This window comes from bacterium, assembly GCA_022616075.1.
GTDB lineage: Bacteria > Acidobacteriota > HRBIN11 > JAKEFK01 > JAKEFK01 > JAKEFK01.
In genome coordinates, this window is sequence record JAKEFK010000274.1 from 1 (window position 1) to 47,752 (window position 47,752).

At 48.6% G+C, this 47,752-nt stretch carries 48 protein-coding genes and 3 tRNA genes; 17 read left to right on the top strand and 34 right to left on the bottom strand.

What is annotated here, in order from left to right:
- Position 1: 1 nt before the first annotated feature.
- Positions 2–715 carry a hypothetical protein gene (locus L0156_22490; GenBank protein ID MCI0605767.1) on the bottom strand — a complete coding sequence of 238 codons (714 nt, stop codon included), beginning with the start codon at positions 713–715 and terminating at the stop codon, positions 2–4.
- Positions 716–1,128: 413 nt separating this feature from the next.
- Between L0156_22490 and L0156_22495 the strand changes: the two genes are divergently transcribed.
- Positions 1,129–1,284: a hypothetical protein gene (locus L0156_22495; GenBank protein ID MCI0605768.1), complete on the top strand. Its 156-nt coding sequence runs from the start codon at positions 1,129–1,131 to the stop codon at positions 1,282–1,284.
- A gap of 101 nt (positions 1,285–1,385) precedes the next feature.
- Positions 1,386–2,168, top strand: a complete 783-nt coding sequence (locus L0156_22500) for a recombinase family protein (protein MCI0605769.1) — start codon at positions 1,386–1,388, stop codon at positions 2,166–2,168.
- Here the strand turns inward: L0156_22500 and L0156_22505 are convergent.
- The 12 genes from L0156_22505 to L0156_22560 form a co-directional block, all read right to left on the bottom strand.
- On the bottom strand, positions 2,086–2,676 hold the full coding sequence (locus tag L0156_22505; GenBank protein ID MCI0605770.1) for a hypothetical protein: 591 nt from the start codon (positions 2,674–2,676) through the stop codon (positions 2,086–2,088). The two genes, L0156_22500 and L0156_22505, sit on opposite strands and share 83 nt — an antisense overlap.
- 33 nt (positions 2,677–2,709) lie before the next feature.
- Complete coding sequence (locus tag L0156_22510) at positions 2,710–3,066, bottom strand: toll/interleukin-1 receptor domain-containing protein (GenBank protein MCI0605771.1); 357 nt, start codon at positions 3,064–3,066, stop codon at positions 2,710–2,712.
- A 94-nt stretch (positions 3,067–3,160) separates the two neighbouring features.
- On the bottom strand, positions 3,161–4,363 hold the full coding sequence (locus tag L0156_22515) for a class I SAM-dependent methyltransferase (protein MCI0605772.1): 1,203 nt from the start codon (positions 4,361–4,363) through the stop codon (positions 3,161–3,163).
- 64 nt (positions 4,364–4,427) lie between these two features.
- Entirely contained in the window at positions 4,428–5,471 is a 1,044-nt protein-coding gene (gene galT / locus L0156_22520) for a galactose-1-phosphate uridylyltransferase (protein MCI0605773.1), read from the bottom strand.
- Positions 5,472–5,695: 224 nt separating this feature from the next.
- Positions 5,696–6,058: a YraN family protein gene (locus L0156_22525; protein ID MCI0605774.1), complete on the bottom strand. Its 363-nt coding sequence runs from the start codon at positions 6,056–6,058 to the stop codon at positions 5,696–5,698.
- Complete coding sequence (gene cysS, locus L0156_22530) at positions 6,043–7,428, bottom strand: cysteine--tRNA ligase (protein MCI0605775.1); 1,386 nt, start codon at positions 7,426–7,428, stop codon at positions 6,043–6,045. Before cysS ends, L0156_22525 begins: the two co-directional genes overlap by 16 nt.
- Positions 7,415–8,602, bottom strand: a complete 1,188-nt coding sequence (locus L0156_22535) for a glycosyltransferase (GenBank protein MCI0605776.1) — start codon at positions 8,600–8,602, stop codon at positions 7,415–7,417. The genes cysS and L0156_22535 overlap by 14 nt, the downstream gene beginning before the upstream one ends.
- A gap of 94 nt (positions 8,603–8,696) precedes the next feature.
- The gene (locus tag L0156_22540; GenBank protein MCI0605777.1) at positions 8,697–9,764 is read right to left on the bottom strand and encodes a glycosyltransferase; all 1,068 of its coding nucleotides are present in this window, start codon (positions 9,762–9,764) and stop codon (positions 8,697–8,699) included.
- Positions 9,765–9,826: 62 nt separating this feature from the next.
- Positions 9,827–10,912, bottom strand: a complete 1,086-nt coding sequence (locus L0156_22545) for a glycosyltransferase (protein MCI0605778.1) — start codon at positions 10,910–10,912, stop codon at positions 9,827–9,829.
- On the bottom strand, positions 10,912–12,081 hold the full coding sequence (locus L0156_22550) for a glycosyltransferase family 4 protein (GenBank protein ID MCI0605779.1): 1,170 nt from the start codon (positions 12,079–12,081) through the stop codon (positions 10,912–10,914). The genes L0156_22545 and L0156_22550 overlap by 1 nt, the downstream gene beginning before the upstream one ends.
- A 123-nt stretch (positions 12,082–12,204) precedes the next feature.
- On the bottom strand, positions 12,205–12,801 hold the full coding sequence (locus tag L0156_22555) for a hypothetical protein (protein ID MCI0605780.1): 597 nt from the start codon (positions 12,799–12,801) through the stop codon (positions 12,205–12,207).
- 48 nt (positions 12,802–12,849) lie between these two features.
- Positions 12,850–13,779 (bottom strand): decaprenyl-phosphate phosphoribosyltransferase, encoded by a 930-nt coding sequence (locus L0156_22560; GenBank protein ID MCI0605781.1) that lies wholly within the window; start codon positions 13,777–13,779, stop codon positions 12,850–12,852.
- Positions 13,780–13,917: 138 nt separating this feature from the next.
- On the opposite strand from L0156_22560, the gene L0156_22565 reads away from it, so the two are divergent.
- From L0156_22565 to L0156_22580, 4 genes are all read left to right on the top strand, one after another.
- Positions 13,918–14,181: a hypothetical protein gene (locus tag L0156_22565; GenBank protein MCI0605782.1), complete on the top strand. Its 264-nt coding sequence runs from the start codon at positions 13,918–13,920 to the stop codon at positions 14,179–14,181.
- A 181-nt stretch (positions 14,182–14,362) separates the two neighbouring features.
- Entirely contained in the window at positions 14,363–15,844 is a 1,482-nt protein-coding gene (locus L0156_22570; protein ID MCI0605783.1) for a B12-binding domain-containing radical SAM protein, read from the top strand.
- Between the two features lie 138 nt (positions 15,845–15,982).
- Positions 15,983–17,380, top strand: a complete 1,398-nt coding sequence (locus L0156_22575) for an amino acid permease (GenBank protein MCI0605784.1) — start codon at positions 15,983–15,985, stop codon at positions 17,378–17,380.
- A gap of 1 nt (position 17,381) precedes the next feature.
- Entirely contained in the window at positions 17,382–18,539 is a 1,158-nt protein-coding gene (locus L0156_22580) for a N(4)-(beta-N-acetylglucosaminyl)-L-asparaginase (GenBank protein MCI0605785.1), read from the top strand.
- 78 nt (positions 18,540–18,617) lie between these two features.
- Here L0156_22580 and L0156_22585 read toward each other — a convergent pair whose 3' ends face one another.
- The 6 genes from L0156_22585 to L0156_22610 form a co-directional block, all read right to left on the bottom strand.
- Positions 18,618–19,367 (bottom strand): hypothetical protein, encoded by a 750-nt coding sequence (locus L0156_22585; protein ID MCI0605786.1) that lies wholly within the window; start codon positions 19,365–19,367, stop codon positions 18,618–18,620.
- Positions 19,368–19,513: 146 nt separating this feature from the next.
- Complete coding sequence (locus L0156_22590) at positions 19,514–20,200, bottom strand: ion transporter (protein ID MCI0605787.1); 687 nt, start codon at positions 20,198–20,200, stop codon at positions 19,514–19,516.
- A 48-nt stretch (positions 20,201–20,248) separates the two neighbouring features.
- Positions 20,249–20,334 (bottom strand) — tRNA-Leu (locus tag L0156_22595).
- A gap of 120 nt (positions 20,335–20,454) precedes the next feature.
- Positions 20,455–20,526, bottom strand: a tRNA-Cys gene (locus L0156_22600).
- A gap of 89 nt (positions 20,527–20,615) precedes the next feature.
- Positions 20,616–20,690, bottom strand: a tRNA-Gly gene (locus L0156_22605).
- Between the two features lie 63 nt (positions 20,691–20,753).
- Positions 20,754–21,143, bottom strand: a complete 390-nt coding sequence (locus L0156_22610; GenBank protein MCI0605788.1) for a response regulator — start codon at positions 21,141–21,143, stop codon at positions 20,754–20,756.
- A 110-nt stretch (positions 21,144–21,253) separates the two neighbouring features.
- Here L0156_22610 and L0156_22615 point away from each other — a divergent pair, with 110 nt between their 5' ends.
- The 3 genes from L0156_22615 (at position 21,254) to L0156_22625 (ending at position 25,194) form a co-directional block, all read left to right on the top strand.
- Positions 21,254–23,272, top strand: coding sequence for an ATP-binding protein (locus L0156_22615; protein MCI0605789.1), 2,019 nt, complete (start codon positions 21,254–21,256; stop codon positions 23,270–23,272).
- Complete coding sequence (locus L0156_22620) at positions 23,269–24,615, top strand: sigma-54 dependent transcriptional regulator (GenBank protein MCI0605790.1); 1,347 nt, start codon at positions 23,269–23,271, stop codon at positions 24,613–24,615. Before L0156_22615 ends, L0156_22620 begins: the two co-directional genes overlap by 4 nt.
- A 171-nt stretch (positions 24,616–24,786) precedes the next feature.
- Positions 24,787–25,194 (top strand): response regulator, encoded by a 408-nt coding sequence (locus L0156_22625; GenBank protein ID MCI0605791.1) that lies wholly within the window; start codon positions 24,787–24,789, stop codon positions 25,192–25,194.
- A gap of 261 nt (positions 25,195–25,455) precedes the next feature.
- Here the strand turns inward: L0156_22625 and L0156_22630 are convergent, their stop codons facing one another.
- Positions 25,456–26,874, bottom strand: a complete 1,419-nt coding sequence (locus L0156_22630; GenBank protein MCI0605792.1) for a Glu/Leu/Phe/Val dehydrogenase — start codon at positions 26,872–26,874, stop codon at positions 25,456–25,458.
- A gap of 148 nt (positions 26,875–27,022) precedes the next feature.
- On the opposite strand from L0156_22630, the gene L0156_22635 reads away from it, so the two are divergent.
- Positions 27,023–27,430 carry a hypothetical protein gene (locus tag L0156_22635; GenBank protein MCI0605793.1) on the top strand — a complete coding sequence of 136 codons (408 nt, stop codon included), beginning with the start codon at positions 27,023–27,025 and terminating at the stop codon, positions 27,428–27,430.
- Here L0156_22635 and L0156_22640 read toward each other — a convergent pair.
- Both L0156_22640 and L0156_22645 read right to left on the bottom strand, forming a co-directional pair.
- Positions 27,427–28,215 carry a hypothetical protein gene (locus tag L0156_22640; protein MCI0605794.1) on the bottom strand — a complete coding sequence of 263 codons (789 nt, stop codon included), beginning with the start codon at positions 28,213–28,215 and terminating at the stop codon, positions 27,427–27,429. The two genes, L0156_22635 and L0156_22640, sit on opposite strands and share 4 nt — an antisense overlap.
- A 19-nt stretch (positions 28,216–28,234) precedes the next feature.
- Positions 28,235–28,849 carry a CoA pyrophosphatase gene (locus L0156_22645; GenBank protein MCI0605795.1) on the bottom strand — a complete coding sequence of 205 codons (615 nt, stop codon included), beginning with the start codon at positions 28,847–28,849 and terminating at the stop codon, positions 28,235–28,237.
- Positions 28,850–28,865: 16 nt separating this feature from the next.
- Here L0156_22645 and queG point away from each other — a divergent pair, with 16 nt between their 5' ends.
- Complete coding sequence (gene queG / locus L0156_22650) at positions 28,866–29,966, top strand: tRNA epoxyqueuosine(34) reductase QueG (protein ID MCI0605796.1); 1,101 nt, start codon at positions 28,866–28,868, stop codon at positions 29,964–29,966.
- Here queG and L0156_22655 read toward each other — a convergent pair.
- A complete protein-coding gene (locus L0156_22655) occupies positions 29,947–30,279 on the bottom strand; it encodes a DUF309 domain-containing protein (GenBank protein MCI0605797.1) in 333 nt (110 codons plus the stop codon). The two genes, queG and L0156_22655, sit on opposite strands and share 20 nt — an antisense overlap.
- A 2-nt stretch (positions 30,280–30,281) precedes the next feature.
- A complete protein-coding gene (locus L0156_22660; protein MCI0605798.1) occupies positions 30,282–31,013 on the bottom strand; it encodes a VIT1/CCC1 transporter family protein in 732 nt (243 codons plus the stop codon).
- Positions 31,014–31,209: 196 nt separating this feature from the next.
- Here L0156_22660 and L0156_22665 point away from each other — a divergent pair, with 196 nt between their 5' ends.
- From L0156_22665 to nuoF, 6 genes are all read left to right on the top strand, one after another.
- Positions 31,210–33,276: a ClcB-like voltage-gated chloride channel protein gene (locus L0156_22665; protein ID MCI0605799.1), complete on the top strand. Its 2,067-nt coding sequence runs from the start codon at positions 31,210–31,212 to the stop codon at positions 33,274–33,276.
- A 45-nt stretch (positions 33,277–33,321) separates the two neighbouring features.
- Positions 33,322–33,906 (top strand): hypothetical protein, encoded by a 585-nt coding sequence (locus tag L0156_22670; GenBank protein ID MCI0605800.1) that lies wholly within the window; start codon positions 33,322–33,324, stop codon positions 33,904–33,906.
- 5 nt (positions 33,907–33,911) lie between these two features.
- A complete protein-coding gene (locus tag L0156_22675; GenBank protein ID MCI0605801.1) occupies positions 33,912–34,712 on the top strand; it encodes an RNA methyltransferase in 801 nt (266 codons plus the stop codon).
- Positions 34,713–34,786: 74 nt separating this feature from the next.
- Positions 34,787–36,286, top strand: coding sequence for a leucyl aminopeptidase (locus tag L0156_22680; GenBank protein ID MCI0605802.1), 1,500 nt, complete (start codon positions 34,787–34,789; stop codon positions 36,284–36,286).
- 88 nt (positions 36,287–36,374) lie between these two features.
- Complete coding sequence (locus L0156_22685; protein MCI0605803.1) at positions 36,375–37,373, top strand: isocitrate dehydrogenase (NAD(+)); 999 nt, start codon at positions 36,375–36,377, stop codon at positions 37,371–37,373.
- 3 nt (positions 37,374–37,376) lie between these two features.
- Positions 37,377–38,666, top strand: a complete 1,290-nt coding sequence (gene nuoF, locus L0156_22690) for an NADH-quinone oxidoreductase subunit NuoF (protein ID MCI0605804.1) — start codon at positions 37,377–37,379, stop codon at positions 38,664–38,666.
- On the opposite strand, the gene L0156_22695 is transcribed toward nuoF, so the two are convergent.
- From L0156_22695 to L0156_22740, 10 genes are all read right to left on the bottom strand, one after another.
- Entirely contained in the window at positions 38,663–39,052 is a 390-nt protein-coding gene (locus tag L0156_22695; GenBank protein MCI0605805.1) for a DUF4037 domain-containing protein, read from the bottom strand. The two genes, nuoF and L0156_22695, sit on opposite strands and share 4 nt — an antisense overlap.
- A 730-nt stretch (positions 39,053–39,782) precedes the next feature.
- Complete coding sequence (locus L0156_22700; protein MCI0605806.1) at positions 39,783–40,622, bottom strand: methyltransferase domain-containing protein; 840 nt, start codon at positions 40,620–40,622, stop codon at positions 39,783–39,785.
- A gap of 45 nt (positions 40,623–40,667) precedes the next feature.
- Positions 40,668–41,198, bottom strand: coding sequence for a Mov34/MPN/PAD-1 family protein (locus L0156_22705; GenBank protein MCI0605807.1), 531 nt, complete (start codon positions 41,196–41,198; stop codon positions 40,668–40,670).
- Between the two features lie 4 nt (positions 41,199–41,202).
- Complete coding sequence (locus L0156_22710; GenBank protein ID MCI0605808.1) at positions 41,203–41,697, bottom strand: hypothetical protein; 495 nt, start codon at positions 41,695–41,697, stop codon at positions 41,203–41,205.
- Positions 41,698–41,720: 23 nt separating this feature from the next.
- Positions 41,721–42,002, bottom strand: coding sequence for an EsaB/YukD family protein (locus L0156_22715; protein ID MCI0605809.1), 282 nt, complete (start codon positions 42,000–42,002; stop codon positions 41,721–41,723).
- Positions 42,003–42,016: 14 nt separating this feature from the next.
- Positions 42,017–43,249: an ABC transporter permease gene (locus tag L0156_22720; GenBank protein MCI0605810.1), complete on the bottom strand. Its 1,233-nt coding sequence runs from the start codon at positions 43,247–43,249 to the stop codon at positions 42,017–42,019.
- A 106-nt stretch (positions 43,250–43,355) separates the two neighbouring features.
- Positions 43,356–44,069, bottom strand: a complete 714-nt coding sequence (locus L0156_22725; protein MCI0605811.1) for an ABC transporter ATP-binding protein — start codon at positions 44,067–44,069, stop codon at positions 43,356–43,358.
- A gap of 2 nt (positions 44,070–44,071) precedes the next feature.
- Complete coding sequence (locus L0156_22730) at positions 44,072–45,241, bottom strand: efflux RND transporter periplasmic adaptor subunit (GenBank protein MCI0605812.1); 1,170 nt, start codon at positions 45,239–45,241, stop codon at positions 44,072–44,074.
- A gap of 69 nt (positions 45,242–45,310) precedes the next feature.
- The gene (locus tag L0156_22735) at positions 45,311–46,786 is read right to left on the bottom strand and encodes a GAF domain-containing protein (GenBank protein ID MCI0605813.1); all 1,476 of its coding nucleotides are present in this window, start codon (positions 46,784–46,786) and stop codon (positions 45,311–45,313) included.
- A gap of 2 nt (positions 46,787–46,788) precedes the next feature.
- A complete protein-coding gene (locus L0156_22740; protein ID MCI0605814.1) occupies positions 46,789–47,583 on the bottom strand; it encodes a hypothetical protein in 795 nt (264 codons plus the stop codon).
- Between the last annotated feature and the right edge of the window lie 169 nt (positions 47,584–47,752).

A 47,752-nucleotide genomic window follows, 5' to 3' on the forward strand; every position in this document is an offset into this window, starting at 1 on the left:
GTTAGGCGGAGCTGGGGCTGGAATACGATGAAATCAGGAGACGGCTGAGTGGCCAACTGCTTATGTAGCCGCCAAAAATTCCTGTCATACCGGCACCCAGAACCCAGGTTATCGTGTGATCTAGCAGTGTTGGCGACTCTGGATCGAAAACACCGGACCTGATTGCAGCGAACATAACAGGCGTGGTAAATGCCATTCCTATGCAGAAGCCCAAGATCGTCGCGATTGTCCATACCAATCGTCGGCCCTTAAATCCTTGAAAACTCACCCACGCGGCGGAGCCAAGGACGGTGAAGCCTAAAATCCAATCAGTAGGTGGGCGATAGATCTTCGCTCCAAATTGGAACGCTGCGGTAAACACAATGGTGGCACCAATGATTCTTGCTGCGCTAACAGATAGCCATGGCCCCAGCGCAGCACGTTGTGCCGAGAAAAGGATCAAGCCAACGACAAGGAGACCGAGCGTATGTGCGATGTCCTGTGCAAATGTTAGATCATCCCCATGGGGACCCGTGATGCCATGGCCTATAAGGCTGAAAAGCAGGAAGGCAATGATCAACCCAACAACATTCGCGAACCACCACCGATACCGCAACTTTCTACGATTGTCTTTAACCGAAGCCGCTATCTCAGTCATTAACTCTTCTCCTTTGTTCAACACTTCCCTTTTTGCGCCGCCGAACGTATAGGCTTCTATGCGGCAACTCGCTCGCAAGACCCGGTAGGTAGAGTATCAGAAAAGCGGAATGGTGAAAAATAAGTGAGAAAGAGTCAGCGAGTTGCCGTATAGAAGTCCGTTGGACGAAACCGCGGCGGTCGGTATGGGTAATGAAGGTCGATTTGAAACTGAGGGCACTTATTGTTGGAATGAATTGAGATGAGAAGTTGTGAGAAGGGGATCTCCATTCCTTTCCGCAGATTATTTGACCGTACGTCTGAAGGACGGACTGCGAATCGCAATTCCATCCTGGATGCTAGATCCGATTCTCTGCGATCAGCTAAAAGAAGAGGATTCACCGCATATTGCTATTTCCGCCCTTCTGTCTCTGTGCGATTTGGTGGACAGCCAACCCTTGCTTTCCGCCGCGGAGTCCTGTAGTTCTGGGCCTCAGAAGAAAGGAGGTTCTGATGCGACAGAACAAGAAGACACTTGCAAAAATGCAACAAACCCTACCCTTCGCCCGAAAGGATATTTGGAGGCATCTTCCAAAAGAGCGGCGAGATCAGTGCCGGGATCTTCTGAGCCGGCTGCTCCGCGAAGTGATCCGATGCGAAGCAAAATAAGAAAACTGCAATGAGCCATGAAGCGATTCTCTCAGCGTTTTCTTCAGCGGATCAAGAATTTACTACCGTATTAGATTTAATTTCTTAGATAGGAGGAATCAATGAGTGATAAAATCCAGGAGCATCACCTTCAACGGACCGCTTATGTTTACGTGCGCCAATCCACTATGCAACAGGTTCGCTACCATAAGGAAGGGCAATTGCGACAATACAGCTTGGAAAAGCGAGCTCAGGATCTGGGTTTCCGCAAAACGATTGTCATAGATGAGGACCTGGGCCGAAGTGGAAGCGGACGGGTCGACCGGCTGCTTTTGGGATTGAAAGGGACAATGAGTGAATTCGAACTCAGTTTGTTCCGGCAGCGTGCCAGACAAGCCTTTGAGCAAAAGATTGCGCGGGGTTATGTAATGTGGGAAGTTCCGGTGGGATTCGTAAGAACTGAAGATGATCGCATCGAAAAAATACCGGATCTCCAGGTACAGGAAGCAATTGAAAGTTTGTTCAGCAAATTCCGTGAATTAGGCAGCGCCAGACAAGCCTTGTTATGGTACCGTGATGAGCAAATTCCGCTGCCGGAGGCAAAAGCAGGAACTTCGGGTGAGGAAATCATCTGGTCTTTGCCGCAAGGAAACCGTATACGCCAAATTCTGAAGAACCCCTGCTATGCCGGAGCACTCGCCTATGGTCGATCCGCTGCACGCGTAATTGTCCAAGATGGAAGATCCTGTCAGTCCTCCACCCGGCGCAGGAAGCCCATTGACGAATGGAAGGTTTTGATTCGCGATCATCATGAAGGGTATATTACTTGGGAAGAATATTTGCAGAATCAAAAAACCCTGGAGGCAAATCTACGAACAGTAAATCGTACCGGCGAAGCACCTTGAGGCATTCCAATGTGGCCTCGAAATCGCTGTGATAACGTCCCTCATGTTGGGCTAGATAGTGCTTGGCAACATCCAGCAAGATGAGGCAGGGAGTGAATGTGTTACCCAACACCGCTCCCAGTTCCAGCCAGGAGTCGAGTGCATGTCGCAAAAGCATTCCGTGCACGTTGGCAGGTACCAGTTTTGAAGTATCTAGAAACGCACCGCAAGCCTCAGTCGTCTCTCCAACATAGTTGTGTGACGTTCGAGCGATTTCGTGTAACCGAAGGACGTACGCCGTCACGGACTCGCTGCGCATTTCATGAGACACTTCGATCATCAACCTCACGGCATACATCTCATCGGCATAGAGATCGTAATTTTCGTGAAGGTGACGAAGAACAGTCGTCGCCGAAAACTGCATCACGAAAGCAGCATAGTCCTTAATCCAACGTGATCTTTGGTCCAAACTCCAGTACTTGTTTACCGGCCGAAAAGCGTCAGCCAGATTCGAGGTTAGGGCACGCACGACCGTGGTGCGCAGCTGCTCCAGTCCGAGCTCTCAGTTTTCATCAAGATCGATGGTCTGTAGGCGTGCAATATCCCCAATCAGATCACAATCGTCAAGACGGACCGGGACGATGAACGGCTGATTCTCCGGAAACGCAGAATGCCTACGAAGAGCAGCGTCAATTTCTTCATGGAGGAATCTCTTTCTTGCAAATGCAAGACGTGAGAGGAGGAGGATGAACAAACTGCTTTCAGCAATCGCGGCGAAGATAGTCTCTCTCCAGTTCTCTCCCGGTTGGAGATTTTCCTTATCCATCCAGGGAGACAGTTCCTCAATGGAGGCTAGATACGCGTAGATCCGACGCGAGGACTCGATGTCTTCGCGCGCATAGCTTATGAATACCTTCAACAGCCTGACCTCACTAATCCTCCGCTTACGCCTGCTCGGCTTTTCGCTTCTGTCTATCGCAATCCATTCAAGAAAAACGATTTTCGCATAAAACTTATTTCCTGTATCCGATTACGTAATACTCCAGCGATTCGTACAAGAAACGGTTCAATCTTCCAGTTAAGGACTTCAAGTACTCATAAACCGCCGGATGGAAATCTTCTTTCTTTGGTTCGGGCAGTTTTTGTTGCTCCGGAACCGGCGAAATCAGATGAGCTTCCACATCTTTGAATCCGGCGTATCGAAGCATAAAGAGAAGGGTTTCCGGATGGACAGGGAAGACATGCGTGGGATCTTTAAAAAAGAGATGGTGAAATCCAAAAACGGATAAAGGATTTACTGTTTCCATCACAAGAGGCGCGCCTTTTTTCATTACGCGATGCAAACAGGAAAGCAAATTGTGCACTGTTTCCGGTGGCAGATGCTCCACAACCTGCGCGCAGAAAACTGCGCCGGTGCTCTCCAGCTCCAATTTTTGAACGTGTTCAAAAATATCTTCTGCTGTGGCATTCAGACCTGCTGAGCGCAAACGCTCCACCTCATATTCGCTGATGTCGACGCCGTACGCATTTTTGCCGGATTCTTTCATCAGCTGCAGGAATTCACCTCGACCGCAGCCGAGGTCCAGGATCGGTTCCGGCGCATTCTCAAAATAAGGCAGGTAGCGGCGGAGCGATTCTTTCAATCGATCGTAGGGTTCACGGAAAACCTGTTCGAACACATGATATCGAAAATCTTTCTCCCTGGGTGAGGACGCAGGCGTTCCGGCAGCAGGCGCGGACGGCACGCCCGCGGCACTTTTTCTGACCTGGCCCTCCAAAGAGGCAATTTGCATCTGCAGCTCATCCAATTTTTTCGCAATGTCTCCCACGTGATAGGTTACGTTGTGGTTTTCCTCCAAACGTAATTCCTGGATCTTCGCATCCATCCATGGAGTAATCTGCTGGAAATACTCAATCTGCAACGCGAGAAGTTTGCTCAATTGTGTTGTTGTCGAACGTAAGTAATCCAGAAGTTCATTGATCAGATGCACCGCGCGCGCGTTGAAAACCTGTTGCTGGTCCGGTAGGGCGTAGATCTCGTTCATCTCCTGCTGAATTTTTTGCAGCAGCGGCACACTTTGATCGATCGTTGGAATGGAGTGGAGCTGATCGATTTTAGAGAGCCAATTGTTGTAGATTTGCTGAAGCCGGCGAGCTGCTTCTATCGCTGCCTGCCAATCTTCATGCGCTTGCCTGGACCAGGGAGGATCACCCAACTCTTAATCCTTTGAAACCACAGATAAACACAGATGAACACGGACAGAATCTAAAAATCTGTGTTTATCTGTGTTCATCTTTGGTTTGATTTTGCGCTTCTTTCTCCGGCCCGGGGACCGCTTCGCGGAGATACCGCGCTGCTTCTTCCGGGCAGGTAGGATTGATATAAAATCCGCTTCCCCATTCAAATCCTGCCACTTTCGTGAGCTTCGGAATTAGTTCGATGTGCCAGTGATAGAAATCCTGTGTATTCTCATAAAACGGGGAAGAATGGATGATCATGTTATATGCGGGCTGGTCCAGAACACGATCCATTTTTCGCAAGACTGATTTAAAGAGTTTTGCCAGATTATCGTATTCGCGTTTTTGCGCGTTTTCGAAAAGCGAACTGTGCTGGCGTGGCATGATCCACGTTTCAAAAGGAAAACGAGGAGCGAAAGGAGAGAAAGCGATGAAATCGTTGTTCTCTTCGATCAGGCGCGTTCCTTCGGACTTTTCCTGCGTGATGATATCGCAATAAACGCAGCGATCCTTGTAGTTGAAGTAGTTCTTCGCGCCAGTGATTTCTTCTCCTGCAAGCTTAGGAACGATCGGTAATGCGATGATTTGCGAATGACTGTGTTCGAGCGTTGCTCCTGCAGGTTCTCCGTGATTCTTGAAAATGAGAATGTAACGAAAACGTTTGTCTCGTTTTAAGTCCAAAACTCGATCCCGGAAGGCCCAGAAGACGTTTGCTATATCTTGAACGGGCATCCTGGAAAGCGTCATGTCGTGTTGCGGCGTTTCGACAACCACTTCATGCGCTCCAATGCCGTTCATTTTGTCAAACATGCCTTCACCCTGGCGTTCCAGCTCTCCTTCGATGTGCAAAGCGGGATACTTGTTGGGTACCACGCGAAGACTCCAACCGGTTTGATCTTTGCCGGTTCCGTTGCGCCGGTATGCAAGAAGCTCGGGCGGTGTATGCTGCTCATTTCCTTCACAGAAAGGACAAAAGCCCCCTTTTCGTTCCACAGAATATTTGCCGTAGCTGGATGGTCTTTTCTCCCGTTCTGTGGAGATAATCACCCAGCGTCCGCTGACGGGGTCGCGTCTTAATTCAGGCATTGAACTCCTTTGTGTAGTGGCAGAGCATTTGCCAAATTAGAAGCATAGGCGTGGCGTAAAACAAAATATTTATCTGGTATAAGCATGGCATTTATCGCAATGCTCTGCAGAGTTCGGAAACAAGCAGAGCATTTTCGATGTATAAGGGATCCTGCGTACGCCTGAACCTCATAATTAGACTATGTGCAATCCAGGAGAGTGGAAAATGCTCTGCCACTACCATATTAAAATGCATTTTGGATCCATTCGATTTCTGCAGCAGAAGTATCCTTCATCGTAATACTCAAAACATCAAATCGGTACTTCTGATCCCGCTGTGATGGTTGTTGCTGCACGTAAAATTTGGCCGCTGTTTTCAAATGTTTTCGTTTTCGATAGCCCACCGCTTCCCATGGCTGAGCGAACTCATTCGAAGCGCGTGTTTTGACTTCCACAAAGAGTACGATTTTCCCTAATCTGGCGATAATGTCAATTTCTCCATGAGTACCTGCTCGAAAATTACGCTCCAGAATTTTGCATCCTTTCTTTTTCAAGAAATTGCATGCGTGCTTTTCGCCGAGCGGCCCCAGACTCACGACTTCTTCCACCGCGTGCCGCCCGGTGTATCCTCCAGAATGATTCCCTGCGAGAGAAGGAGGTTCCGGATTTCATCCGCCATCCGAAAATCCTTTTTGCGACGCGCTTCATTGCGTTTTTCGATGAGCGCTTCAATTTCATCCGAGATGGTTGTTTCCGGAAAACTTGCAACTGCAAAAACCTGATCCATTTTCCGGATGAGTGCTTCAATCGCCTGCGCGTCCTGCGCTCCCAGCTGCCCTTTATCGGCAAGCTTATTCAGCTGGTAAATCATTTCAAAGAGCGCTCCCAGAGCGCCCGATATGTTGAGATCATCATCCAGAGATTCTTCGAATGTTTTTTGCGCCTTCAATAGGATTACTTCTACTTCATTAGAACGCCCTTCCGGAAACGAATCGGAATGAAGCCGGTACAGGAAATCCTTCAAACGGCCGACCGCTCCTTTCGCCTGCACAAGACTTTCGTCACTGAAGTTTAACTGCTTGCGGTAATGAACAGACATCAACATGTAACGCAGAACGACTGGATCATGACCTTCCTCAATCAGCTCGCGTACGGTGAAAAAATTTCCTTTGGATTTTGCCATCTTTTCACCTTCCACCTGGAGGTGAGCGCTGTGTAACCAGTAGCGCACAAAAGTCTGGCCGTAGCATGCTTCACTTTGAGCAACTTCATTTTCATGATGAGGGAAAATCAGATCGACACCACCTGCATGAATATCGATAGGGATTCCAAGATACTTGATCGACATGACTGAACATTCCAGATGCCAGCCTGGGCGCCCTGGTCCAAAGGGAGCATCCCAGTAATCCTCATCGTCTCTACGCCCCTTCCATAAAACGAAATCCTTGGGGCTCTCTTTTGTGTATTCGTCAGAATCAACGCGGTATCCATCAATCAGTGCTTGTTGATCCAGCCCGGACAGTTTGCCGTAGTCCGGCAGCGCCGTGATTCGAAAATAAATCGAATCGTGACTTTTGTAGGCGTAACCTTTCTCCAGCAATTTCTGCGTCATCTCGATCATTTCCGGAATGTGATCGGTTGCGCGAGGATATTTGTTTGCAGGCAGGATTTTCAGAGTGTCTCTGTCTTCAAAAAACGCTTGCGTATAAATATCAGTATATTCCCGCAAACTCAGATTTTGTTTTCGGGATTTCAAAATCGTCTTATCATCGACATCCGTGATGTTCATTACATAGTTGACGTCGTAGCCTTTGTATTTCAGGTAACGGTAGAGGACGTCTTCAAACAGGAATGTGCGGAAATTTCCGATGTGCGCGCGATCGTGCACCGTAGGTCCGCAGCAATACATCGCCACTTTTCCCGCGTGAAGGGGAACGAATTCTTCGAGCTTCAGTCCTGCGGTGTTAAAAAGTCGCATGCTGATTGACGTTGGCATTGAGATTCAAAGTTTCTTCATAGACGGTCAGAACCCGCGGCCAGCTGTAATAACGATGAACATATCGTTGACCATTTAACCCGAACAGATGGCGAACCCGGTGGTGTCTCATGAGGTAATCGACGCAAGCGGAAAAATCATAGTAGTCATTATAGAATAGCCCGGCGTTACTTTTTATGCAGTGTTCTTTGAGGACTGCGCTCCCTTCTTTTACGAGCACAGGCGTTCTCGCGGCAAATCCTTCCAGTAGAAGCAACGAAAGACTTTCCATCACAGACGGAATAACGACGGCGAGAGCCCCCTGCAGCGCTTCCGATTTTTCCTGCTCACTTAAATACCCCGTATAGATAATGGAAGGGTCAGCAGGGAGGTTCATACTGAGGTGCCCGGAGAGAATCAGAAAAGGGAAGTCATCCAGATTGTGTTTTTTCTTCTGGTAAAACTCTACCAGTTCGGCGCAGCCTTTTCCTGCGTCGATTCGGCCACCGTAGTAAAAGTAGTCTTCGATCAATCCCTGTTTGCGTTTGAACGCTTTCCGGTTGATGTGAGCCGGAATTTCAACGCCCACACCACCAACTCTTAAAACTTGCTGAAGCTGAAAGAGGGACTGCGCGAACTCTTTTTCGGCAGGAGTGTTGAAGATCAACGCGTAAGGGAGCGAAAACACCTGGCGAAACAGTGACAGCCGGATTGCAGGTTCATCATGAGCGGTTGGAACAAGCACGCTTTTTTCAGGCGCAATTTGCAAGCCATGATAGGCGGGATAATACAGATAAGTGAAGAAGAGAAGACGATCGTACGTGCGGTGCATCGATTTCAAAAAATCAATCAGGGATGGGCTATAGGGGCCCTGATCATCCAGCCACCGGAGCTCGTCTTCTATTGTATGGTTGTTCTGGTAAAGCTGATCTGAAAACCGGTTGAACTCTTCAAGATTCCGCGTCCGTTCCGTTTTAAATCTGTAAATCCGAACTCCGTTCAGCGAGCTTCTGCCTTCCGGATATTCATTCTTCCAGGAGATATAATCCCGCGCGCACGTTGTCAGCACTTCAACGTCATGCTTCCGGGCAAGTCGTTCCGCAATCATCCGGCACAGATGTTCCGAGCCGCCCGTAATATCGGGACCGTAACGTTGAACGATGACCGCAATCTTCATCAAGAGACTATTCTAACCGCCAAGCCGCCAAGAACGCCAAGAAAATTCAAAACTCTTTTCTATTCTTCGTCTTGGCGCCTTGGCGTCCTGGCGGTTACAAAAAAGGTTTCAAAAATTCATCAATCGCTTTCTGAACTTCTACCTTACTATATCGCTTCAATTGCTCTCTTTGGCCTTCCAGGACCTGAGTTCGAAACGCCGAATTTTCGCGCAATCGATGCGCCATCGTGGCCAGCTCCGGATAATTCTTGCGCTCAAACTGAATTCCTGCAGAGCCAAGAGTATGCGGAATCGCCGTGCTTCTGTAAGCGAGGATGGGAGTATCACAAATCATTGCTTCCACCAGCGGAACGCAAAATCCTTCATGCGCGCTCATGGAGACCAGCACGTGCGCCGATTTGTAATAAGCGACTAGCTCGGACCAATTCACGTGTCCCGTGAAGAGCACATCTTCCGGCATCAAGCCATACCGCATGGTCAGCTCTTTCAGTGCACCTGTATAAGCGGGCACAACATTCGTTTTTCCGATAAAGATCAATCGCGCAAGGGGCGTGCAGAAACGTTTGTAAAAATAATAGAGCCGGATTACATCCTCCAATTTCTTGTTCGGAGCGATCCGCCCTACGCACAGGAAATTGTACAGCTCGTCCTGTATCGTCTTTTGAACGAAAGGAGAAGGTTCCACGCGATAGCGTTCTTGATCCACAAAAATGGGAAGGACACACGTGGAGCGGTAATTCAGCTTTTCCAATTCCTGCCGGTTGTATTCCGAATCGCCGGCAGCGCGATCCACACTTCCGGCCAGATCGGCAAGCTGCTTCCTTGCAACGGTTGCAAGTTGAACGAGCGCTTTATCGTAAGGAAGCCAAAAATAGGCAGGCGTAACATTGTGATAAATCACCGCTTTTTTCGCCTGACTCTGTTTCAAAAAATCCGACATTCCGGATGGGAGCGCAAAATGCAGAATCAAAACGTCCTTTGCGGTCAATTCGGGCTGGACCTTGCGAAAGGAGATCGCTTCCTGCGCCACCGGCTCATCGATATCGTACGCATAGATTTCGGATGCGTGTCCCTTTTCGCGCAAGTAATTGCGAATCATTTGAGCGCTGTCACCAATGGCGTCTCCGTAGTGAAGCGCCGGTACGAGTTGATGGATTTTCACTGTTGTTTAACGCAAGTGGCGCGGACGTCTCGTCTGCGGAAGTTGCAGGCGAAATGCCCGCACTACTTTACTATGGAAGGTAAGGTTTTCAATTCTTCCAGATTTTGCAGCAAAGTTTCTTCGAACGGAAATTCGTCTTGTTTCTTTAGCTGCCTTTGTTGGGCTTCTAAGATTCGGGCGCGAAGCTCCGAATTGGAGCAGATGCGATGAAGCATTTCTCCGATTTCAGCGTAATTCTTCTTTTGATTTGCGAGGATCGCTCCTTCTCCTGCGGTGTAAGGAATCGCGCAACCATCCCAGGCAAGGACCGGCACGTTCATGTAGAACGCTTCCAGCAGAGGAACACAAAACCCTTCATGCTCGCTCATGATCAACAACGCGTCTGCAATCTTGAAATAAGCGAGAATCTCTTCGAACTGAATGTGTCCCGTGAAAACCACTTCCTGGACGCCCAGATCGGTAACTATATTTCGCAGCGCGAACAGATAGCGCTCGAATCCTCCCCAGAGCCCGACAAAAATCAGCCGGCTCAAAGGATTCACGTATTTCTGATAGTAAGCAAATGCCTTCAGGCAATCTTCCAGCTTTTTGTTCGGAATCGCCCGGCCGACTACTATAATGTTAGTACGATGATCATCGTATAGCTGCATCGTTAGCGGGTCCGGCTTGCCGTCAAATTTATTGAAATTGAGCCGGATCGGTAGCACGCCCGTGCGCTCAAAGCCGAGCGACTCCAGCTCCTGGCGGTTGTACTCGGAATCAGCAAGAGCCAGCGGGGCATAGTCTTTGAGCTTTGCGAGTTGGCTTCTTCCCGCAAGGCATTGATAAGCCAGCAGGCTGTTGATATCCACAAACCACTGGAAGGGTGTGATGTTGTGGTAGATCAACATTTTCTTTCCACGGCAGTAAGGCACAAAGAGTCCGAGCTCGGATCCAATGGAAAAATGAATGATCATCAAAACGTCATCGCTTTGATGGAACTCATAGTCAAACATGGGCCGGACGTGCTTTGCCATTCGGGGATGAACGATTTCAGAATAGATTTCGGAATTGTATCCGTTTTTTCTCAAGATCCGCTGGATTTCGAGAGTGTAATCTCCGATAGCATCTCCGTAACTGAGCGCGGTCACAAACTGGTGCGCGTCCATCAGTTTTTCACAGCCTCCATGAGCCGTAAATATTTTTGCTCAACGATTTCCCAACTGTAATTTTCCTGATAAAAACGTCTGCCATTCTGCCCCATAACGGCTCGTGTTTCCGGATTCTTTTGAAGATGATGCAAGCAGCGTTGGAATTCCTCATAGTCCGTATAAAAAAGACCGGCGTTGCTCCGGATGGTCTGTCCCATTAAAACACGACAGTTACCATTGGCGAGCGTCGGTTTTCCCATGGCCCATGCCTCCAGCAACACCATGGACAGGGACTCATAGAAAGAAGGCATGACTAATAACTCGCTGGCATGAAGCGCGTCGAATTTGTCCTGATCATTCACAAATCCCAAATGGAAAATGGAACGGGCGTCCGGAATTTTCATGATCGGAGAGCCGATTAATACGAGTTTCAGCGTGGACTTGTCCTGCGCTTTGAATCGCAAAAAGAAATCGAATAGTTGTCCGCATCCTTTATTTTCATCGATCCTTCCTACGTATATGAGAAAGGGATCCTGTATGCCAAATTTCTTTCGGAAACTCCAGCTGTCTGTGTTCGGTGGGATTTCAGACCCAACGCCGACCACGTCGCCGGGAACCTGATAATTAGCGCTGAGTCCTTGAATCAATCTTTTTTCTTCTACGGAGTTATAAACAAACCCCTGGGGCAAATGGAATAGACCTTTAAAGATTTTGAAGTGAATAACCGGGTCCGGTTCAGCCGTGGGAACAAGAAGAGATTTGTGAGGCACGGTTCTGATGCCATGAAAACTGTGATAGTAGCGGTAAGAAAAAAAGATAAAGAACTGATAGTTGTCTTTGTTTTTTTTGATGAAATTGATGAGATCCGTGGAACGTGGACCCTGTTCCTCCATCCATCTGAGCTCGTCCTGTTCTGTATGAGGATATTGAAGCAATTCATCTTGCAACCGTCCGAACTGATTCGGATTTCGTTCCTGATCCACACGAAATCTGCGCACAGGAATGTTGTTAATCTTTTCGATTCCGGGCGGATAAACGTTCCGCCAGGTGATGTAATCCTTTGCGCAGCTTGTCAGGACCTCCACTTCCAGATAGCGCGCAAGGTGTTCTGCGACGTAGCGGCAATGAAGCTCCGCTCCGCCGTTTATGTCCAGTCCGTACCGTTGTATTACAAACGCAACTTTCATTTTATGAAACCGCCAAGACGCCAAGACGCCAAGAGAAAAAGTAATATTAACACCTGGCGAACTTGGCGCCTTGGCGGTTCAAAAAAATGAGGGAAGGGCGACCCGAAGGCCGCCCTTGATGATTTATTGCGAGGGAGGTTCCACCGCGGAATGGATCCTGGCAGGTTGCGCATTTCTATTGTCTCCGGATTCTCGCCGGTGCTGGCGATCGCGATGCCGTCTGTGATTCGAGCCTGAATTGTTGTAGCGCGAATGTTCCGGACGATGTCGTCCACCGCCACTTCTCTTTTTGAAGTGATACATTTCTACCTGCAAAGCAGAAGTCTTGTAGACCAGATCTTGAATTGCCTTGAGATAGAGATTGTTTAACGCTGTCAGGCGATGCACCTCATAAGCTAAAGGATCCAGATTGACAAATAGCTTTGTAATTGGTTTTAACAGCCGCCGAATCACTCCAAGGATGGTTCCGATTCCGGGACGTTTGGAAACGTAGAGCGTTCGGGGATCATAGGGTTCAAAAAATGTTTGTTGTTTGATCAGGTCCGCAACTGAATCCGGGACCTGTGCGTTCTGAATCAAGGTTTGAAACTCACTTTTGGCTTCTCTTTTGATTCGATCGTCTCGCGTCAGTTCTGTCCGGTTTCCGGAAGCGGACTGACGGATCTTCTTCATGATCTCCACCACATCGATTTGATGGGAGGGGATCTTGACGTCTTTCATATTCTCTCCTTACGTTATTTCCCGTTTCCTGTCAGACTTTTTGCCTTCTTACTTCGCGGAATAAATGATCCCAACACAAGCCACCACCCACAAAATAATCGAAATCAGCAGAGGCTTGTCTGAATAAAGGTGAACGCTGGGACTTCCGCCTTCGTTTTTCTGATGAATCAAGTAGAGGTAGCGGAAAATTCCAAAAATCACAAATGGAACTGTGAAAGAGAGTCTATCTGTATGGAATTTTGCTACCGTTTCTTCCGAGACCGTGTACAGGGCATACGCCAGCACACAGGAGGCTGTAACTACACCAATCATCTGATCAAGAAGATAGGGACTGTATTCTGCCAGGTTGGTACGATGCTTGGTTGCATCTTCTGATAACAGGACCAACTCGTGGCGTCGTTTACTGAGCGCCAAAAACAGCGCGAGCAGAAAAGTGCAAAGTAGAAGCCAGAAAGATGACTCTACTCCAATCACCACTCCGCCGGCGACTGCGCGCAACACAAAACCCGTGGAAATTGCCATCACATCCAGGATGGCAATGTTCTTAAAGTAATAGGTATATCCGATCGTGATTGCTGAATAGATCAATGCGATCTGGAAAAATCCAAGGTTGATGAGAAAAGCAACCAGCAGAGCTACCGCATACAGAGCAATTCCGGAGACCGCCGCAAAAGAGCGGCTGATCCGTCCTCCGGCAATCGGACGCTGGCTTTTGATAGGATGAAACCGGTCTTTCTCGTAATCAACGACATCATTGAGCAGATAGACCGCGCTGGAAAGGACGCAGAAGGTCAGGAAAGCGCACACGGATAGCAACAGGTGGTGCGGATCTCCTAACTCTTTCGCAAAAACAAGTGCGGCAAAAATGATTAGATTCTTTGTCCACTGATGGGGACGCAAACTGAGGAAAAAATCTTTTACCGGAGCTTGAGATCTAGTCGATGCAATCGGTTCTGCCGTCGCTACAGTTTCGTTCATCCAAATCGGCTCAGCATAATATTCAACATATATTTTATCAAAACGGCTGATTTGTGTCAACCAGAACCCGTCTGAATTCAATGTTTTAGCCGGATTTTGATTGCTAATTCGCCCGCGAGGTATTATCGTTCCAACTGAATGGCTAATGAACGATCCGTTTTTGACATATATAAAGAAAAGCTTGAGGATCACGAAACGATGATGGGACCTGTTCAAGGGAAATTGGCAGTGCTTCTGGATCTCTTAACAGATTCGATGATTATTGTGGGTAAGCATGGTATCTACTGCCGTGGAAAACGAAGCGGTGAACCGAGTCCCGATATGGAGGCAATCATGGATGGGCTCCTTCATAGCAAGGAGCTCGTGCAAGTCTTGATGGATCATTTCCGTAAACGGAATTGAGACTTACCACAGAGCAGGCAGAGAGCGCAGAGAAAAATCTGTAAGTTTTCTCTCAGGGCCTCAGCGATCTCTGCGGTGAAGTAACGTTGACAGTCGAAATTCGAGATGATATAGTTGCCTCGTTTTTAATGGTTAGTTCCTTAGAAAAAAAAGTTAAACAAAGAATTTCAAGGAGATGAGGATGAATAACGGAAAGCCTAGCGTCCTTCTGATTAATCCCACCTTCAATGTCCATGAGCATTACGGAAAGCTCAGTGATGCTGCATCCCTGTTACTGCCTGTTTCATTGCTGTATTTGGGCGGAATGTTGGAGGCGAAAGGAGTTCCCGTTCGGATTATGGACGGTCAATGTGACGATCTGTCCGAGCCGTCGTTGTTGAAGATGATCGACGAAATGAAACCTCTTTTCGTCGGTATCACAATGTTAACCCCGACATCGTTTGACTCTCATAAGCTTGCTGCAATTATCAAGAAAGGCTATCCCAATTTGTGGATACTCGCCGGCGGAACCCATCCGACCGTTCTTCCTGAAGAAGTGATGGAAGACCGGAACATTGATTTGATTGCGATCAGTGAATCGGAACACACTTTGATGGATGTTTACGACGTGATCCTGGATGGCGGAGATCCAAAGGCTCTGAAAAATATTCCTGGCATTTGGTATCGGGATGGCGATGACGTTGTGAAAACGCAGGATCGCCCGCTCTTTAGCGATCTGGATAAGCTGCCTCTGCCGATGTGGCATGGCGTGAAGATGGATTTGTATCACCAGGTTCCCGACAGCTCGTTTGCCCGCCCTATGCGGGTCATGATGTCCTCACGCGGATGCCCTTTCAAGTGCATTTTCTGCTCAGCGCGTCAGGTTTCCGGTTTCAAATACCGCGCTCATTCCGCAGATCGTGTAGTGGAGGAGATGGAGATTCTGATCAATCGCTACAATGCGCGCCAGATCATTTTCCTGGATGACAACTTCATCATCAGTAAGAAACGCGTTTTTGAAATTTGCGAAAAGATGATGCAGAAAGATTTCCATAAAAAAGTTGTCTGGACTGCTGCCGGTCGCGCCGATGAGGTCACGGAACCTTTGCTGAAGGCGATGAAAGATGCCGGCTGCAAAATGATTTCTTACGGAATCGAAAGCGGCTCGCCTCGTTTGCTTGAGCTCATGAAGAAGGGGGAAAAGAAAGAACACATCGAGAAAGCGGTCGCAATGTCGCGTAAAGTTGGATTGAAAACGCGCGGTACATTGATTCTGGGTTTCCCAACAGAGACCAAAGAAGAATCGCTGGAGACCATCGATTTCGCGAAACGGCTCGGCCTCGATTTCGCAAAGTTCTCACTGGCGACTCCTTATCCCGGCACAGCGCTTTACAACATCGCGTTAGAGCGCGGAATGCTGCAGGGAAAAGATTGGTCCCGGTTCAATTCACAAGCCGGCTATTCAACGTATGATCCTGTTTTCATTCCCGAAGGGCGAACGGCATCGGAAATGAAACAGCTTCAGCGTTATGCGACAAAGTCCTTTTATCTCAGACCGAAGCAAATTGCGGAGTTGGTGACTCACATTTCCGGCTGGTCTGATATCAAATTGTATTTAGAGGTTGTGAAAGAAATTATCACAGCCCGCAGGACTCAAACAGGAGAGGCTTTCCTCAACCATTAAAAACGCGATATTCAAGCCCCGCTTCGCGCGGGGCTTTTTTTTTGTCTTGTTCACCGCAGAGCACGCTGAGAACGCAGAGATAAAATAAAGAGATTTTTTCTCTGCGCCCTCTGCGCTCTCTGCGGTAAAATTTTATGCATGCCTGGGTTGGAAAGGGGATTAAAACTTTTTGCCGCGATCTCCATTGTAATTTGCACTGTCATAGGCACAGGTATTTTTCTGAAGGCGCGGGTAATGACGTGCAATGTCGAAACTCCTGCCATGGTATTGCTCGTCTGGGTCGCAGCGGCACTGCTTGCACTTGCAGGCACGCTGACGTACTCGGAGCTCGCTGCGATGATGCCGGAGGCCGGGGGGGAATACGTCTTTTTGCGTGAAGCCTACGGACCGCGGTGGGCATTTGTCTATGGCTGGACCCAGTTCTCCATCTGTTACTCAGCTTCACAGGCCGCAAAAGCAGTCGCATTTGCGGTCTTCCTGAATGTATTGTTGACCGGTTCACTGGAAACAACTTTTTTTAGCTGGACAATTTCGGGTCACACCATTTCATTTGGCTGGTTGCAGATCATCGCTTTATCGATCGTCGCTCTCATGACTGCGATCAACTGTTTTGCTGTTTCGGTCAGCGGTGGAGTGGCCTCATTTTTGACCGTTTTGAAAATTGCTCTGGTGCTTGGAATTGGCTTTGGAGCGTTGGCTTTTGCAATGGGAGATTGGTCGCACTTCCAGCTCAGTAATATTGGCGGAAGTTGCGAGGGTGTTTCGCGAAGTGCGATAGGCGGTTGGTCCGGATTTGCTGCAGCAATGCTGGGAGCTCTGTGGGCATATGATGGCTGGAGTAATTTGACGATTCTGGCGGGAGAGGTGCATGATCCTGGAAGAAATATTCCGAGAGCGCTCATCGGTGGGATGTTGACGATCGCCGTGCTGTATGTGCTTGTCAACCTCAGTTACTTCTATGTGTTGACGCCCGTGGAAGTTGCAAGCGTTACGCTGACATCGTCCGTTGCTACCGAAGTAGTACTACGTTTTTTGGGTCCGATCGCAACGGGGTTGATGGCTGCAGGACTGATGATCTCCACTGTTGGTTCTTTACACACCGGAATTCTTACGGCCGCGCGAGTGCCTTATGCGATGGCCCGCGATGGCTTGTTTTTTCGAGCTCTGGGAGACGTGTCCGAACGGAGTCATGTGCCGGTCCATGCCTTGATTGTGCAGGCGGTCTGGATCAGTTTCCTGGTTCTGTCCGGTTCTTTTGACACGCTGACAGACTATGTGATTTTTGCCGCCTGGATTTTTTACGGATTGAATACCGCTTCTGTATTTATTTTCCGGAAAAAGCTGCCGGATGCGCCCAGACCTTATCGCACGTTCGGCTATCCCTTTGTGCCGGCACTCTTTTTGATCGTTACCGTGTGGTTGATTGTTTCCACCATCACAACAGCGCCGTTACGATCTTTGATTGGCATAAGCTTTATAGCGCTCGGTATTCCGCTCTATTCGTACTGGGATCAAAAAAAGAAAAAGGAGGTATAGCATGCAACGTCGCGAATTTCTAAAGAAAACGGGCCTTCTTAGCGCGGCTCTGGCAGCTCCATCGTTAATGGAGGGCCAGAACGCACCGGAAGTAATAACGCGAAAGGGAATACGTCCGGTTGTGATTTCCTCGGCCAATGGGAACTGGTTCAAGAATGGTGGAAAACAAACCTGTGTGGAAAAGGCCTTTCAACTGATGAGTGAAGGGAAGGATGTGCTGGAATCGTTAATCGCAGGTGTAAACATTGTTGAACTGGATCCAGAAGATGATTCTGTGGGTTACGGCGGCTTGCCCAATGCGGATGGCGTCGTTCAACTGGATTCGTGTTGCATGCATGGGCCGAAAAAACGCGCAGGTGGTGTGGCTGCGCTGGAAGGCGTTCGCACTCCATCCAGAGTCGCCTGGACTGTGATGGAACATACAGACCATCACTTGATCGTTGGAGAAGGAGCGCAAAGATTTGCGCGCAATATGGGATTCGTGATTGAAGACGATTTGAATACCGAAAACTCGCGCAAGGCATGGTTGGAGTGGAAACGAAAAACGGACCCGAAGTATTATCTGGACCCTGAAAAACGCTCGAAACTGGACCGCAAGATTATGCGCGAGATGGTTGCTCAAGGCATTCTTGCAAGCACGCGGATGCATGGAACGATCAATTGCGACGGGATCAATGCAAAAGGAGAGATCTGTGGTGTGACGACCACCAGCGGTCTGTCCTGGAAGGTTCCGGGACGGGTGGGCGATTCGCCAATTCTGGGAGCAGGGCTGTATATGGATGGCGCAACCGGCGCAGCCGGCTCCACAGGACGCGGCGAAGCAAATCTCTTTAATCTTTCCTCTTATCTTGTGGTGGAAGCACTCCGCCGCGGCATTCATCCCAAGGACGCAGGGATGGAGGCTCTCAAACGTATTAGAGCGAATACTGTAGAAAAAAGATTGCGAAAAGCAAACGGCGATCCGAACTTCAATATCAATTTCTATGTCCTAAATGCGAAAGGGGAGCACGCGGGCGTCGCCATGTACGCGGAAGATGAGGATGAAAAGGGATGGGCCGGACAGAAAGAGGGTCGTTTTGTGCGATACAGCTACTGCGACGAAAATGGCGCGCGAACGGTTCCTGTGGAAGGCTTGTTGCCCGGTACTTCGGATGACTAACTCTTGAACAGAAGGAAGCGAAGATCGCGAAGAATATAAAAGAATCTTTGCGTGCTTTGCGATCTTCTGTTCAAAGAATTACTGATCGATGATGAGAGTGTGTCTCGAATCGTAGGGAGCGATTTGAAAACTGATCTCGTTCTTTCCGATCATCCTGTAGCGCGCATCCACTACAGATCTTGCACTGCTGTTGTCGAACGCCTGGTATCCGGTAGGTCTTGGCAATTCAAAAGTGACGCCTTGAAGCTGAAGCTGCAAAGTTCCTTCGCGGGTCAATTGCACATTTTGAGCGCCTTGCACCAGAAAGCGGATTTTTTGGGGATCGCCTCCCGGCGCGATGAGAAAATCAAAATCCAACAAACGCTGATCTCCGTGAAAAATCATGTCCACATCGGGATAGAGGTTTGTGTACTTGACCCTTGCATAAGTCGGAATGTTTGTGAGCCAATTCGGAGATTTACTTCCAAAAAAATCGCTTCTTGCCAATCTGGGATTGAGAGTCGTGATTTCAACATTCGGCAAAGCGTTTTGAAGCAAAATCTGCAATTCAAAATACTGAGGTGGCTCGTTTGATTTGGGACGCGCCAAAGATGTGAAGCCAGCAAGAATCATCCCGGAAGATGTGAAATAGGTTGTATACTCACGGCCGCGCGCAAGAAACTTGACTTCCGGAACTTTGGTGATTGTAACGCCCGGTGCTATGACCGCCGGTTGTTGCTTTTTCTCAATTGGATGCTTTGGCACGGCGGCGAGCGCGGGAATCCATTGTGTTAGGATCAGAAGCGAAATGGCGGTGACGGTCGTACACCGTAAAAGAGGTTGAATCATCTCCGCCTCTCCATCTGTGTTGGGGTTGTTATCTCACAACAGCCGGAGAAATGTCAAGAATTTACCGATAGTTTTTTGAACAGAAGGACGCTAAGCACGCAACGAGGAAGAATATTTTTTTCTTTGCGACCTTCGCGATCTTCTGTTCAAATATCTTTTTCTTTCTCTTCCTGTGCCTTCTGACTCACAAACCAGGAAGCTGTTGCCCCGGTGAGTGATCCAAATAGCCCTACGCCTACCACCATCAAAAATGTCGCGATAACCCGGCCTTCGCGAGTCACAGGATATCTGTCGCCGTAGCCTACAGTTGTAACTGTGGTGACGGCCCACCACAAGGCGTCTTCCGCCGTCTTTATATTTGCACCGCTGGTGGCTTTTTCAAACTGTAAAACGGATAAGCTCGCAAGAACGACGAAAATCATTGACAACATCAACATGGCATACAGCGCATTCTCTGCTTTTCGTTTCAAGATCATGGAACTCAAAATGCGGGCACCACGAATCGCCCGCAGGACTTTTATGATCCGGAAAATCCTTGCTGACCGGGCCACTCTTAAAAACGCAACAGCAGGGATGCTGGAAAGAAAATCCAACCAACCCCAGGTGTACATGTATCTCCAGCGATTCTTCGATCTTTTCAACGTGATCAGGAAGTCGACCATGAATACTGCGCAGAGGAGAATATCCGCGCCTTCCAGGATTTTATTCGACTCGGCGTCGAGCTCAACGACGGAACTGATGATGAATAGAAGTAGTCCCAAACAACTCAGAATCAGAATAAATAAAAGGTAGGAGCTGGATCTGGCTTCGGATGTGTCTGTCTTTCCGTTCACAGCAACTTGACGCGCAACGCATCGACTCGTAGACGCGCCAACGCTTTATGCCGAGGGTCGGACTCGAACCGACACGGAGCTTACGCCCCCCAGGATTTTAAGTCCTGTGCGTCTACCAATTTCGCCACCCCGGCGAAGATCGTCGACGCGTTGAAGGTCGTCTGAGCGTTGGCGCGTCGACGCGTCTCCGCGTCAGAGACGCAAAGACCGGACGCGACAGACGCGTATAGACGCCAGACGCGTCGACGCGTTTAAGGCGGCGCGCGGATTCGAACCGCGGAATAAAGGTTTTGCAGACCTCTGCCTTACCACTTGGCTACGCCGCCATAGGATTCACCGCAAAGTACGCAGAGAACGCCGAGAAGAAAATTCGATTTTTTCTCTGCGGCCTTCGCGTTCTCTGCGGTGAAAAGTATGGAGCGGGAAACGGGATTCGAACCCGCGACCTCAACCTTGGCAAGGTTGCACTCTACCACTGAGTTATTCCCGCCAAAAACTTCAATTTCGACTGCAAGAAAATATAACAGAAAGACCGGAAAATGTCCAAAAACGGTCAATTCTTATTCACGATGGAATCAGTAATCATTGCGAAGACCTTCTGCTGTTCCGGCTCATTTTTATCCATGACTGCAAGACATTCTGAGAGATGGAATTTCTGATGCAGGAAATCGGCATTTTGAAAACTGGCAATGATGATCCGTTTCTTATCCAGTCCTTTTTGTGTGGCGTAGCTCAGAAACTTTTTGCCGTCGATGGTCGGCATTTCCAGATCTATAATGAGAAGATCAATTTCCGGAGTCAGTGCTGTCAGAGCCTTGAGAGGATCAGTATAGGTATGAACCGTAACTTTTTCTCCGTAACGTTCCTGAAAAAACTGTGTCATTCGGTCACAAAACAATTGGTTATCGTCCACCACGACGATCAGTTTCGGCTGCTTCTCCATAGATTTTCATTTTATCATTCAGTCTCTGATTCGAAAATGCCCGCTGTGATACAATTCAAAAAGACTCAAGAGTTCAAAGGGTGAAAGGCGTTCAAGGAGAATCTGACTTTTTGTTAGAACATCCCTTGTTTCAAGATTTTTGCCTGGATGATCTTCAGCGAGTTGGGGTGATGCTGGCCGAGCTTGTCGAGTCTATTTCCAATCCTGCAACTGAGGAGGATTTCCTCGATCAAACGCTAAATATTCTGAGCGAACGGCTAAGATCAGCCGGCGTGTTCCTTGCGATTTCGGATGCCCGCTACCCCGGTATTTATCGTGTAAGGGAAGGACCAAATCAGGATCCGGTGAAGAATGTACAGGTACGCGCTCATATCGATGGATTACTGATTTCTGGAATTGATTCGATTTTTGCGGAGATTTTGGAATCCTTACCCGGAGCGGAGTCTCAAAAGGTGACGCTGGTCCGTTCGCCGCATTCAGAGCAGGAGCGCATCTTGATCATCGTTTTCGGATCAAAAGAACCATTGGCTGTGCCGATTCTTACGCTTGCTGAACCAATGATCCGTACGCGCCTTCAAGCTTTTCGTTCTCAGGCTGCGCAGGAAAGGGGTCTGTTGTTTCTAAACGGAGTGCATGAAACTTCCCGAAAAATGCTCCGGCACCTTCTCTCGCAATCGCAACTCCTCGCAATACTACTGGAGGACTCTCGAAAAATACTTCGCGCGGAGTCGTGCGCTGTTTTGATTCCGACCGATGAAACGCACAGTGACTATGTTGTGCAGGCACAGGTCGGATATGCAGGGAATAACCGGCCGATACCAGGCGCATTGTTTTCACAAGCTTTTCTGGATTACGAATTGAATGATCGAAGGGCGATCTTTTATCGAGCTGGTGAGAAGGAAGTGTGCCTTCTTGTGCCGTTATCACAACGACAATCTGTCGGGGGGATCCTGTTGTTCAGCGGAAGTGATTCTTCTTTTCAATACAGTGGCGATGATTGGCGCCGCGTTGCCGAAATGTTCGGCGATTTTGTTTCGATAGCAAACGAAACGGCGATTTTGTTCGATCGATTTGCGGCCAGCCAGAGTGAATGGGAAAACACTTTTGATTCGATTGCTGATCCTATTTACATTATCGATAACGAATACAGGTTGAAAAAGATCAACAAGAGCTTGTCTTTCTACGCGATGAAGAGCATCAAGATGCCCATGGACCCTCAGTGCTACCGTTATCTCTTTAATCTGAATTCCATTTGCCCATGGTGCCCTGTTCCTAAGAGTCTCGAAACAGGAATGCCTGAGTCGATAGAATCGCCGCTTTTTACAGGTGGAACGTGGCAGATTCAAGCTTTTCCGTACACCGATAAAGATGAAAATCGCCGCGGCTCGATCAATGTATTGCGCGACATCACTGTGTTGAACCGGATGCAGGAACAATTGATCGAAACAGAAAAACTGGCGTCCGCTGGAAAATTAATCTCGGGTGTGGCGCATGAAGTGCGGAATCCGTTATTTGGAATATCGGCAACCGTTCGCGCTCTCGCGAATGAGTTGAAGGAGAAGCAGGACATTCAACCTTACCTCGACATCATCATGTCGGAAACAACGCGTTTAAACAGGTTGATGGAAGATCTTCTGAACTACACGCGGCCGGTTAAGATCGATAAGAATCCGTCCGACCTGATCGAACTGGTCAATGAAGTGATTGAACATTTTCAGCATTTGCCCGAAGCTCAAAATGCGCAGTTCAACGTGATCGCGGGTGATAAAATCCCTCCCATGAACATGGATCGCAATAAGATGAAGCAGGTTCTTGTGAACCTTCTGGAAAACGGAATCCAGCACGCCAAGGAAGATCCGCGCGTCGATATATTTCTTCAGTATTTATCCCTGGCGGACCCTCCCGAAATTTATCTGGTGATAAAAGATAACGGCACCGGTATCACAACGGACAACCTGACTAAGGTGTTTGATCCGTTTTTTACGACCCGTCAAAAAGGGACCGGCCTCGGGCTTTCCATCGTGCGGAAAGTGATTCACGACCACGGAGGCCGCATCTCAGTCGAATCACATCCCGGAATCGGAACAACTTTTCGCGTTACGCTTCCGCTGGCCGGCATGAGAGCATGAACGCAAAAGTTCTTATAGTGGACGATGAGGAATCGATCCGTTTCGGTTTGTCAAAACTCCTGGCACAGGCAGGCTATGAATGTTTTTCTGCAGGCACAGCCGAAGAAGGATTCCGACTCTTTAGCGCGCAAAATCCCGCCATCATCCTGCTCGATTTGCGCTTGCCCGATATGGAAGGTTTGGATTTCCTGCGAAAGCTTAAAGAAAACGACAACTATGTGTCCATCATCATCATGACTGCGTACGGCACTATCGAAACTGCGGTGAGCGCGCTCAAATCCGGCGCTGAAAATTTCCTGACAAAACCGATTGATCCTGATGGTTTGTTGATTCAAATCAAGAAGACGCTCGAGCTTCAGGAAGTTCAAAGGCGAAGCGACTATTTGCAGATGCAGCAGGAGTCGAAAGCCACCGACTACTTTGTCGGAAGCAGCGACAAGTTTCGGAAAGTGCATGAATTCGTGAAACTGCTTGCGAAAAACGAAAGCACCGTTTTAATTCTTGGTGAGACCGGAACCGGAAAAGGATTATACGCAGGCATGATCCATAACCTCAGTCCTCGCGCCCAGAATAATTTTGTGGAAATCAATTGCGCCGGAATCTCACGGGAACTTCTGGAATCAGAATTATTTGGTTACGATAAAGGCGCTTTCACGGGGGCCGTTGGAAACAAAGCAGGATTATTTGAGCTGGCCAACGGAGGCACCTTGTTTCTGGATGAAATCGGCGAAATGCAGCTCGATGTTCAGGCCAAACTACTCAAGGTGATCGAAGACAAGAAATTTCGCCGGCTTGGTGGAATTCAGGAAAAAGTTGTCGATGTGCGTGTGATCGCCGCATCAAACCGGGATCTGTTAAGCGAAGTGCAGCGCAAGAATTTTCGTGAGGATCTATTTTACAGGCTCAACGTAATCAATCTAAAGATTCCCTCCCTTCGTGAACTGAAAGAAGATATTTTGCCGATGGCCGATTATTTCTTGAAATCGATCTGTAATAAGCAGGGAAAGCGGTTTGAAGGATTTACCCAAGCTGCTAAACAAGCCATTCTAAACTATTCGTGGCCGGGAAATATCAGGGAGATGATCAACCTGATTGAGCGCAGCGTGATTCTTTCGAGCCGTTCTCACATCGATGTGTCGGACCTTGGGCTGCCGACTCCTTCTAAAACCCCGGCGCTCGACGATGACACCGGTCTGGGCTCGCTTAATGAACTCGAAAAGGGACACATTCGCAGGGTGCTCACGGCCACCAACAACAATCTCAGCCGCGCCGCGGACATTCTCGGCATCACTCGCGCAACCCTTTATAGTAAGATCAAAAGGTACAATCTCTCAACACTTTGAATGAATAGTGTATATTTGTTATACGTTACAGCCTAATCCGTTTAAACACTGCAACTTGCAAGTGGCAATGTATATTTTTTAAACAGACTTTCCCAGTGGCAGTTGCTACATTCTCGACGAAGCTGAGGCTCGGCATGTTTCTTGCTGAGATTACGATACGAGGTGGGAGGTATGAAGCGGATACTGATTCTAGACGATGAACGTAGTATCACTTTCAGCTTATCACGATGTTTGCAGTCGGATCATGTGCAAGTAATTTGTTGTAATGACTCCAATTCTGCGAAGGATGTTCTTTGGAGGAAGCCGATTGATGCGGTAATTGCGGACGTACGGTTGTCCGCCACGAATCCTTATGAGGTCCTTGATTTCATTCAACATGTTCGAACAAGGCACCGTAATATTCCGCTGATCATGATGTCAGGAACGGAAGATCTGAAGGCCGAAACAATGGAGGAAGGCGCAGATTATTTTTTCCAGAAACCTCTTGACGTAGATGAGCTACTTGGTTTGTTGCAGAGACTCGGTTTGAAAGTCGCGTCTCCGCAAGCAGCCGCGTTGCCAATGAATCTGCAGTTATAGAGAGTCCTCCATGAGGACATTGTTCGTAGCTTGGGGACCTTGGGGGGGTAGGTAAAGGAACAGTTCACTGTTAGCACCTCCAAGGAAAGTCCCCCGGGAACGGGGGACTCTTTTTTCGTGCGGGAAAATTCCTGCCTGTAGCAAAAATGAATGCCGGCTTACGAGCCGGCATTTTCTTTTAACCGCCAAGACGCCAAGATCCAAAAGAGAATTACAATTTTCTTATCTTGGCAACTTGGCGCCTTGGCGGTTCAGATTCTTTTACGGAAATATGCCCAACTCCTGGTAAGCTACTGCGATTTTATTGATTGCATTGATAAAAGCGGCGGTCCTCAGGTCCATGCAGCCCTTCACGGTCTTTCTTATCTCACGAATCTGGTTGTAAGCCGCTATCATGGTTTCTTCCAGACCGGAATTTACGAGATCCTCTTCATCTGCTCCTCTGGCAAGTTTGGTTTTCTCGTCTTCAGCAATTCTTGTTCCGGTCGTTCTTTCAATCGCACCTAAAAGTTTCTGCGCAGCCATTTCGTCGAAACGTTTTCCCATGCGGCCAAAGCGGACATGTGCTATGTTTTTTAACCATTCAAAGTAGGAAACGGTTACGCCACCCGCATTCAAGTAAATATCCGGAACAATCATCACATTCTTTTCCAAAAGAATTTTGTCGGCTTCAAATGTCGTTGGACCGTTCGCGCCTTCCGCAATGATTTTTGCCTGAATGCGCCCAGCGTTCGCGTGGGTGATCTGATTTTCCAGCGCTGCGGGAATCAGGATATCGCAAGGCAGCTCCAGCGCCTGCTTCGTTTCTACAATATTCGTAGCGCCTGGAAAATTCAGAATGCTACCAGTCTCGCGGCGGTGTTGGATTACCTTTTCGAGATCAAGCCCTTTTTCATCGTAGATCGCGCCTTCGTATTCGGCCAGAGCGATCAGTTTTGCGCCAGCTTCCTGGAAGAATTTTGCCGCGTAGTATCCTACGTTTCCTAGTCCTTGAACGATCAAGCGTTTCCCTTTCAGGCCGGGTTCAAGACCGAGCTTTGCCATATCTTCCTTGATGGAACAGGCTTCTTTAATGCCGAAGTAGATACCGCGTCCCGTGGCTTCCTTTCGTCCACGAATCCCGCCTTGAGTTACAGGCTTTCCTGTAACACAACCGAGGGCGTCGATCTGGCCGGGGTGATAAGCCATGTAGGTATCCGCTATCCAAGCCATTTCCCTTGGCCCGGTTCCATAATCAGGTGCGGGAACATCCACTCCCGGCCCGATGAAGTGTTTCTTGATCAGTTCAGCGGTGTAGCGACGTGTGATTCGCTCCAGCTGTTCCACGCTGTACTTTTTGGGGTTTATCCGAATCGCGCCTTTGGCTCCACCAAACGGCACATCGACAATGGCGCACTTATAGGTCATCAATGTTGCGAGGGCTTTCACTTCATCTTCGTCAGCTTCTTCTGCAAAACGAATCCCGCCTTTCACCGGCAACTTATGATGACTGTGTTCGACCCGCCATGCATAAACAACGTCGTATCCATTCTCAGTGCGCACTGGAAATTTGAAATGATAGATGCCGTTACAAATCTTGATTTGATCCAACAGCCCTTCGGGATGGTTTAAGAGCCGTGCCGCATTCTCGAAATATTGATCCACAGTGGAAAGAAAGGATGATCCTGCCGATTCAGACATGAAAGCCCTCCTGTGTTCATCATACAACAATGAATCGTGGATCGTAATCGTAAATCGATTTTCGAGAAAGGATCACGATCAGATCAACGATCACGATAACGATAACGATCACGATCCACGATTATTCTTATGATAGGATTAGATTCAAATGAAAGAGCCTTGGAAAGGGGTAGGGGGCACGCAAGGTGGCCTGAAACATTTCATCATTGGAATGATCATCCTAATTATTGGTGGATACTTGATACTGAATCAGGTGACGGTTCATTCCGGCTTTTGGAGTTTCTTTGCCTTTCGTAGCTTTGGAATTGCATTGCTGCCGTTTCTATTTGGGATTGGTTTTTTGTTCTACAACGGCAAGTCGATTACCGGATGGTTCCTGACGATCGCTGGTTTTTTAATTATTCTGGCCGGGATTATTTCGAATCTCAGTATTTATTTCCGTCCGGCCAGTTTGTTCGACACACTGATTATGTTTGTGCTATTTGTCGGTGGAGCGGCTCTCGTCTTCCGGTCGCTGCAGGCAATTCCTGGCGACCGCGAGGAACGCTCTTCCTAATCCAACAATTTCAGTTCGCTTCCAAAGAACACAGGGTCCGCTGCATCCATCACAGCGAGTGGTTCAAATCGAATATTCGCTTTTCCGTCCGATTTCTTTTTTAGCTGTGACAGCTTAATTTTCCCAAAATCCTTCCATTCCACCCAGCTCCAATCGCCTTTGGTTTGGTCCTCCAGCGTATACTCCCAGCGGTCCATCAATCCGTTTTCTTTGTTGATGTGCGCCCAGTACTGATCGCCCGGTGTTTCTCCGACTTTTGAAAAACTGAGATGCAGGATTTCGTGTCCTTCTTTTTCTCCTTCGTGTTTGATCGTAACGCCGGCATCGAGCGTTTTTAAAGGCATGATCAGCCAGTAGGTATCATTGATCCAGCGGCTATAAGCCCATTCAAGAGACTTCTTCAATTCTTCCCCTTCGAGCTTCTGGTTATCGGTCCAGGCCTGTCCTTCCTTTGTTCGCAAATCCACCCAGGCCACCATGAGCTTCCCATCTTTGTTTTTGCCTTCAACATGGTCGCGTGCATTCTTGCGGTCCCACAGATGTTTCACCGCGCGCGCAGGTTGTCCTTGAGGTTCCACCTGAAAATTGAAACGAATCGCACTGACCTGTTTCCATGAGTCGAGTCCACCCATCGCCTGAATCGTTTTTTCAGCAAGCGAAACGGCTTTTGGATCCCGTTCCTGTCCCCATGCCTTCTCGAAATAAAAAAGCATCAGGAACATCACCACTACTAGAATGAAAAATATTGCCCAGTTGAATTTCGGATAGCGGATATCTTCAATCATGAGTCTACTCCTTTTTTCATTATTCGGAGGGCAGGCGTCCCTGCCTGCCAGGCGGGCGCGGAGGCCTGCCGTCCGAATCAAGCATTAAATCCAACAATGATTTCAATATGCGTCCTGTGACACCCCAGATCATATGCGATTCCCATTGATAAAAATAGACAGGGAGTCTTTGATTATCCACAACTCGCGTTTCTTCATGGAAAATTCCAGGATCTGTAAAGTGTTCAAAAGGGATTTCCAGGACTTCGCTAACTTCCCATTCATTCGGGCTGAAAGGAATGATTTCTTTGAGATAACCGACATAGGGAACGACAAGAAAATTGCTGGAAACTGTTCTGATTTCATCGAGGCTACCCAGGATTTCGATATTCGCGGCCGGAATTGCCAGTTCCTCCTCCACTTCACGCAGCGCAGTGTTCAGCAGATCGGAGTCCGTTTCCTCCATGACTCCACCCGGAAAACAGATTTCACCGCGATGTGTCGCCACATGATCCGTGCGTTTCGTGAAAATAATGCAGGGTGTTCCGCCTTTGTCAAAGAAAGGAATCAAAACGGCTGCGCGGGTTCTGCTGGAAGATCCGATCCGTGTTGGCGTCATACGCGTGAGCCGTTCTCTGAGCTGTTGTCGTAACATGCTTTATATTATGGGTATGAGCGAAACGAAAATCGAGGCGCTGATCAAACAGGAGGCCATACGGATCGGATTCCATCTCGCAGGCATCTGTTCCGTAGGGGAAGGGGAAACGGTGCCGTTCCTGGAAACCTGGTTGAAGAATAACTTTCACGGCGCAATGAAATACATGGAGAACCCAAAACGGGGGTCCCCGCAGGCAGTGCTTCCTTCAATCCGTACTATGGTTGTAGTAGGTCTGAACTATAGATGGCCTGAAGGCGCTGTTCCGGACCAGGAGGGAATGATCAGCAAATATGCGTGGAGCGGCGACTATCACAGGATCATAAAGCCCATGTTGGCGGAGCTGGCCCGGTTCATCGATCACGCTTCCCCGGATGCTTCCGCGCGCGCTTATGTGGATACAGGCCCCATCGTTGAAAAGCACTGGGCGCAGAAAGCTGGGCTCGGTTGGATCGGCAAGCACACGAACGTGATCAATCAACAGGGCAGTTCCTGGTTTTTCCTGGGAGTTATTCTTACCGGTCTAGCGTTGGAGCCTGATCCACCCGCTGAAGATCACTGTGGGACCTGCATTCAATGCATCGAAGCCTGTCCCACGGGGGCAATAGTGCAACCTTATATGCTGGATGCGAGGCTTTGCATTTCTTATCTGACGATCGAGCTGCGGGAATCGATCCCGCGAGAATTGCGTCCTTTGATCGGAAACCGGATTTTCGGTTGTGATGATTGCCAGGATGTGTGCCCATGGAATCGCTTTGCGTATGCGGGCGATCCACGCTTCAATCCGAAGCAAGAAGTTCTGACCGCGCGTTTGCGCGATTATCTTCAACTAAGCCCTGAAGAGTTCCGAACCAGGTTCGCCCGGACGAATGTGTTGCGGGCGAAATACAGAGGTTTCCTGCGGAATTGTCTGGTTGCTGCGGGAAACGCAAAAAGCTCGGAATTGCGCTGCGATATTGAGCAGCATTTGAAATCGGATGATGAAATGATCCGTGAGCATGCTGTGTGGGCTCTCGCTCAGTTCGATGATGCGGAATCGCGGGACTGTCTGCAGGAGCTTCGAACCAAGGAGACTTCTGCAGCCGTGTTGGAGGAGCTCAATCACTGGCTAGGATGATACGTGGGAAATCTGATTCCTGCGAAGTCAAAAAGTTTTCACAATCTTCGACCAGTTTTTCAACCAGAATTCTTTCCCGCTCCTTGCCGAATCGTCGTAGTGTCGCGAGCGCGCGTGAGCCGACCTGCCTGGCGCCGGTTCGATTGTTGCGCTGCCAATGGGCCAGAGCAACGGCGCATTGAATCAACCCACGATAAAACTCTTTCTGATCATCCACGCACTCGAGCCATAATTCTTCCAGGATTTCATGGGATTCAAAAAACTTTCGTTCATTGAAGAGTCGAATGAATTCTGTCAGACGCGGGTCGTGCAAGGTCACTGCTGTGTCAACCGCGAGATGAAACTGCCGACAAGATAACCGACCAAGGCTGAAGCCGTTCCAATACCGAGCATTTCCAGACCGCTTTTGAGCCATCCTGATTTTGTGATCCGGGTTTTAAATGCGCCCAGACAAAATAAGAAGATCAGACTTGCGATGGTGGCGGTCACGAGAGCAGGGTGAGGATTCATAAAAAAATATGGAAGAACGGGAATGACGGATCCGATTAAGAAACTCACACCCATGATTGCGCCCACACGAAGTGGGTTCTCACTTGCTTCCTCACCCAGTCCTAATTCTTCCCGGAGCATAAAGCGAAGCCATAAAGTCTTGTCGGAAGTGATCCGGTTGATCAAAATCGTGATCTCTTCATCGGTAAAGCCGCGCTCTTTGTAGATTTCCCAGATTTCATGCTTTTCATGTTCCGGATCCTCTTCAATTTCCCTTTTCTCACGCGCGATCTCTTTCTGAAAATATTCCTTTTGTGACTTACTTGAGATATATGCGCCACTGGCCATAGAAAAGGCTCCAGCCACAATCTCCGCCAGCACTGCAAGCAAAATTACATTTTTGTCGCTGATGGAGCCTGTAACTCCTCCAAGAAAGCCTAACGTAGTGATGAGACCGTCGTTCGTTCCGAAAATTACTTCGCGAATAGCCCGGCCTTTCGGAGTGTGCCACTCCTCACCATGGTAGTTTTTGAGAAGCGACGGCGGTTGTTCTTTCATCGTGTAGGAGCACACGCAAAGATTTCCCTTCTTATGAAGGAGGGGATTAAGGGGAGGTTGGATTGCATTGAAAGAATTCCAACCCTCCCTCTATCCCTCCCTACATAAGGGAGGGAAGTCGTGGTTTGTGCCTCTCCTAATAATCTCAGATTTTCGCATGGAAGCAACGCGTGACTATTGCTAATATATTAGAGGAATGGCGGAAGTAGAATCGGAGAACAAGGAAGGCTTGAAGCCATTCTGGCTTTATCCGCGGTGGCTGGAGAATCGCCCTGCATTGCAAAGCCGCACACTCCTGTTCATTCTCGCGGCCGTCGTAGGACTGCTCGGTGGGCTTGGAGCTACGCTCTTTAAGGAACTTTCCACACTCGTTCAGCAGCTCTTTCTCGGTGGTTCCGGTGATCCTGTAGAAGGAGCTTTGCATCTGCCCTGGTATCAAAAACTACTGTTGCCTTTTTCGGGTGGAGTTCTGGCCGGCCTGTTGCTCTATCTGCTGCCGAAAGAAGCAAAAGGTCATGGTGTTTCGGAAATCATGGAAGCTGTGACCATCCGCAGAGGCATTCTTAATTTCCGCGGCGCAATTGTGCGTTCCGCATCTTCCTTGATGAGTATCGGCTCCGGCGCATCCATCGGCCGCGAAGGACCGATTGTTCAGATAGCCGCTGCGATGGCTTCCAAAGCAGGCCAGTTCTTTCGCGTGAGCAAAGAGAATCAGAGCATTCTTGTTGGATGCGGCGTTGCAGCAGGATTGGCGGCAGCTTACAACGTCCCCATCGCGGCGTCCTTCTTTGTGATGGAAATCATCATCGGCAATTTTGCAATCGATATTTTTGCACCACTCGTCATTTCCTCCGTTGCTTCGACTCTTGTGTATCGAAAAATGTTTGGAAATGATCCTGTATTCGGCACACCGCATTTCATGATGGTGTCCAACTGGGAGCTCATTGCTTACATTCTGCTGGGAGTCTGCTCAGGGATCGCGGCAGCGTTTCTCCGGAAAGCACTTTCCTATTCTGACAAGCAATTCAATCGTCTTCCCGGTCCGATTGAATGGAGGCTTGGTGTGGGTGGTCTGCTCGTGGGGGCAATCGGAATTCTTTGGCCGCAGGTCTGGGGGAACGGATTTACCGCAATCAACAGCATTTTGAAAAACCAGATGGCGATCGGTTTGATCGCAATTCTGTTCTTCATGAAATTGTTTGCGACTTCTATCAGCGTGGGTTCAGGAGCATCCGGCGGCGTATTTACGCCCACTCAGTTCATCGGCGCCATGCTGGGCGGCGTTATTGGGTATGTGGCGCATCATCTGTTTCCCGGTTATGTTGCCGAACCAAGCGCGTACGCCCTAGTTGGTATGGGATGTTTGATGGCAGGAACCACATACGCGCCAATCATGGCGATCATGATGATTTTTGAAACCACATTGAACTACGAAATCATTTTACCGCTCATGCTCTCCTGCATCTTAAGCAGCACGATTGCAAAACAATTCCATCGTGACTCGATCTACGCTGAAAAACTCCGCATGAAAGGAATCAGTTACGATGCAAGTCTGGAAGAATCTGCGATGCGCATGGTCCGCGTTTCCGATCTCATGCGGACTGATGTGCCTGTCATTCCTGCAAGCAAGAGATTCAAGGATGTAATCCATGAGGTCCTCAAGTCCCGAAGCAATGTGATTTACGTGGTCGAAGACACGGGAAAGCTTGTTGGCTCCATCGATATTCATGATTTGAAAGAGTTTTTGACTGAAGAGAGTCTGTACTCGATTGTGTTTGCTCGCGATCTTGCTATGGAGGTGAACACAGCCATGCCGGAACAATCTCTGGTTGAGGTGATGGATGCCATGTATCTCACGGATTCGGATCAGCTTCCGGTGGTGGAGAATGCGACCACCAGGAAATTCCTGGGCGTTATTACAAGACGGGACATCATCGGCGCGTATAGCCGGGAAGTTCTCAAGAAAAAAATGCTAATGGCAAAATTTGTGACTCGCGAAAAGGAGACGGAAGGAATCGATTATGTCGAGATGCCTACCGGTTACCGAATCGGTAAAGTGCCTTTGAAACAGGAACTCGAAGATCAAACCCTGCGCGAAACGAATTTCCGCACGAAATTTGGTCTGCAAGTCCTTGAGGTGCTCCGAAACTCGGGTGACGGCAAACAGGTCCGTTACATCGCTGAGCCGGGATTGAAGCTCAAGAAAGGTGACGCGCTCATCGTCATTGGAAGCGAGGAAGACATGCAGAAGTACCGTTTGTAGGGCGGGACAAGCCCCGCCCCTACCAATGATTTATACTTACTGTTTATGGCAAAGCAAAAGAAAGAAAAGAGCATCGAGAAAGCGCCGGTTCAACCAAAACCGGTCCGCAAAGTAACGCTTGAAATCAACACAAACAAAGCTGAAGAAAGCATCAAGCAGGCAGTGGAGCGCGTTCAATACTGGTATAAACAGGGAATCATCAATAAAGTCCGTTTGAAATACAAAGGGAAGGCGATACTTCCTGACATACCACTTTCGTATTTCATGTTGGTTCAGGTGGCCACTTTCTTTCTGACAGGCGTGGTCCGCGCGCTCGCGATCAATCTGGGCGCAAAGGTTTTCTTTGAAGTGGAAATGATCAATGATGCAGAAGAGCTTTTGAAAAGAGCGCGTGACCTTTATCTGGATGGTGAATTGGATGAGGCTGTGCGCCTTCTGGAAGAGGTTATTAGTCTCGATGACCGCTATTCTGAAGCGTTTCTGTATCTGGGAATCATTAACAAAATAAGAGGCGATCGAAGCGCTGCCTCGAAGCATTTCCTTCAGGCTCAAAAGCTGGATCCTCACGGCAAAGCTGGCAAGGAAGCTGCAAAGAATTTGAAGAAGATGCTGCCAAGCTCGACAGACTGACGCGGTTGAGAATCCAGGAAGTTCAAACGCTTGATATTCCTGAGTTGAAACCGTATCTGACACTGAGGCGTCCGAACGAACACATTCAACAGGGAATTTTCGTAGCCGAGGGCGAAAAAGTTGTTCGGCGTTTACTGCAATCCGGTCTCACTGTTGTGTCGCTGTTGCTGACGCGAAAATGGCTCGAGGAATTGAATACGGAGAATTCGCTGGCTGGAATTGATATTTTCATTGCAGACAAAAGCCTTCTAGAGTCGATCGTTGGATATTCACTACATCAGGGAATCATGGCAGTCTCCCGCGTTCCTAATGAGCCTGACCTTCACGAGTTGGTTGCGAATGTGCCTCATCCCTTTCTATTTGTTGCGTTGGATGGAATTGTGAGCGCGGAAAACGTTGGTGTCATAGTAAGAAACGCCGGCGCTTTCGGAGCGCATGCGATTCTGGCGGATAAGACCAGCAGCAGTCCTTACTTGCGGCGGGCCGTTCGAAATTCGATGGGCGCAGTATTCCGGCTGCCTGTTCTGCACGTGAACCTGGCGGAGACACTCCCGAAACTGGCGTGCAATGTGATTGCGGCAACTCCGAACGCTGATCGAACATTGCAAGAAGCCGACTTAGCCGGCGATCTATGCGTGGTTCTCGGTAATGAAGGCTCCGGAATCTCGCCTGAAGTCCTGGGGAAATGTGATTTCCAGATTGCAATTCCCATGTTGAACGACAACGATTCCTTAAATGTTGCAAGCGCATCGGCTGTTTTCTTGTATGAAATCTGTGTTTCGCGAAAGTTACGCCCGCAGAACTAAGAAAACGCGGGCGAAACGCCCTTAGTACACATGTTATAATGTCGCCTTTATCAAAGGAGAAAAAGCATTCACCCATGACTGACAACATCGACATTCGACTTAGCGAAAGCTCGCCGGTAGAGGAACGTTGTGATGCATTAGTACTCTTTGTTTCGGAGAAGGGTAACCCACTGGAATCGTTTCGGGCAGTAGACAAAAAGCTAAAAAACAAACTTTCCAATCTTCTCAAGGAAGAGCATTTTCAGCCGAGACCGGGAGAAAGCCTGGTCTATCATACAAACGGAGCGATGAATGCTCAGCGCATCATCGTGACAGGAACTGGAAATCCTGAAAAATGGAACGAGGAGACGTTTCGCCGCGCTGCAGCAGCAGCAACTCTTGCGGCACGAAATGTAGCATGCGCAAACGTTTCTTATACGATACCCGAGCAAACCAATTCCGCGCGCGAGGCGCTCGCGCAGGCCATGATAGAAGGAGCGCTTCTTGCCATTTATCGTTTTCTAAAATTCAAGACGAAAGAGGAAGAGATCCAACCTCAGAAAAAAATTCAGAGCATCACGCTTTTAACCGAACCCAATTCGGCAGCGAAAGCCGCTTTAAAGAAGGCCCGGCTTTATGCAGACGCCACTATTTTTGCCCGGGATCTTGTGAATGAGCCGGCAAACAACTTGAATCCGGAAGTTTTGGCACAAATCGCCGCAAAGGTCGCCGAAGAGAGCGGTCTCGATTTCAAAGTTTATGAAGCGGACGAGCTTAAGAAGATGGGTGCGGGGGCTATTCTTGGTGTTGGATCTGGATCCAAAATCCCACCTCGTTTGATTTTGCTCAGCTACAAGAGCGGCAAGAAAAAAGCGAAGAAAACCGCGCTTGTCGGAAAAGGGATTACGTTTGACAGCGGTGGATTGTCGCTCAAGCCTTCCAAATCGATGGAAACAATGAAATGCGATATGGCCGGGTCCGCTGCGGTGTTATGCGCGATGCGTTCGATGAAGCAGATTGCTCCTGAACAGGACGTGATCGGAATTCTTTGCGCTGCTGAAAATATGCCAAGCGGCTCAGCGATCCGCCCAGGAGATGTATTGCGAGCGATGAATGGAAAATCGATTGAAATCATCAATACGGATGCAGAAGGACGGCTCGTTCTGGCGGATGGCCTTTCAGTGGCTGTCAAAGAAGGGGCAACCGAGATCATCGATCTTGCAACGCTCACCGGCGCATGTGTAATTGGACTGGGCCCTTACGTTGCCGGCATCATGGGAAACGATCAAAATCTGATGAATCGCTTGATCGAAGCCGGTAAAAGAACCGGCGAAAACTTCTGGCAGCTTCCGATTCTCGATGAATATGATTACATGGTGAAAAGTGATATCGCGGACATTAAGAACCTTGCTCCGAACAGCGAAGCCGGTGCGATTCAAGGGGCGCTCTTTCTTCGTGAGTTTATCGGCGATGCAAAATGGGCGCACCTCGATATCGCGGGGCCTGCCTGGTACGATAAAGACTTCTTCTACATTCCGAAATGCGGATCCGGTTTCGGTGTCCGCACATTGCTGGAATATTTCTCAACGGAATAAGTTGAAACCACAGATAAACACAGATGAACAGCGATAATTACAAAATGAATCTTTGTTTATCTTTGTTCATCTGTGGTTATTATTAATCATGTACACAATCACGTTGATTCCAGGTGACGGAATTGGACCGGAAATCTCCGAAGTTGTCCAGAAAATTTTAGAAGCGGCAAAAGTTTCGATTCAATGGGAAGTCTATGAAGCAGGCCAGCGGGCGCTTGTTAAATTCGGAGATGTTCTGCCGGGAGAAGTTCTGGATTCCATCATCCGGAACAAAGTCGCCCTGAAAGGACCTCTGTCGACACCGATCGGGGAAGGTTTTGCCAGCATCAATGTCACTCTTCGGCGGACGTTAAATCTTTATGCGAATACGCGTCCGATCCGGAACATTCCTGGAGTGGACGCAAAATATTCAGATGTGGACCTTATCGTGGTTCGTGAAAATACGGAGAGCCTGTATTCGGGGATTGAACACGTCGTGGTGCCAGGTGTTGTCGAAAGTTTGAAGATTATTACGGAAGCCGCTTCCACGCGAATTGCGCGGTATGCATTCGAACTTGCTCGCCGGCAGGGCCGCAAAAAGATTACCGGCGTTCACAAAGCGAACATCATGAAACTCTCGGATGGATTATTCCTCGACTGCATTCGAAAAGTGCGAAGAGAATATCCGGAAATTGAATACAACGAATTGATTGTCGATAATGCGGCCATGCAACTCGTTTTGAATCCACATCAATTTGATATCCTTTTAACGGAGAATCTCTACGGCGACATCATGTCCGATCTTGCTGCCGGTTTGATCGGCGGGTTGGGTCTGGCTCCCAGTGGAAATATTGGCCAGCAAGCTGCGGTTTTTGAAGCGGTTCACGGAAGCGCTCCGGATATTGCAGGCAAAAATGTAGCGAACCCCACGGCATTGTTATTGTCCTCATTGCTGATGCTGCAGCACATCGGCGAAGTGGCTGCGGCCGAAAGAATCTTCCAAGCATTAGTAACTGTTTTATCGCAACGGCAAATTCGAACACCCGATCTTGGCGGAACAGCAACCACTCAATCCTTTGGACAGGCCATCATCGAAGCGCTGAGGTAGAACATGTACGAGGACTACGAAAAAGTAATGCTTCGTTTTATCGAAGATCCCGAACAAAACCGCGTTGAAGGCTATGAAAGGAATGGCGGATACAAGGCCTGGAAGAAAGTGATTCACGAAATGACGCCTGAAGAGGTGATGGAAGAAGTAAAAAAATCCGGTTTGCGGGGTAGAGGAGGCGCCGGCTTTCCGACAGGTCAAAAATGGAGTTTTGTTCCCAAAAACACGGGCAAACCGACCTATCTTTGCTGCAATGCCGATGAAAGTGAGCCGGGCACTTTTAAGGACCGGATCCTGATTGAAAAGGATCCGCATCAAGTAATTGAAGGAATTTGCATTGCTGCCTATGCGTTGCGTTGCGAGCAAGCTTTTTTGTATGTCAGAGGAGAATTTTCCTACGGCGCAACGTTGCTGGACATCGGCATCCGGCAGGCGCGCGCCAAAAAATACCTGGGCACGAATCTTTTTGGAAAGGGTGTGAACCTGAACATCACGATGTTTCGGGGAGCGGGCGCTTACATCTGCGGAGAAGAAACGGCATTGATGGAATCATTAGAAGGGAAGCGGGGGAATCCTCGACTCAAGCCGCCTTTCCCGGCTACTGTAGGGCTCTACGGCTGTCCCACTGTTATTAATAATGTAGAAACGCTGGCAAACCTTCCGCACATTCTTCAACGCGGCGCCGATTGGTTTACTAAGATTGGCCCGAAGAATAATTACGGTCCAAAATTGTTTGCGATCAGCGGACACGTGAATCGTCCGGGTGTTTACGAATATCCGATGGGTATGTCGCTTCAAGAGATGCTGGACAAGGCGGGCGGTATCAAAGGAGGACGCAAAGTGAAGGGTGTCATTCCCGGCGGTTCCTCCGTTCCTGTTTTGCCGGCTTCCATGATGGAGACTCCGATGGATTTCGATTCCCTTGTGAAGGCGGGGAGCATGCTCGGTTCGGCTGGAATCATTGTGATGGATGAATCCGTTTGCATGGTTCGAATGGCGATGATTACCGCCCGCTTTTATGCGCATGAAACATGCGGTCAATGTTCGCAATGCCGTGAAGGGACGCACTGGTTGTACCGGATTTTGCATCGCATCGAAGAAGGGGAAGGGAGAATGCAGGATCTGGAAGTTCTACTGGATGTCTGCGAGAACATGAAAGGCCGCACCATCTGTGTGCTTTCTGACGCGGCCGCAATGCCGACGGAAGGATTCATCAAACATTTTCGCAGCGAATTCGAGCGGCACATTACTGAAAAAGGTTGTCCGCTAAAATCTCAGCCGGTACTTGTTTAAGACTCAACTGTCTCAGATCGCAATAACTTTTCTAAACCGTTAATCAACGTATTTGCAAACCGCACCTTTTCCAACCAGCCCGCGTGGAGCAATGATTCCACGTCCGCGCGCATTTGCGCCGGCAGTTTATTGCAATTGGTTTCAGCAAATTGGATTAAACGTTTTTCGCCAGGGTGCGGAACCCTGTTTACAGCGAAAAGCACATCGAAATAGCTCGCAAGCAACGACGTGATCCGGTGATGAACGGTCGTAGAATCCCGGCGATCTATCGCGCGCGCGATTTGATTCAAGTATGAGGATTGCGTGTTGCGCAGGATTGGAAAATTCCTCGCAATAATCGCGTCCCGGAGCGGATCGGGGTAGGGTACATCGACCTTTCTTTGCAATTTTGTAAACCAGTCATTGCGGTCAAATAGATTTTTTGAGGAAAGGACATTGTGCCAAAAACAGGTCGAATAGCCAACGGAAGCTTCGTATCTTGCAGTATTCGCGCGAGTTGCTCTTCGATCCAGCCGATGCTACGAAACATGACGTCTACGCGGATTCCTGAAACCGAATCGATCCATTCATCTCCGGGTTTCCCAAAAACTATTTCCTACTTCAGGATGTTCTGCAAATGTTTCAGCGATGCTTTTCCGGTTCTGAAGCGTTAAATCCGCGTTCAAGTAAACGTACAGATCGATGTCAGAGGCCTCATCGCAAAGGCCGGCCGTTTGAGATCCGGCTAGAGCAACAGCTTCTATTCGGTGTAACGCGGAAACTCAGCGACAATCCGATTGATCAAAGAACTATTTTTCACTTCACGGTCTCTATGCTGGCGTTAATGGAGCGCGGGCTTCCAGCCCGCTGAGCATTTTTCTTTGTCAAAACTTTCTTATCTATTGCGATCCGGCGGGCAGGATGCCCGCGGAGCCGGCTGAAAGCCGGCGGACATTAATGCCGGCAAAATGCCGGCGCTCATCTGTTCGCTTAAGATGAGCGCCAGCCTCCAGGCTGGCATAAATGACCGCCGGCGTCCTCGCCGGCATGGTTCATTTTAGAAATAACTTCCTCGTAAATATCGAATCAAATGTAGAAACTCCAGGGCGGGCAGGATGCCCGCGTTCTCCCACTAACTCACAGTCCGACCCGCTCGCCTTCGATGTAAGCCATGGGAATCGTCAATCTAAGCTCTCCTTCCTTTTCTGAAAGCCGGTTGAGATTTTCTTCCATTCTGGTAAATACTTCCACTTGTTCCGCCGTTTCAATGACGCCTTTCCAGGCATCCAGAAAACCTAATTTGATGAAATAGTGGCGCAAAAGAGCGCTGCCATCAGCGAAGCGCATTACGGTCGATGCCTGATGAACGGTCGTGATCCGGAACCTTGCTTTCCTAAAAAGAGTCACAACCTTTTCGATGGTTGCGCGTTTTTCAATGTGTTTTTTCAACTCAACTACCGCCGTTTCTTTTCCAAGTTCCAGAAGGGTCGACTCAAACACATCGTAAAATTCCTGCATGTGTCCTTGCAGATTTGTCGTCAGCACGATTCCTGCGGAAGGCCTGGTTACTCGCCAGCACTCGCGCACTACAGCTTCCGGGTCATCGAAATTGTTGACTCCGAGATTGGAGACGATGAGGTCGAAATGACCATCAGGAAAGGGCAATGCTGCCGCATCTGCCAGCTTTAGCTCCACATTTTGCACATTCAGCAGCTGCGCTTTTTGTGCGGCGCGCTTCAGGGCCGTTTCCCAGGGGTCGATTCCGTAAACCTTACACGTGGAACCCAGCCGTTGCGCCAATTCAAGCAGAGGAAATCCCGTTCCACACCCAACATCGAGCACCATCATTCCTGGTTTAATCGGAACGTGTTTCAAAAGCAGCATTCCGAACATTGCCGACCAGAGGGGGAGTTCATCGTAAGCGGATACGATCTCCGGGTCATTGAGGTCAATTGAAGAATTCAAATAGTCCGTCATTTCTGTATGGAATCATCGCAGAGATGCGACCGGTCGTTCCCCCTTCTATGGTGTAAATAACGGGACGCGGACGCGCGCATGATCAGCGTCCCAAACAAACACCCCCAGATCAACATCCTGTTTGGTCGGATCAATGACCATCGCAATATGAAAAGGGTCATTAAAATAATTCTGATCGATGAACTGATCTGCTGAAGACAAAAACACGCCGTATCCCGGATGCGTGTGGAACCATCCTACAATTCGCAAATCGCGAAAACGCTCCTGGACAACCTGATGAATTTCCTGCTGTGCTTCGTTTGTAAATTCAAACGAGGCCCTGCGAGAAATCCCTTTGGTTGCGGGAACAAAATTCTTGATTTCCACAAAATTTCTTCGCGTGCCACGACCAACCCTCCCTACAAGGACTCCGCCCAGCTCATAATGTAAATCGGAAGAGGCAAACTGCAAGAGCTCTTTCATAGCTGAGGAATCCATAAAAACTGCTAATAACTTAGAAGGGTAGCGCCGGTTTACTTTGCCCGGGAGACGGCTCTTTTCGGTTTTCTTAAGAATCGGTTTGATTCGGATTTCCACGTTGTTATCCCGGCGATTTCAAACGGATTACGACTCGGGCGATCTTATCCCGGATCGGCCTGGAATCAAGGGGGAAAAGATTCACGTTTCGTTTCGCCCACTCCGCAGCTTTGGTATCCAGGGGCGATTGCAGATTGAACTTTGTATATCGCGCCATATCCGCCAGCTCCGATACAAATTCAGCAAGCGACCAGCTGGGCGCCCACTGTCCACTATGACATACCGCCTGTAGTTTAATGTTCGGATGAAAAATCGGAGTCAACCAGGTGACGTCCGGAGGTTGCGATGGATATTGCGCTCCCAAAACGATCTGGCAGCGATGCTCTTGAATGAAAACAGGTTTTGTGGATTCATCCAGCCTCATTCCAGCGCAATGAAAGACCAGATGGTACCTGCTTGGTGGATTGCCTGATGTTTGAAAATCGATGATGGATGATTCTGACTTGAGCCGGAGCATTTCCTCATAGTCATTTTTCATTCGAATTTCTTTGCGATTCATACTCAGCACTCATCACTCATTACTCAGCACTGAAATGAACCTGCTACGAAGGTGGAGGTCAGCAGGAGCATATCGCCATTTTTGGTGATGTATTCCGCGAGCGTATGATTCTGTTTCAATTCCTGGCTTGTACGCTTGTTGGAAAGCTGGTAGGAAATACGGTTCCCATCCGGACCCACAAGCGGTAAACCAAGTTGCTGCACAAGTTGAGGAAGCAAGTCTTCCAGCAGGGCATTGTCCGGCAGCTCGACTTCATATTCCTGATTTGTATCTGCTCTCACGACAGTGACTGTAATTTGTGACATATTACTGAATTATCCTACTCATAGCGGAGCGCTTCAATCGGATCAAGCCTGCTTGCTTTTTGCGCAGGATAGAATCCAAAAAAAACACCTATTAATGCTGAAAAAAAGAAAGCCATCGTTACAGCTTCCGGCTGCAAAGAAATGGGCCAGCCACCGAAGTGTGCCACAGCCTTTTGAATACCAAGTCCCAGAAAAATTCCCAGTAGGCCGCCACTTAAGGACAGAACAAGCGCTTCGATCAGGAATTGCGAGCGGATATCGACTCCTTTAGCGCCAATAGCCATTCGCACTCCGATTTCGCGGGTTCGCTCCGTTACACTGACGAGCATGATATTCATAATGCCAATTCCTCCTACGAGCAGAGAAACACCGGCAATCGACCACAAAAGTATGCTCAGCGTCTTGGATTGCATTTCTGCTTGCTGTAACATTTCGGTTTGCGAACGGATCATGAAATCGTCTTCCTGGCCTGCATCCTTATTGATTTTGTGTCGCTGCCGTAAAAGCGCGGATACTTCTTCCGCCGCGCGATCCACCAATTCATTGGATACAGCCGCTACCATGATCATTCCTATGTTTGTTCCTCTGGCTCCCATCAATCGTTTACGAACGGTTTCATAGGGGGCTATCACAACGTCATCTTGATCCTGTCCCATCATCGAACCACCCTTCGGTTCCAATACTCCGATTACCCGGAACGGAATGTTCTTGATCCGGACCATTTTGCCAATCGGATCCTCTCCGCGAAAAAGTTCGTTCTCTATTGTTTTACCAATGACGCAAACCTTTGCAGCCGCGCGGTTATCCGCATCGGTAAAGAAGACTCCTTTTTCCAGATTCCAAGAACGGATCAGGGGCCAATCCACTTCACCCCCTTGAATAGAAGTAGACCAGTTTTGATTTCCATAGATCACCTGTGCGACAGAACGCGTGGACATGGAAATGTAGGCACAGCTCTGACAATCGTTGCGAATCGCCTCGACATCCCCTTCGTTGAGTTTTGAATCGCTTCCCCAACCGCTTCGTGCGCCGGACGATGTTGTTGTGCCTGGAAAAATCATTAGAAAGTTTGTACCGAGGGATTTCAATTGCGATTCCATTTGTATCCGAGCCCCTTCTCCGATTCCAATCGTCGCGATCACACAGGCTACGCCGATAATGATTCCCAGCATCGTAAGAATGGAACGCATTTTGTTGCGGCCTATCGCCCGAAATGCAACCTTTAAAATGTTCCCTGATTTCTTCATAGTATCGTCCTTGTTTCCCCCTCCTTATGAAGGAGGGGGTTAAGGGGAGGTTGGAAAAAATCCAACCCCCTCTTAGTCTCCCCCTTCATAAGGGGGAGAAAATCGATCACACATATCTCCTATTTCCCACCGCTTGATCCGCTACGATTTCTCCATCGCGGAGCATCACAATTCTTTTTGCGTGTTCCGCGATATCCATTTCATGTGTAATCAGAGCTATAGAAATTCCTTCTTCATTTAATCGCTGAAATATTTCCATTACCTGTTCGGAAGTTTTGGTGTCGAGATTTCCAGTGGGTTCATCCGCAAGCAAAATGGCCGGTTCATTGATGAGGGCCCGCGCGATCGCGACCCTTTGCTGCTGGCCTCCGGAAAGCTGGGCAGGCGTATGCTCTTCCCACCCTGATAAGCCGACTCGTTTCATGCAGTCGCTTGCTCGTTCCCGCATTTGCTGGTCGGTTAAAGAGTTCTTGTGAGAGTAGATTAATGGCAGCTCCACGTTTTCAATTGCAGAGGTCCGTGCGAGAAGATTAAAGTTCTGAAAAATAAAACCGATCTTTTCATTGCGGATTTCAGCTCTGCGGTCGCGGCTAAACGTGGAAACATCAAGACCCTCCAGAATGTATTTGCCTGCAGTCGGCCGGTCCAGACATCCAATGATGTTCATCAACGTTGATTTTCCGGATCCCGAAGGCCCCATGATTGCTATGTATTCACCTTTCTCAACCTCCAGGGAGATGCCACGAAGCGCAGGAACTTCATTTTCACCCATCGTGTACGTTTTCTTAAGATCGATGATCTCGATGACATTCGGCTTCATCATTAGAAGCCTCTTCGTCTGCCGCCTTGCTGCTGATTCATTCCGCCTGTAGATTCCATCGCGCGGGAGGTCGTTAAACCGACAACGATGATCTGCCCGGGTTTCAAATTCCTGGACTCAATGGCCGTAAAGTTACCATCAGTAATCGAAGTCCTCACAGAAACAGGTTTCAGTTTGCCCTCCGCATCCATGGTATAGACAACGCTTTCTTTTCTACGGGTCCCTTTTTCTTCCTTACCAGGTGGTTCGGCAAGATCTTCAGGATCTGGGCGAAAACGAAGCGCGGCATTGTGAACTTTCATTACGCCGGTTTTGGTATCCACGGGAATCGTCACATTTGCAGTCATTCCCGGCTTAAGCTCAAGCTTCGGATTCGCAACATCGATCAGCACAGGATATGTGACGACATTCTGAACAACTTGCGTAGACAATCGCACTTGGGAGATCTTTCCTTCAAATCTTCGTTCGGAGAAAGCATCCACATTGAATGTTGCTCTGCTACCAACCTGGATCTTGCCAATATCAGCTTCATCGATATTGGTTGCAACCTGCATCCTCGTGAGGTCCTGGGCGATGGTGAACAGTGTGGGCGCCTGAAAGGATGCCGCTACAGTCTGGCCAATGTCGTACTGGCGATCCACCACAACACCATCGATGGGTGATTCAATCTTGGTGTAAGAAAGATTCGTCACTGCCTGGCGCAAGGCCGCTTCCGCCTGTTTGACGCTTGCCTGATTACTTTGTAGATTCGCGGATGCAACGTCAAATTCTGATTGCGCAAGCAGTTTGTTTTCCACAAGATTTTTTGAACGTTCGAATGCGATTTGAGAATTCCTCGTTTCCACCCGGGCTCTTTCCAGATCAGCCTGTCTCTGATCCACCTGTGCCTGAAAGGAAGTGGGATCCAGCTCTGCAATCAACTGGCCCTTTTTTACTTTTGAATTGAAGTCCACATATATCTTCGAGATGATGCCGGAAACCTGACTTCCCACCTGAACGGTTTCGAAAGCAGACAGAGTTCCTGTGGCCGTCACCGTTGCAGTAACATCCCCCATCTCAACTTTCTCGGTGCGATATTTTGGTTCCTTGTTCCGTTTACTCGTTGAGGAAAGCCAGAAGGTAAGTCCGATCAATAGCAGGATGATAGTGGTGAATAGGAGCTTTTTTGACATCTAATAATCGTAAGCAGAAGGAGAGGGATTTTCAAGAAAACTAAATTCTTGGCGCTTTGGCGGTTGACATTACAGGAACTGGCCGCGCCGAACCCGATCCACTTCCTTGCGCGCGTCGCTGATTTCTTTGATGCTGTTGAGCAGTTTCATATAAAGCCGCGCATTGTTCATGGCGAGACATGCTTGTTGACCGGTGCGAGCCAATAGCTGTACATCCTGAGACTTAAAGCGGGCCGGGTCCGGGGAAGCCAGTTCGAGAGAGCCGGCAAGTTTGTCGTGCAAGATAATCGGCGTAGATAACCAGCTGCGGAACTCCAAATGGGTTAAGTTTCTCAGCAGTTCGAATTCCTTGCGATTCGACTCACCTGTGAGCAGCGCAGCTTCCTTTCTTAACGCAAGCCATGGCCGAACATGTTGTGTCGGGACCTGGATCTCTTCAAATCTCGTTCCGTTCAAATAATATAGAGTCAGGTCTGTTCCTTTCTCTTCCAGATTAAAAAGGAACACGTATTCCGCCTTGAAAATGGAGGAGCATTCGTTCAACAAAACGTGAAAAAGAACTTTGGGCTCCAGCGTCGCTGTAATTTTACGATTCAGATTACCGATTTCCGTTTCCTTTTCATAAAACTTCTCACGATCATAATGCAACTGGGCATTGTAAAGCGTAAGCAAAAGTAGATGAGAGAAGATTGTTACAAGATAGAGGTCCTTCTCGTCAAAGGGCTTGCCGGATAAATGATTGTTTGCGCTTAAAACTCCGATCACGCGTTCGCCCACTTTCAACGGCACGCAGACAAGGGATTTCGTTGTGTATTGATGAAAGAAGGCAGATTCTGAAAACATTTTATCCTTTTGAACGTCTTTAATGAGCAAAGGCTTTCCCTCTTTTGCAACCCATCCGGCAATACCTTCACCCACTTTACGAACGGAGTTTTGGATCACATAGGGAGTCAAGCCTTTTGCCGCTTTAATCCGCAGTTCCCCGGTTTCGGGACTCAGTAGCATCAAGGAAGTTTTATCCACCTGTAAAATGTCCGCCAGCAATTCCACAATTCCCTGAATCAATTCATCCTGTTCGAATGTGAACTTATCAGGAAACTTATTTTCCAGAGGCAGAAACATCCGCGCAATACCTTCTTCTAGTTGCGTAAAATCGTTCTGGCTCGCGAGCGCCTGCTCCTGGTATTCTTCGATCCTCTTTGCAAGCTGCATGATGTGAGCCAGATCGTCTGTGTTTAAGGGCATCGTCATATTCCAGAAGGCGCCCTTTTTCTGTAATGTTCTCCCGAGCCGCACCTGACTCGCGCTCGTGTAAGTTACGATCGGAATCTGTGGAGAATTAGCATAAATGGCATCGAACATTGCTTCCCCTTCGGTTCGACGAAGACTGGCATTGAGCAGGATCAGGCTGAAATTTTCCAGTGCCAGACGATTCGTGATTTGTTCGATGGTCGTCTCATTAATGATCTTCCATTCGTTCCGGAACATGTCTTCCAGCATTTTCTGACTGAAGGGATCATCGTCAACCAAGAGTAATTTTCGCATCGTCAGAACATCCTCGAAATCCCGGTCTCTAGGAATAGACCTGAAATATTGGGAGGAGAGGTGAGATCAAAATAATAGTTTTCAACGTGTACCGAGCCGTTGCCCTCGTAAATTTCGTCGCGTGATCCTTGGCGCAACAGAAAATCGTCCTCCCAGCTATCCAGAACCTTTTCGGTTGTACCTATGAAATAATTCATTCTACCCTGTCTTTGTGCAAGTTCAGCCAGTGCTGCCGTGCCAATTTTATTTACGATTCCACGCGGGGTGATAGAATCGCATCCGAAAGCCAGCACTTCCACTCGAGATAGAACGGAAAACGCTGCCATATCTGTAATCAAATATACCTTGTGATGACTATCGGAAAGTTTTTCAGCAAGGCTTCGTCCCTCCAGTACCGGCCGTGATTCGGTACAAAAAATGTTAAGAGTATTGGGGACGCTTTTTAGCGATCGGTGAAGCAATCCGCTGTAGGAGTGAACCAGGATGTTCGTAAAGTTCGAAAGATGGGCTGAAAACTTGTGACAGGCAGTTGTTTCATGTTTGTGATACATTTCCAGCCATGCCTGGGTCCGTTGGGGACTCAGCGGAATCTTGCGGAAGAAGTTTGAGAAATTCTGGAGGAGAGCCATGGCCGGATGCGCTTTACAAAGGGTTTGCAGATTCAAAAGGATCTGCTTTTCCTCCTGACCTTCCCGTAGAGTTTCCTGTATCCAATCAATGGTGAGTCTCAGCAAATCGGAAGAGCCCGAATAGTTATTTGCGAGGAGAGTCTGATATGTTTCATCGACTCGGGTCATTGATTCAAAAAGTATAGCATGGGCGCGCTGATGCCGCGATTCCTCCCCCTTATGAAGGGGGAGATCACGTGGGGGTTGGGGAGATAAACTAAGACAACCCTCCGCTAACCTCTCCCTTTATAAGGGAGGGGAATTCCATCTCATTTGAATTCATTGTGTTTCTCAAATA

What these genes read in the sequence shown, in the direction of transcription:
- L0156_22735 (MCI0605813.1), bottom strand. Translation starts at nt 46,786, where the DNA reads ATGCGAAAATTACTCTTGGTTGACGATGATCCCTTCAGTCAGAAAATG.
- L0156_22720 (MCI0605810.1), bottom strand. Translation starts at nt 43,249, where the DNA reads ATGAAGAAATCAGGGAACATTTTAAAGGTTGCATTTCGGGCGATAGGC.
- L0156_22660 (MCI0605798.1), bottom strand. Translation starts at nt 31,013, where the DNA reads ATGAAAGAACAACCGCCGTCGCTTCTCAAAAACTACCATGGTGAGGAG.
- L0156_22665 (MCI0605799.1), top strand. Translation starts at nt 31,210, where the DNA reads ATGGCGGAAGTAGAATCGGAGAACAAGGAAGGCTTGAAGCCATTCTGG.
- L0156_22640 (MCI0605794.1), bottom strand. Translation starts at nt 28,215, where the DNA reads ATGATTGAAGATATCCGCTATCCGAAATTCAACTGGGCAATATTTTTC.
- L0156_22535 (MCI0605776.1), bottom strand. Translation starts at nt 8,602, where the DNA reads ATGAAGATTGCGGTCATCGTTCAACGTTACGGTCCCGATATTACGGGC.
- L0156_22630 (MCI0605792.1), bottom strand. Translation starts at nt 26,874, where the DNA reads ATGTCTGAATCGGCAGGATCATCCTTTCTTTCCACTGTGGATCAATAT.
- nuoF (MCI0605804.1), top strand. Translation starts at nt 37,377, where the DNA reads ATGTACGAGGACTACGAAAAAGTAATGCTTCGTTTTATCGAAGATCCC.
- L0156_22575 (MCI0605784.1), top strand. Translation starts at nt 15,983, where the DNA reads ATGCCTGGGTTGGAAAGGGGATTAAAACTTTTTGCCGCGATCTCCATT.
- L0156_22570 (MCI0605783.1), top strand. Translation starts at nt 14,363, where the DNA reads ATGAATAACGGAAAGCCTAGCGTCCTTCTGATTAATCCCACCTTCAAT.
- L0156_22730 (MCI0605812.1), bottom strand. Translation starts at nt 45,241, where the DNA reads ATGTCAAAAAAGCTCCTATTCACCACTATCATCCTGCTATTGATCGGA.
- L0156_22700 (MCI0605806.1), bottom strand. Translation starts at nt 40,622, where the DNA reads ATGACGGACTATTTGAATTCTTCAATTGACCTCAATGACCCGGAGATC.
- L0156_22610 (MCI0605788.1), bottom strand. Translation starts at nt 21,143, where the DNA reads ATGGAGAAGCAGCCGAAACTGATCGTCGTGGTGGACGATAACCAATTG.
- L0156_22550 (MCI0605779.1), bottom strand. Translation starts at nt 12,081, where the DNA reads ATGAAAGTTGCGTTTGTAATACAACGGTACGGACTGGACATAAACGGC.
- L0156_22710 (MCI0605808.1), bottom strand. Translation starts at nt 41,697, where the DNA reads ATGAATCGCAAAGAAATTCGAATGAAAAATGACTATGAGGAAATGCTC.
- L0156_22500 (MCI0605769.1), top strand. Translation starts at nt 1,386, where the DNA reads ATGAGTGATAAAATCCAGGAGCATCACCTTCAACGGACCGCTTATGTT.
- L0156_22635 (MCI0605793.1), top strand. Translation starts at nt 27,023, where the DNA reads ATGAAAGAGCCTTGGAAAGGGGTAGGGGGCACGCAAGGTGGCCTGAAA.
- L0156_22565 (MCI0605782.1), top strand. Translation starts at nt 13,918, where the DNA reads ATGGCTAATGAACGATCCGTTTTTGACATATATAAAGAAAAGCTTGAG.
- L0156_22685 (MCI0605803.1), top strand. Translation starts at nt 36,375, where the DNA reads ATGTACACAATCACGTTGATTCCAGGTGACGGAATTGGACCGGAAATC.
- L0156_22495 (MCI0605768.1), top strand. Translation starts at nt 1,129, where the DNA reads ATGCGACAGAACAAGAAGACACTTGCAAAAATGCAACAAACCCTACCC.
- L0156_22560 (MCI0605781.1), bottom strand. Translation starts at nt 13,779, where the DNA reads ATGAACGAAACTGTAGCGACGGCAGAACCGATTGCATCGACTAGATCT.
- L0156_22725 (MCI0605811.1), bottom strand. Translation starts at nt 44,069, where the DNA reads ATGAAGCCGAATGTCATCGAGATCATCGATCTTAAGAAAACGTACACG.
- L0156_22645 (MCI0605795.1), bottom strand. Translation starts at nt 28,849, where the DNA reads ATGTTACGACAACAGCTCAGAGAACGGCTCACGCGTATGACGCCAACA.
- L0156_22680 (MCI0605802.1), top strand. Translation starts at nt 34,787, where the DNA reads ATGACTGACAACATCGACATTCGACTTAGCGAAAGCTCGCCGGTAGAG.
- L0156_22740 (MCI0605814.1), bottom strand. Translation starts at nt 47,583, where the DNA reads ATGACCCGAGTCGATGAAACATATCAGACTCTCCTCGCAAATAACTAT.
- L0156_22620 (MCI0605790.1), top strand. Translation starts at nt 23,269, where the DNA reads ATGAACGCAAAAGTTCTTATAGTGGACGATGAGGAATCGATCCGTTTC.
- L0156_22555 (MCI0605780.1), bottom strand. Translation starts at nt 12,801, where the DNA reads ATGAAAGACGTCAAGATCCCCTCCCATCAAATCGATGTGGTGGAGATC.
- L0156_22545 (MCI0605778.1), bottom strand. Translation starts at nt 10,912, where the DNA reads ATGGACGCGCACCAGTTTGTGACCGCGCTCAGTTACGGAGATGCTATC.
- queG (MCI0605796.1), top strand. Translation starts at nt 28,866, where the DNA reads ATGAGCGAAACGAAAATCGAGGCGCTGATCAAACAGGAGGCCATACGG.
- galT (MCI0605773.1), bottom strand. Translation starts at nt 5,471, where the DNA reads ATGCCTGAATTAAGACGCGACCCCGTCAGCGGACGCTGGGTGATTATC.
- L0156_22625 (MCI0605791.1), top strand. Translation starts at nt 24,787, where the DNA reads ATGAAGCGGATACTGATTCTAGACGATGAACGTAGTATCACTTTCAGC.
- L0156_22670 (MCI0605800.1), top strand. Translation starts at nt 33,322, where the DNA reads ATGGCAAAGCAAAAGAAAGAAAAGAGCATCGAGAAAGCGCCGGTTCAA.
- cysS (MCI0605775.1), bottom strand. Translation starts at nt 7,428, where the DNA reads ATGCGACTTTTTAACACCGCAGGACTGAAGCTCGAAGAATTCGTTCCC.
- L0156_22580 (MCI0605785.1), top strand. Translation starts at nt 17,382, where the DNA reads ATGCAACGTCGCGAATTTCTAAAGAAAACGGGCCTTCTTAGCGCGGCT.
- L0156_22715 (MCI0605809.1), bottom strand. Translation starts at nt 42,002, where the DNA reads ATGTCACAAATTACAGTCACTGTCGTGAGAGCAGATACAAATCAGGAA.
- L0156_22585 (MCI0605786.1), bottom strand. Translation starts at nt 19,367, where the DNA reads ATGATTCAACCTCTTTTACGGTGTACGACCGTCACCGCCATTTCGCTT.